This window comes from Micromonospora salmantinae (genome assembly GCF_022230905.1).
Lineage (GTDB): Bacteria > Actinomycetota > Actinomycetes > Mycobacteriales > Micromonosporaceae > Micromonospora > Micromonospora salmantinae.
The window spans coordinates 1-43,769 of record NZ_JAKKFG010000016.1 but is presented as its reverse complement, the minus strand read 5'-3'; the positions used below and the strand labels follow the sequence as shown (position 1 = coordinate 43,769).

General features: G+C 71.3%; 45 protein-coding genes and 1 pseudogene. 27 read left to right on the top strand and 19 right to left on the bottom strand.

Annotated features, from left to right (window positions below):
• From PSH03_RS14775 to pdhA, 5 genes and pseudogenes are all read right to left on the bottom strand, one after another.
• Nucleotides 1-293, bottom strand: a pseudogene (locus tag PSH03_RS14775) (LppU/SCO3897 family protein); the annotation flags it as partial.
• A gap of 342 nt (nt 294-635) precedes the next feature.
• Complete coding sequence (locus PSH03_RS14770; protein WP_165435866.1) at nt 636-773, bottom strand: hypothetical protein; 138 nt, start codon at nt 771-773, stop codon at nt 636-638.
• A gap of 218 nt (nt 774-991) precedes the next feature.
• Complete coding sequence (locus PSH03_RS14765; RefSeq protein ID WP_238689467.1) at nt 992-2,446, bottom strand: dihydrolipoamide acetyltransferase family protein; 1,455 nt, start codon at nt 2,444-2,446, stop codon at nt 992-994.
• Nucleotides 2,443-3,432, bottom strand: coding sequence for an alpha-ketoacid dehydrogenase subunit beta (locus PSH03_RS14760; RefSeq protein ID WP_238689466.1), 990 nt, complete (start codon nt 3,430-3,432; stop codon nt 2,443-2,445). Before PSH03_RS14760 ends, PSH03_RS14765 begins: the two co-directional genes overlap by 4 nt.
• Nucleotides 3,432-4,607 carry a pyruvate dehydrogenase (acetyl-transferring) E1 component subunit alpha gene (pdhA, locus tag PSH03_RS14755; RefSeq protein ID WP_210783011.1) on the bottom strand — a complete coding sequence of 392 codons (1,176 nt, stop codon included), beginning with the start codon at nt 4,605-4,607 and terminating at the stop codon, nt 3,432-3,434. The genes PSH03_RS14760 and pdhA overlap by 1 nt, the downstream gene beginning before the upstream one ends.
• A gap of 596 nt (nt 4,608-5,203) precedes the next feature.
• Between pdhA and PSH03_RS14750 the strand changes: the two genes are divergently transcribed.
• A complete protein-coding gene (locus PSH03_RS14750) occupies nt 5,204-6,025 on the top strand; it encodes a hypothetical protein (protein WP_238689465.1) in 822 nt (273 codons plus the stop codon).
• Between the two features lie 21 nt (nt 6,026-6,046).
• The gene (locus PSH03_RS14745) at nt 6,047-6,670 is read left to right on the top strand and encodes a phosphatase PAP2 family protein (protein WP_210783007.1); all 624 of its coding nucleotides are present in this window, start codon (nt 6,047-6,049) and stop codon (nt 6,668-6,670) included.
• Nucleotides 6,671-6,766: 96 nt separating this feature from the next.
• Here the strand turns inward: PSH03_RS14745 and PSH03_RS14740 are convergent, their stop codons facing one another.
• The 3 genes from PSH03_RS14740 to PSH03_RS14730 are packed head-to-tail and all read right to left on the bottom strand — an operon-like array spanning nt 6,767 to nt 11,550.
• Entirely contained in the window at nt 6,767-7,990 is a 1,224-nt protein-coding gene (locus PSH03_RS14740) for a hypothetical protein (protein WP_238689464.1), read from the bottom strand.
• Nucleotides 7,991-8,047: 57 nt separating this feature from the next.
• Nucleotides 8,048-9,733 carry a GTPase gene (locus PSH03_RS14735; protein WP_238689463.1) on the bottom strand — a complete coding sequence of 562 codons (1,686 nt, stop codon included), beginning with the start codon at nt 9,731-9,733 and terminating at the stop codon, nt 8,048-8,050.
• The gene (locus tag PSH03_RS14730; RefSeq protein ID WP_238689462.1) at nt 9,730-11,550 is read right to left on the bottom strand and encodes a GTPase domain-containing protein; all 1,821 of its coding nucleotides are present in this window, start codon (nt 11,548-11,550) and stop codon (nt 9,730-9,732) included. Before PSH03_RS14730 ends, PSH03_RS14735 begins: the two co-directional genes overlap by 4 nt.
• Before the next feature lie 220 nt (nt 11,551-11,770).
• Between PSH03_RS14730 and dnaK the strand changes: the two genes are divergently transcribed.
• The 5 genes from dnaK (at nt 11,771) to PSH03_RS14705 (ending at nt 16,512) form a co-directional block, all read left to right on the top strand.
• The gene (gene dnaK, locus PSH03_RS14725; RefSeq protein ID WP_112586096.1) at nt 11,771-13,639 is read left to right on the top strand and encodes a molecular chaperone DnaK; all 1,869 of its coding nucleotides are present in this window, start codon (nt 11,771-11,773) and stop codon (nt 13,637-13,639) included.
• Between the two features lie 48 nt (nt 13,640-13,687).
• Nucleotides 13,688-14,443 (top strand): nucleotide exchange factor GrpE, encoded by a 756-nt coding sequence (gene grpE, locus PSH03_RS14720; protein WP_210782999.1) that lies wholly within the window; start codon nt 13,688-13,690, stop codon nt 14,441-14,443.
• Between the two features lie 85 nt (nt 14,444-14,528).
• Nucleotides 14,529-15,710 (top strand): molecular chaperone DnaJ, encoded by a 1,182-nt coding sequence (gene dnaJ / locus PSH03_RS14715; RefSeq protein ID WP_210782998.1) that lies wholly within the window; start codon nt 14,529-14,531, stop codon nt 15,708-15,710.
• A gap of 30 nt (nt 15,711-15,740) precedes the next feature.
• Nucleotides 15,741-16,181: a heat shock protein transcriptional repressor HspR gene (locus tag PSH03_RS14710; RefSeq protein ID WP_030332087.1), complete on the top strand. Its 441-nt coding sequence runs from the start codon at nt 15,741-15,743 to the stop codon at nt 16,179-16,181.
• A gap of 136 nt (nt 16,182-16,317) precedes the next feature.
• On the top strand, nt 16,318-16,512 hold the full coding sequence (locus tag PSH03_RS14705) for a hypothetical protein (RefSeq protein ID WP_210782997.1): 195 nt from the start codon (nt 16,318-16,320) through the stop codon (nt 16,510-16,512).
• 189 nt (nt 16,513-16,701) lie between these two features.
• On the opposite strand, the gene PSH03_RS14700 is transcribed toward PSH03_RS14705, so the two are convergent.
• Complete coding sequence (locus PSH03_RS14700; RefSeq protein ID WP_151491008.1) at nt 16,702-17,133, bottom strand: hypothetical protein; 432 nt, start codon at nt 17,131-17,133, stop codon at nt 16,702-16,704.
• A gap of 172 nt (nt 17,134-17,305) precedes the next feature.
• Between PSH03_RS14700 and PSH03_RS14695 the strand changes: the two genes are divergently transcribed.
• Nucleotides 17,306-17,764: a GNAT family N-acetyltransferase gene (locus PSH03_RS14695; RefSeq protein ID WP_238689461.1), complete on the top strand. Its 459-nt coding sequence runs from the start codon at nt 17,306-17,308 to the stop codon at nt 17,762-17,764.
• Here the strand turns inward: PSH03_RS14695 and PSH03_RS14690 are convergent.
• The 3 genes from PSH03_RS14690 to PSH03_RS14680 form a co-directional block, all read right to left on the bottom strand.
• On the bottom strand, nt 17,753-18,967 hold the full coding sequence (locus PSH03_RS14690; protein ID WP_238689460.1) for a cation:proton antiporter: 1,215 nt from the start codon (nt 18,965-18,967) through the stop codon (nt 17,753-17,755). The two genes, PSH03_RS14695 and PSH03_RS14690, sit on opposite strands and share 12 nt — an antisense overlap.
• 5 nt (nt 18,968-18,972) lie before the next feature.
• Nucleotides 18,973-19,473 carry a cation:proton antiporter regulatory subunit gene (locus PSH03_RS14685; protein WP_030332098.1) on the bottom strand — a complete coding sequence of 167 codons (501 nt, stop codon included), beginning with the start codon at nt 19,471-19,473 and terminating at the stop codon, nt 18,973-18,975.
• Nucleotides 19,474-19,560: 87 nt separating this feature from the next.
• Nucleotides 19,561-19,782 carry a winged helix-turn-helix domain-containing protein gene (locus PSH03_RS14680; protein WP_112668519.1) on the bottom strand — a complete coding sequence of 74 codons (222 nt, stop codon included), beginning with the start codon at nt 19,780-19,782 and terminating at the stop codon, nt 19,561-19,563.
• 283 nt (nt 19,783-20,065) lie between these two features.
• On the opposite strand from PSH03_RS14680, the gene PSH03_RS14675 reads away from it, so the two are divergent.
• Nucleotides 20,066-20,329, top strand: coding sequence for a hypothetical protein (locus tag PSH03_RS14675; RefSeq protein ID WP_210782993.1), 264 nt, complete (start codon nt 20,066-20,068; stop codon nt 20,327-20,329).
• A 79-nt stretch (nt 20,330-20,408) separates the two neighbouring features.
• On the opposite strand, the gene PSH03_RS14670 is transcribed toward PSH03_RS14675, so the two are convergent.
• Nucleotides 20,409-21,545 carry an epoxide hydrolase family protein gene (locus tag PSH03_RS14670; RefSeq protein ID WP_238689459.1) on the bottom strand — a complete coding sequence of 379 codons (1,137 nt, stop codon included), beginning with the start codon at nt 21,543-21,545 and terminating at the stop codon, nt 20,409-20,411.
• Nucleotides 21,546-21,630: 85 nt separating this feature from the next.
• Between PSH03_RS14670 and PSH03_RS14665 the strand changes: the two genes are divergently transcribed.
• From PSH03_RS14665 to PSH03_RS14595, 15 genes are all read left to right on the top strand, one after another.
• Complete coding sequence (locus PSH03_RS14665; RefSeq protein ID WP_238689458.1) at nt 21,631-22,275, top strand: TetR/AcrR family transcriptional regulator; 645 nt, start codon at nt 21,631-21,633, stop codon at nt 22,273-22,275.
• 85 nt (nt 22,276-22,360) lie between these two features.
• Complete coding sequence (gene clpB / locus PSH03_RS14660) at nt 22,361-24,952, top strand: ATP-dependent chaperone ClpB (RefSeq protein ID WP_238689457.1); 2,592 nt, start codon at nt 22,361-22,363, stop codon at nt 24,950-24,952.
• Between the two features lie 177 nt (nt 24,953-25,129).
• The gene (locus tag PSH03_RS14655; protein WP_210782985.1) at nt 25,130-25,756 is read left to right on the top strand and encodes a DUF4178 domain-containing protein; all 627 of its coding nucleotides are present in this window, start codon (nt 25,130-25,132) and stop codon (nt 25,754-25,756) included.
• Nucleotide 25,757: 1 nt separating this feature from the next.
• The gene (locus PSH03_RS14650; RefSeq protein WP_238689456.1) at nt 25,758-26,270 is read left to right on the top strand and encodes a DUF2617 family protein; all 513 of its coding nucleotides are present in this window, start codon (nt 25,758-25,760) and stop codon (nt 26,268-26,270) included.
• Nucleotides 26,267-26,692, top strand: a complete 426-nt coding sequence (locus PSH03_RS14645) for a DUF4247 domain-containing protein (RefSeq protein ID WP_210782981.1) — start codon at nt 26,267-26,269, stop codon at nt 26,690-26,692. Before PSH03_RS14650 ends, PSH03_RS14645 begins: the two co-directional genes overlap by 4 nt.
• Nucleotides 26,693-26,725: 33 nt before the next feature.
• A complete protein-coding gene (locus PSH03_RS14640) occupies nt 26,726-27,148 on the top strand; it encodes a DUF350 domain-containing protein (protein WP_210782979.1) in 423 nt (140 codons plus the stop codon).
• Between the two features lie 52 nt (nt 27,149-27,200).
• Nucleotides 27,201-28,793 (top strand): polyamine aminopropyltransferase, encoded by a 1,593-nt coding sequence (locus PSH03_RS14635; RefSeq protein WP_210782977.1) that lies wholly within the window; start codon nt 27,201-27,203, stop codon nt 28,791-28,793.
• Between the two features lie 122 nt (nt 28,794-28,915).
• The gene (locus PSH03_RS14630) at nt 28,916-29,287 is read left to right on the top strand and encodes a hypothetical protein (RefSeq protein ID WP_238689455.1); all 372 of its coding nucleotides are present in this window, start codon (nt 28,916-28,918) and stop codon (nt 29,285-29,287) included.
• A gap of 15 nt (nt 29,288-29,302) precedes the next feature.
• Nucleotides 29,303-29,590: a hypothetical protein gene (locus PSH03_RS14625; protein WP_238689454.1), complete on the top strand. Its 288-nt coding sequence runs from the start codon at nt 29,303-29,305 to the stop codon at nt 29,588-29,590.
• Between the two features lie 82 nt (nt 29,591-29,672).
• Nucleotides 29,673-30,254, top strand: a complete 582-nt coding sequence (locus PSH03_RS14620) for a DUF4178 domain-containing protein (RefSeq protein WP_238689453.1) — start codon at nt 29,673-29,675, stop codon at nt 30,252-30,254.
• Nucleotides 30,255-30,356: 102 nt separating this feature from the next.
• Nucleotides 30,357-31,121: a hypothetical protein gene (locus tag PSH03_RS14615; RefSeq protein WP_238689452.1), complete on the top strand. Its 765-nt coding sequence runs from the start codon at nt 30,357-30,359 to the stop codon at nt 31,119-31,121.
• 72 nt (nt 31,122-31,193) lie between these two features.
• Complete coding sequence (locus PSH03_RS14610) at nt 31,194-31,847, top strand: hypothetical protein (protein ID WP_210782967.1); 654 nt, start codon at nt 31,194-31,196, stop codon at nt 31,845-31,847.
• A 10-nt stretch (nt 31,848-31,857) separates the two neighbouring features.
• Nucleotides 31,858-32,667, top strand: a complete 810-nt coding sequence (locus tag PSH03_RS14605) for an SDR family NAD(P)-dependent oxidoreductase (RefSeq protein ID WP_210782965.1) — start codon at nt 31,858-31,860, stop codon at nt 32,665-32,667.
• Nucleotides 32,668-32,836: 169 nt separating this feature from the next.
• Nucleotides 32,837-33,376 (top strand): orotate phosphoribosyltransferase, encoded by a 540-nt coding sequence (gene pyrE, locus PSH03_RS14600; RefSeq protein WP_112586136.1) that lies wholly within the window; start codon nt 32,837-32,839, stop codon nt 33,374-33,376.
• A 57-nt stretch (nt 33,377-33,433) separates the two neighbouring features.
• Nucleotides 33,434-33,811: an ArsR/SmtB family transcription factor gene (locus PSH03_RS14595; RefSeq protein ID WP_030332125.1), complete on the top strand. Its 378-nt coding sequence runs from the start codon at nt 33,434-33,436 to the stop codon at nt 33,809-33,811.
• 166 nt (nt 33,812-33,977) lie between these two features.
• Here PSH03_RS14595 and PSH03_RS14590 read toward each other — a convergent pair whose 3' ends face one another.
• The 4 genes from PSH03_RS14590 to PSH03_RS14575 form a co-directional block, all read right to left on the bottom strand.
• Nucleotides 33,978-34,799: a DedA family protein gene (locus tag PSH03_RS14590; protein ID WP_238689451.1), complete on the bottom strand. Its 822-nt coding sequence runs from the start codon at nt 34,797-34,799 to the stop codon at nt 33,978-33,980.
• Between the two features lie 158 nt (nt 34,800-34,957).
• Nucleotides 34,958-36,517 (bottom strand): LPXTG cell wall anchor domain-containing protein, encoded by a 1,560-nt coding sequence (locus PSH03_RS14585; protein ID WP_238689450.1) that lies wholly within the window; start codon nt 36,515-36,517, stop codon nt 34,958-34,960.
• Nucleotides 36,518-36,775: 258 nt separating this feature from the next.
• The gene (locus PSH03_RS14580; RefSeq protein WP_210782959.1) at nt 36,776-38,347 is read right to left on the bottom strand and encodes an LPXTG cell wall anchor domain-containing protein; all 1,572 of its coding nucleotides are present in this window, start codon (nt 38,345-38,347) and stop codon (nt 36,776-36,778) included.
• Nucleotides 38,348-38,494: 147 nt separating this feature from the next.
• A complete protein-coding gene (locus tag PSH03_RS14575; RefSeq protein WP_210782957.1) occupies nt 38,495-38,707 on the bottom strand; it encodes a hypothetical protein in 213 nt (70 codons plus the stop codon).
• Between the two features lie 124 nt (nt 38,708-38,831).
• Between PSH03_RS14575 and PSH03_RS14570 the strand changes: the two genes are divergently transcribed.
• Together PSH03_RS14570 and fbaA are read left to right on the top strand one after the other, a co-directional pair.
• Nucleotides 38,832-39,215: a phage holin family protein gene (locus tag PSH03_RS14570; protein ID WP_030491363.1), complete on the top strand. Its 384-nt coding sequence runs from the start codon at nt 38,832-38,834 to the stop codon at nt 39,213-39,215.
• Nucleotides 39,216-39,351: 136 nt separating this feature from the next.
• The gene (gene fbaA / locus PSH03_RS14565; RefSeq protein WP_124853722.1) at nt 39,352-40,377 is read left to right on the top strand and encodes a class II fructose-bisphosphate aldolase; all 1,026 of its coding nucleotides are present in this window, start codon (nt 39,352-39,354) and stop codon (nt 40,375-40,377) included.
• A 52-nt stretch (nt 40,378-40,429) separates the two neighbouring features.
• Here fbaA and PSH03_RS14560 read toward each other — a convergent pair whose 3' ends face one another.
• Nucleotides 40,430-41,623 (bottom strand): LOG family protein, encoded by a 1,194-nt coding sequence (locus PSH03_RS14560; protein WP_210782955.1) that lies wholly within the window; start codon nt 41,621-41,623, stop codon nt 40,430-40,432.
• Nucleotides 41,624-41,872: 249 nt separating this feature from the next.
• Between PSH03_RS14560 and PSH03_RS14555 the strand changes: the two genes are divergently transcribed.
• A complete protein-coding gene (locus tag PSH03_RS14555) occupies nt 41,873-42,301 on the top strand; it encodes a DUF3151 domain-containing protein (protein WP_091396135.1) in 429 nt (142 codons plus the stop codon).
• 52 nt (nt 42,302-42,353) lie between these two features.
• Here the strand turns inward: PSH03_RS14555 and PSH03_RS14550 are convergent.
• On the bottom strand, nt 42,354-43,769 hold a 1,416-nt coding region (locus tag PSH03_RS14550; RefSeq protein ID WP_372494758.1), incomplete at its 5' end, for a MinD/ParA family ATP-binding protein.

Here is a 43,769-nt window from a genome sequence, read left to right as displayed (position 1 = left end):
GGCTCGCTCGCGCCACCACCGGCGGCCCAGGCGGGCTGCGCCGGGTCGTTGGGCTGGGCAGCCGCGGTGGCACCCCAGGCGGGGGCCGGCGGCTGCTCGGACTGGGCCGCCCATGCCGGCGCCGACGGGTTGGGCCGCGTCGGGGGCGGGGGTGCCCAGCCCAGGTCGGGGCCGGCGGCGTTCTGGCCGTTGTCCGGCTGCGCCGGGCGGTCGCCGTACGGCGCCGGTCCGCCGGCGCCCGGTGACACCTCGTCCGGCTCCTGGCCGGGTCGGTGCGGGCCCTCGGACGTCATGGGTGCGCCTCCTCCATCACATGTCGGCTCGCCGGTGCCGATCGGTCTCCTCGGCATGGCTGCCGGCGTCACCGGCGTACCGCTGTGCCGGCTCCCCGCACGGTATCGGGTGTTGGCACGGCACGTCCAAGGAGCACTGGTCGTCACTCACCGTGGCCGGTTGATGTCGAGCAGTTTTGTCGGCTCGGCCTCTGCCGGGTCGGCGGGCGGCGACCGAAGCCCACCGTACCGGGCGCTGCGGCAGGGCGGAATCCCGGTGGTGGTGGTTGGGAAACGCCGATGGCCCACCCGGTGGGCCGGGTGGGCCATCGATCTGGAGGAGGTGAGGAATGTCGTGGAGCGTCAGCTCATGTGACGCTGGGCGATGACGAGGATTTCCTCGCGGACCGCCGGCGAGTTCGCGGAGCGCAGCGCGTGCTCGATGGCACGGGCGCGGCGGGTCGCGTCGCGGTGGTTGCGGATTCGCTCGATCATGCTCATTGGTGGGTCCCCCTAGCTATTCGGTTGTCAGCCCCTGATACGTCTATTCAACAGCAGAAGCCGGCGAAATTCCATCGATTATTAGGTGAGCTGAGACACCTGCCTAACAATCAAAGGTCAACAAGCCATCTGGCCGACGGTTCCGTTGCCCAACGGACACGGCCGGTGTGCCGGGCGTTAACCCGTGGCACACCGGCCGTGGCTGGCGTTCGAGACGATCAGGTCCAGGCGAGCAGCGCCGCCTCCGGATCCGTGAGGAAGTCGCCGACGTCCCGCAGGAACTTCGAGCCCAGCTCACCGTCGATGATCCGGTGGTCGAAGCTCAGCCCCAGCGTGGTGACCTGGCGAACCTTGACCTTGCCCTTGTGCACCCAGGGCATCTCCCGCACCGCGCCGAAGGCCAGGATCGCGGACTCGCCCGGCGGCAGGATCGGCGTGCCGGTGTCCACCCCGAACACGCCGACGTTGGTGATGGTCAGGGTGCCGCCGGACATGGCCGCCGGCGAGGTGCGGCCGGACTTCGCCGTCTGCACCAGGTCGGTCAGCGCGTCCGCCAACTCCCGCAGCGAGAGTCGGCCGGCGTCCTTGACGTTCGGCACGATCAGACCGCGCTCGGTGGCCGCCGCGATGCCGAGGTTGACGTACTCCTTGACCACGATCTCGTCGCCCGCCCAGGTCGAATTGACCATCGGGTGCCGTTGCACCGCCAGCAGCACCGCCTTCGCCACCAGCAGCAGCGGCGAGACCCGTACGTCGCGCCACTCCCGCCGGCCGCGCAGCCGGTCCAGGGCCTTCATCGCCCGGGTCACGTCGACGGTCAGGAACTCCGTCACGTGCGGGGCGGTGAACGCCGAGCGGGACATGTTCTCGGCGGTCAGCTTGCGGACGCCCTTGACCGGGATGCGCTGCTCCCGGTCCGCGCCGAAGCTGGGCGCTGTCGTCGCCGCGATCGGCTCGGCAACCACAACGCTCGCACCACTCGCCGCCTGCTGCACGTCCTCCCGGGTGATCGAGCCGAGCGGCCCCGACCCGGTCAACGTGCCGAGGTCTACCCCGAGATCCTTGGCGAGCTTGCGCACCGGCGGCTTGGCCAGCACCCCGCCGGTCGCCGTCGCGGCCCGCCCGTTCTGGGCCGGCGCGACCACCGGTGGCGGAGTCGGCGCCGCCGGTGCGGGAGCCGCCACGGCCTGCGCCGGGACCGCGCCCTTGCGGGGGCGGCGCTTCGCGGCGGTGGTACGCGGGCCGTAGCCGACCAGCACCGCCGTCCGCCCGCCCGGGGCCGCCCCACCGATCAGGCCGGGCTCGACCATGCCCTCGGCCGGTGCCACCTGCACCGCCGCCAGCGAGGCCGCAGACGGGGTGGGCAGGTCACCGCTGGGCGTGGCAGTGGTCGACGGCGCGTCCAGCGGCCCGGCGCCCGGGTCGGTGTCGATAGCGATGATCGGCGTACCGACCTCGACAGTGGTGCCCTCCGGGTGGTGGATCGCCTGGACCTGGCCGGCCCACTTCGCCGGGATCTCCACGGCCGCCTTCGCCGTCTCCACCTCGACGATCGGCTGGTTCAACTCGATGGTGTCGCCGACCTTGACCAGCCAGGCCAGGATCTCGCCCTCGGTCAGCCCCTCGCCCAGGTCGGGCAGGTTGAACGTCTTGATCCGGGACATGTCGCTCACCAGCCGAAGGTGCGGTCGACAGCGTCGAGCACCCGGTCGAGGTCGGGCAGGAACTCCTCCTCCACCCGGGCGGCCGGGTAGGGGATGTCGAAGCCGGTCACCCGCAGCACCGGCGACTCCAGGGAGTAGAAGCACTCCTCGGTGATCCGGGCGGCCAACTCGGCGCCGAGGCCGATGTTGGACGGTGCCTCGTGCACCACGACCACACGGCCGGTGCGCTTCACCGACTCGTACGCCGCCGTCAGGTCCAGCGGCGAGAGCGAGCGCAGGTCGATGACCTCCAACTCCCGGCCGTCCTCGGCGGCGGCGGTCGCCGCCTCCAGGCAGGTCCGCACCATCGGGCCGTAGGCCAACACGGTGACGTCGGTGCCGGGCCGCACGACCCGGGCCGAGTGGAGGGGGTACGCGTCGGACAGCGGCGTGGCCAGGTCGACCTGGCCCTTCTCCCAGTAGCGCCGCTTGGGCTCCAGGAAGACGATCGGGTCGTCCGAGGCGATGGCCTGCTGGATCATCACGTACGCGTCCTGCGGGTTGGCGCAGGTCACCACCTTCAGGCCGGCGGTGTGCGCGAAGTACGCCTCCGGCGACTCGGAGTGGTGCTCGACCGCGCCGATGCCGCCGCCGAACGGGATCCGGATCACCATGGGGATGCTGAGCCGGCCGCCCGAGCGGTAGTGCATCTTCGCCACCTGCGACACGATCTGGTCGTACGCGGGGTAGACGAAGCCGTCGAACTGGATCTCGCAGACCGGCCGGTAGCCGCGGATGGCCAGACCGACAGCGGTGCCGATGATGCCGGACTCGGCCAACGGGGTGTCGATCACCCGCTGGTCGCCGAAGTCCTTCTGGAGGCCGTCGGTGATCCGGAAGACGCCGCCGAGCTTGCCGACGTCCTCGCCCATGATGATGACCTTGGGGTCGTTCTCCAGGGCGCGGCGCAGACCGGTGTTGAGGGCCTTTCCGATGGTGAGCGTCTCCGTGGCCATCAGTGGGCGCTCCCCTCGAACGACTCCATGTAGCGGCTGAACTTCGCGCGCTGCTCGTCGAGCAGCGGAGACCCGTTGGGGTAGACGTGGTCGAACATCGTCACCGGCTCCGGGTCCGGCATCTCCAGGACCCGCTCGCGCAGGTGCACCGACTCGCGGCGGGCCTGCTCGTCGACCTCGGCGAAGAAGCCCGCGTCGGCGATCTGCTGCTTCTCCAGGAATGCCTTGACCCGGGCGATCGGGTCCTTGGCCTGCCACGCCTCGACCTCGCTGGCGATGCGGTAGCGGGTCGGGTCGTCGGAGGTGGTGTGTGCGCCCATCCGGTAGGTGTACGCCTCGATCAGGCTCGGGCCCTGCCCGAGGCGGGCGTTGTCCAGCGCGGTGCGGGTGACCGCGTACGTGGCGAGCACGTCGTTGCCGTCCACCCGTACGCCGGGGAAGCCGAAGCCGGCGGCCCGCTGGTAGAGCGGGACACGGGTCTGCCGCTCCAGCGGCTCGGAGATCGCGTACTGGTTGTTCTGGCAGAAGAAGACCAGCGGGGCGTTGAACACGCTGGCCCAGACGAACGCCTCGTTCACGTCGCCCTGGCTGGTGGCGCCGTCGCCGAAGTAGGCGATCGCCGCCTCGCCGTCGTCGGTGCCGGTCTTGCCGTCGATGGTGATCCCCATCGCGTAGCCGGTCGCGTGCAGGGTCTGCGCCCCGATGACGATCGTGTACATGTTGAACTTGAACTCGTTCGGGTCCCAGCCGCCCTGGTCGACGCCGCGGAACAGGCCGAGCGGCATGATCGGGTCGATGCCCCGGCAGTAGAGGACGCCGTGCTCCCGGTAGGTCGGGAAGGCCATGTCCTGGGTACGCAGCGCCCGCCCGGAGCCGACCTGGGCGGCTTCCTGGCCGAGCAGGCTGGCCCACAGGCCCAGCTCGCCCTGGCGCTGGAGAGCGGTCGCCTCGGCGTCCAGCTTCCGGACCAGCACCAGGTCGCGGTAGAGACCGCGGTATTCCTCGTCGGTGAAGTCGACGCGGTACTCGGTGCCGTCCGGCCCGGTGGCGCTGTCGATCCGCTCGCCTTCGGGGGTGAGGAGCTGCACCAGCGCGGGGTCGCCGGCCGCGCCCTTTTTGGAGCGGGGTGCGGCCCGCCTGCTGCGGGTGGTGCCCCCGGGGTCGCCCTTTGCCATCGGTCTCTCCCTGTCGTGTCTGCGTCGGCACCGGGGGGTCACCCGGCCGCGCAACTCGTGCGCCTGCCCGGCTGCTGCCGGACCGGTTCCTGGCGGCCGCGCCTAGCCCCGGTGGGGGTTGCCGCACGGCGTGATCCGGGTTCTGGCCGAACCCGGATCGGGAGCGCCGGCGCTCAACCGCGCCTGCCGCGAGGGTGCGCGGAGGTCACGGCTGCGTTGCCGTCGTGCTCCATATTCGCAGAGCAGGTGAGCGCGCCCACAGTACGCCTGCCTCCGCAATCCGACCGCCCCTGCTTTGACGCCGTTTGTCGCCATCATGCCGGCCCGCGTTTCCCATGCGTTGCGGCACGATTCGTCACCGTTCGGGCAGCACTGCGTGTCGACACGCGGTGGAGGTTGGCTGACCCACCGTGACTGCGCGAGGCTGATTCCCGCAGGATCGCGCCTATCGGGTTATTTGTCGGGTTTCTTGCCCCGGCGGCGCCCATTCATGTCCTCCGACGGCCGACGACTAGGGGTGTGCGGTGTACGAGCCAGGTGACGGTCCCGGCACACCAGCGCTTGGTAGGCACCGGTCAACCGGCGGCTACCGCCGGATGGTCGGTGTCCACCGGGCCCCCGGCGCCGGTGGCCCCTCCCGCGGTTACCTGCTCACCGTCGCGCTGCTGGCCGGCACGGCGTCGATGCCCATCCTCGCCGCGATCAGCGCGGGCTCGGCCACCCCGGGCAGCACCGCACTACCGGACAGCAGCACCCCGTTCATGCCGACCCCGTCCGTCGGGCCGGTGGTGATCCCAATGCCGATGACCAGCCAACCACCGCTTTCCCCGCTCGGCACACCCAGCGTCGGCCCGACCAGCGGCTGGCTGCCGGCCGCCCCGTCGCGTCCACGGGAAGGGCCCGCCGCTGCCGATCCCGGGCCCGCCCGGTGGACGACCGCCCCGCCGGTGGCACCGAGACCCCCGCGGAGCACCTCGCCGCCGGTGCCCCCGCCCGTCGCTCCGCCACCGCCGACCGACCCCGACCCGACCGATCCGCCGGACCCGGACCCGACCGATCCGCCGGACCCGGACCCGACCCACTCGCCGGGTCCGGACCCGACCGGCTCGGCCGACCCCGATCCGACTCCGACCCTGACGGTGGACCCGACGCCCACCCTGGAGCCGACACCCACACCGACCGACGACGCGACAGCGACCGCCGTGCCGACCATCACCCGGTCCGTGCCGGCTCCCACACCCACGCCGCCCGCGGTACCGACCCGCCGACCCAGCCCGGCGATCCCGTCGCCGTCGGCCGTCGCCTCGAGGCCCAGCGTCAGCCCGGCGCCTGGCCGGACCGACGTACCCCGCGGTGTCGCCGACGGTACGGTGACGATCAGGCGCGGCCTGTCCGGCGACGGCGGCGCTCGGCGGTAGGCGCGTACCGGAGGGGGTGGCGTGGGCGGCGGTGCGGAACCCCGCCCGGTCACCACCCGGCCCGGCCCGGGGTTGCGGATCGCCCGGCTGGTCACCGAGGTGACCGCCCCGGCGGTGCTCGTGTCACTGCTGATCATCACGGTGAGCTGGCACAGCGCCAGCCGTCCCGGTCAGGGCCTCGTCTGGGGTCTGCTCGCCACTCTGTTCGTCACCGGCATCCCGTTCGCCTACATCGTCGGCGGCGTACGCCGTGGCCGGCTCACCGACCACCACGTCGGCCGCCGGGAGCAGCGCCGGGCGCCGCTGCTGGTCGGCCTCGGTTCGGTAGCGGCGGGGCTCGCCCTGCTCGCCGTGCTCGGCGCACCCCGCCCGGTGCTGGCACTGGCGGTGGCCGGCCTCGTCGGCCTCGTCGTGGCCGTGTCGGTCAGCCACTGGTGGAAGATGTCGATCCACTCGGCGGTGGCCGCCGGCACGCTGGTCATCCTGATGCTGACCTTCGGGACCCTGCTGGTCGCCGCCGCACCGCTGCTGGCGGTGGTCGGCTGGTCCCGGGTACGGCTGAAAGACCACACGCTGGCGCAGGTGCTGACCGGAGGTGCGCTCGGCGCCCTGATCGCCGCGGCGATCTTCGGACCGCTGCGCTAGCCCGATCCAGGGCGGGCGGCGTGCCGCTCAGCCCTGGCGGGCGACGCCGGCCGGGCCGAGGGCGGGCGGCGCGTGGCCGCCCACCCTGGGACGCCGTCAGGCGCCGTCGTCGGCGAGGCGGTGGCGGTTCGCCTCGATCCACGCGTCCAGCGCGGCCGGGTCGTCCGGGTCCACCCCGTCGGCCATCAGCTGCGCCACCGCAGCGGTGGCAGCGCTGCGCCGCTCACCGGTCGAGTAGAGGCGGGCGAACTCCGGCACCATCTCCTCGATCGCCTCGTCGGTGCGCGTCGCCGCCGCCTCGGGCAGCCCGCGCTGGCGCGACGCGTACCGCGCCCAGGCCCGCAGCACCCGGGGAAGCATCGCCGCGTCGTCCATGTCCAGCACGGCCCGGCGGTGCACCCAGTCGAGCAGGAAGAGCCCGGACACCGCCGGACTCCAGCGCATCGGATCGGCGTCCGGGAAGCTCGCCGAGTGGTCCAGCAGCAGGCTCAGGCAGAAGTGCAGGGAGGCCAACTCCGGGCCGTCGACGGCGTCCAGCCCGAAGCGGGCCGCCTCCGGCGCGGCGAGGAACCGCCGGACCAGGTCGGTGCGTTCGGCCGCGGAGAGCGGCTCGACCTCCGCCGGACCGGTCGGAACGGCCGCGATGGGCAGCGTCGCCAGCCGGGCCCCGACCAACGCTCGGTCGGTGGCGAGTGACCCCTCGCCGGGCAACTCGCCCAGGTCGTCGGTGACCGCAAGATGGCGAGCCACCTCGCCCCGGAACCGGGCTGGATCTTCGGCCCGGAACCAGGTCAACTCGTCGTCGGCGCACATCTGCCGGACCTGGTCCAGGATCCGTTCGGCCGGCCCGCCCACGAAGATGTCCTTGGTGATCCCGATGTTGTGGTCCACCAGGGCCACCAGCGCGTGCTCCGAGCCGCCGGACTCGTCGTCGTAGGCGAAGGTCGCGAGGTAGGAGGTCTGGTCGCCGTACACGTCGCCGTACGCCCAGGTGCCGGTTAGGTGCACCCGGCCGAGCTGGGACGTCCAGGTGGGCGCCTGGCTGCCCGGGCGCACCCGATCGGCACCCTCGGCGGTCGGGACGAGCGTGGCGAAGACCTGCCGGATGGTGGTCGCCGCCGCGATCCTGCGGCGTGCGGTGGCGGCGAGAAAGCCGGTGACGAACTCCCGTACGGCGGCGTCGCGGTCGGTCTCCGCGATCGCGTAGACACTGCCCAGCAGGGCGCTGCCGAGCATCTCGGCGTCGAGGGCGGACTCCAGCTTGGTCACGTCGCGTGCGGCGTGCAGCACCGCGTCGTAGGGGGTCTGAGGCGTGGCCATGCTCCGACCCTACGCCGCCGGAGGCGTACGCAGAGCGGTAGCGAGCCGTGCGGAGCGTCAGCGGCGTGCGGCGTCCCGCAGCGCGTCGCGTGCCTCCTCGTACGAGCCGAGCACGATCCGTACCGGTGTCAGCACGTACTCGTCGCCCACCTGGGCGACCCGCGCCGTCAGCCGCTGGTCGGCGCGGGCCCGGGCGCGCCGGGCGGCCCAGCGCACCACCGGCCGGGTCAGCGCCGACACGAGCAGCCCGGCCAGCAGGCCGCCGAGCAGCAGCACTGTCGGCAGCGGCACCTGGCCGACCATCGGGTTGTCCAGCGCGGGCAGGCCGAGCGCCCGCAGCGCGTAGCCGAGCACCAGCCAGCCCAGCCCGACCACGGCGGCGAGGGTGACCAACCACTGCACACCGCCGACGATTCGCCACCACAGCGGGCGACGGTCGAGGCCGAGGTCGGTGCCGGCGATCGTGCGATCCAGGGCGTCCGGCAGGTCGCCGAGGCGGGACCGGGCGGCGGAGGTCACCGCGCCGGGCCAGGCGGCGGGCAGGTCGGCGGCGGCCCGGTCGGCCACCGCGCGGATGGCGAGGCCGAGCGCCGAGCGTTGGGCGGCCGTCGGGTCCGGTACCGAGGTGGCCGCGACCAGGCTCTCCGCCGGGTCGGCCTGGTCGCCGGTCGGGCCGGGCAGGTGCAGCCGACGCAGCGGGTCGGGTCGCAACCGCCGCCAGCCCCGGACCACGGGCCAGCCGGTGGCCGCGCCGGCCCGGTGCCGGTACGCCCGTTCCACGGCCTCGGTCACCGCCGGCACCCCGGCCGCCCCGGCCAACGCCCGGTTCAGCCCGTTGACGGCGGTGTCGTCCGGCCCGCCCGCAGGCCGGGCCGAACCGACCAGCTCGTCCAGGCCGGCGACGACCGTGTCGACGTCACCAGCGAGCCGGCGCAACGCGGCCTGCCGCTCGGCGACGGTGCGCTCCAGCGCACTGCGCAGCCCGACCATCCCGGCCGGATCGATGGCGGTGGTGGCCAGCAGGGGCACCCCGGTCAACCCGTCCGTGTCGAGCAGCCGACGCAGGTCGTCCAGGACCCGGGGTACCTCGACCGGGGACAGCCGGTCGGCCTGGTTGAGCACGACCAGCGTGACCTCGCGGTGCCTGTGGAACTCGCGCAGGTAGCTGTCGTGGATGACCCGGTCGGCGTACTTCTGTGGGTCGACCACCCAGACCACCTGGTCGACAAGGCCCAGGAGTCGGTCCACCTCGAGCCGGTGCGATCGCTGCACCGAGTCGAAGTCGGGCAGGTCGAGCAGGATCAGCCCGTGCAGGGCCGTCTCGTCGTCCGCGTCCAGGGCGCTCTCCCGGACGAAGCGGTGTCGGGGCAGTACGCCGATCCAGTCGAGCAGATGGTTGGCGCCCTCCAGCGGCCCCCACACGCAGGCGTGGGTGACGCCGGTGGTCGGCCGACGGACCCCGACCGGCGAGAGTTCCAGTTGGGCCAACGCGTTGAAGAGGCTGGACTTGCCGCTGCCCGTGGCACCGGCCAGGGCGACCACTGTGTGGTCCCGGGACAGCGCGAGCCGGGCGCCGGCCCGTTCGACCACTGTGTGCGCGGGCACCAGGTCGGCGTCCGGCAGCAGACCGTCCACGGCGGTCAGGAACCGGCGTACCGCGTCCAGGCGGGCGATCAGCGCGTCGGCGTCGACCCGCTGATCCCCGCGGAACACCTCGCGTACCCGGCCGGCGATGTTGCTCACCGGGAACCCTCCTCGTCGGCGGCGGACAGGCCGCTGCGGTGCCGGGCCAGCTCGACCCGGCCGGCGGCCCGGCGCAGCCCGTCGCCGGCGTCCTCGGCGGGGCGGGCGTCGGCGGTGCGGCTCAAGAAGCGGTCCGCCTCCGCGTCGAGCAGCGTCCGCACCCGGTCCAGCAGGTCGGCGCGGGCCTTGGCAGCGAGGGTACGCACCGCCTGGTCGCCGAAGATCGCCTGGAGGACGGCCTGCGCGGCGACAGTGGTGCCGGCCCCGGTGGCAAGCTCCAGCCCGGTCGGGATGAACGCGGTGGAGGCGAAGACGGCGATCATCACGGCCAGCCCGGTGGCGTTCACCGCGTACGCGGCGGTGCGGGCCACGAACCGCTTGTCACCGCCCTCGACCCGGACCAGTTCCAGCACTCCGCGCTGCCAGTCCCGGACCATGCGCTCGGCGCGTTCGGGTAGGTCGTCGCTCGGGTGGGCGAGCGCCGGGTCGAGCAGCCCGGCGCCGGCCGGATGTGCCTTCCACCCGGTGTACGCGGACTCGGCGGCCTCCGAGGCCACCCCGCGCAGCAGCGTCACCAGTTGCGACTCGATGGCGTTGCGCAGCTCGACGGCGGGCGCCGGTCGACCGGTGACGGCGGCCACCACCCGGTCCCGGAGGCGTCCGATCCGTGCCTCCAGCGTGCGGAACAGCTCGCCGGTGCCGACGAACTCCTGCCAGCGGGCGAGCACCTCACCCCGGAGCAGCCGGCCGTCCTGGAGCCCTTGCTCGACGGTGCGCTCGGCACCCCGGTACGCGGCCCGGACCCGTTCGTCCAGCCCGTCGGCGGCGGCGAGCTGCTCGTCGGCGGCGTCGGCCAGATCCTCCACGGCGGGGTGGAGTGCGGCCAGCGCCCCGTCGAGGGTCTGGCGGACCACCGCCGCCCGCGCGTCCACGTCGGCGGCCAACCGGGCGAACCAGTCGGCCAGTGGGGCGGTGACTCCCTCGGGCAGCAGCCCCTGGCCGTCGACCCAGGTCTCGGGCAACACGAACAGCGGTGCCCGGCCGAGGCCCTGCTCGGCGAGCATCTCGGTCAGGTGCGCGGCGATCTCGTCGGTGGCCTCGGCGGGCACCCGGTCCAGCACCATGGCGATCACCGCGCCGCGCGCCCGGGCACTGCGCAGCAGTTCCCAGGGCACCGCGTCGGCGTACCGGGCGGCGGTGGTGACGAAGAGCCACAGATCGGCGGCGGCCAGCAGTTGGGTGGCGAGCGCCCGGTTGGCGTCGACTACCGAGTCGATGTCGGGCGCGTCGAGGAAGGCCAGCCCGGCGGGCAGGGCCGGGGCGGTGACGAGGTGCAGGGCGCGCGGATCGTCGCTCGGCTCGGTGGTGCGGGTCAGCCCGGGCAGGAGGTCACCCTGCCGAAACCAAGCCGCGTCGGACGGGTTGCAGACCAGCACCGGGGAGCGGGTGGTCGGCCGGAGCACGCCGGCGGCGCTGACCCGGGCCTTGACCAGGCTGTTGACCAGGGTCGACTTACCCGCGCCGGTGGAGCCGCCGACGACCACGAGCAGTGGGGCGTCCAACCGGGCGAGCCGGGGCAGCAGGTAGTCGTCGAGTTGGTCGGTGAGTGCGGTGGCGCTGTGCCGGGCAGAGTTGGCGGAGGGCAGCGCGAGGGGATACCGGGTCGCGCCGATCGCCTCCCGGAGACCCGACAGTGCGCCGGGGAGGCTGTCGTCCCCGGTGGTGGCGGGCGGCTCCTCCGCGGCGTCCGGCGGGTCGGTGCGGGCTGCGACGGCGGGCGCACCGGAACGGGTGGCGGGATCGCCGTGCGTCGTCACCGCTAAAGCGTGCCCGACCGATGCAAGGGAAGACAACCGGACGGTAATAACGGCTGGGTTGCGTCGGGTTGACTCAAGTCAACTTGACGATTGGCCAACGCGTGGCACTATTGAGTCAAGTTCACTCAACTTGTGGTGGGGCCCGCTGCGAGCGGTGCTCGCCAGCAGCCCACGGGCGATGCCCGTCACCTGCACAACCTTACGAAGCGAGGAAGCGAAGATGGCACGTGCGGTCGGTATCGACCTCGGCACGACGAACTCCTGCGTCAGCGTTCTCGAGGGCGGTGAGCCCACCGTCATCGCCAACGCTGAGGGGTCGCGGACGACTCCTTCGATCGTCGCGTTCGCCCGTAACGGCGAGGTGCTCGTCGGTGAGGTCGCCAAGCGCCAGGCGGTGACCAACCCGGACCGGACGATCCGGTCGGTCAAGCGCGAGGTCGGCACGAACTGGTCCGTCGACATCGACGGCAAGAAGTACACCCCGCAGGAGATCTCGGCCCGGACGCTGATGAAGCTCAAGCGGGACGCCGAGGCGTACCTGGGTGAGCAGATCACCGACGCGGTGATCACCGTTCCGGCCTACTTCAACGACAGCCAGCGCCAGGCCACCAAGGAGGCCGGTGAGATCGCCGGCTTCAACGTGCTGCGGATCGTCAACGAGCCGACCGCGGCCGCCCTGGCGTACGGGCTGGACAAGGGCTCCAAGGAGCAGACCGTCCTGGTCTTCGACCTCGGCGGCGGCACCTTCGACGTGTCGCTGCTGGAGTTGGCCGAGGGCGTCGTCGAGGTCAAGTCGACCAGCGGTGACAACCAGCTCGGTGGCGACGACTGGGACCAGCGGATCATCGACCACCTGGTCAAGACGTTCCGCGGCGAGCACGGCATCGACCTGGCTCAGGACAAGATGGCCCTCCAGCGGCTCCGCGAGGCAGCCGAGAAGGCCAAGATCGAGCTGTCCGCCGCCACCACCACCAACATCAACCTGCCGTACATCACCGCCGGCGCGGCCGGCCCGCTGCACCTCGACGTGACGCTCAGCCGCGCCGAGTTCCAGCGGATGACGCAGGACCTGCTGGACCGTTGCAAGGGCCCGTTCGAGCAGGCCGTGAAGGACGCCGGGATCAAGATCTCCGACGTCGAGCACGTCATCCTGGTCGGCGGTTCGACCCGGATGCCCGCCGTGACGGACCTGGTCAAGCAGCTCACCGGCCGCGACCCCAACAAGGGCGTCAACCCGGACGAGGTCGTCGCCGTCGGCGCCGCCCTCCAGGCCGGTGTGCTCAAGGGTGAGGTCAAGGACGTCCTGCTGCTCGACGTGACCCCGCTGAGCCTGGGCATCGAGACCAAGGGCGGCATCTTCACCAAGCTGATCGAGCGCAACACCACCATCCCGACCAAGCGTTCCGAGGTCTTCACCACGGCGGACGACAACCAGCCGTCGGTGCTGATCCAGGTGTTCCAGGGTGAGCGTGAGATCGCGGCGTACAACAAGAAGCTCGGCACCTTCGAGCTGACCGGCCTCCCGCCGGCGCCGCGCGGCGTGCCGCAGATCGAGGTCGCCTTCGACATCGACGCCAACGGCATCGTCAACGTGCACGCCAAGGACCTGGGCACCGGCAAGGAACAGAAGATGACGATCACCGGCGGCTCCTCGCTGCCGAAGGACGACATCGAGCGGATGCGCCGGGACGCCGAGGAGCACGCGGAGGAGGACAAGCGCCGCCGCGACGACGCCGAGACCCGCAACGTGGCCGAGGCGCTCCAGTGGCAGACCGAGAAGTTCCTCGCCGAGAGCGGCGACAAGCTGCCCGGTGAGAACCGCGAGCAGCTCAACGAGGCGCTCGGCGAGCTGCGTGGCGCCCTCGGCGGTCAGGACATCGAGAAGATCAAGTCGGCGCACGAGAAGCTGGCTCAGGTCTCCCAGCAGGCCGGTTCGCTGCTCTACTCGCAGCAGGCCGAGCAGGGTCAGCAGCCGGGTGGCGAGCCCGGCCCGGGTGCGACCGGTGCGACCGGTGCGACCGGCGCGCAGGCCGGCGGCGCCGACGACGTGGTCGACGCGGAAATCGTGGACGAGGACGGCAAGAAGTGACCGTCGGCCTCCGACACGTTCTCACCGCGAAGGGGATGAGGTAGCCGCATGACGCAGAAGCCACGAGCCGCCGACCCGGGCGACACCGGGTCGGCGCCGGGTGGCTCCGCGACCACGGAGCCGACCGGCGACGGGGAGCGGGTCGTCATCCGCAACAACCGCAAGCTCGTCGACACCGCCGAGCCGGAGGGGACCGCCGCCGACGCGGAGACCGGTGTGCCGGCCGAGGGCCTGGTCGAGGACGCCGAGGTAGTGGTCGACGAGATCGAGGTCGAGGTCAACTCCACCGACGGGCCGGAGCCGTCCGGTCCGCCGGTGGTCGACGCCCCGGCGCAGCCGGTGGACGGCGGCGGCACGGGCACCTCGCTCGGCGCTGAACTGGAGGCGCTCCGGGCCGAGCTCGACGAGCGGACCAGGGACCTGCAGCGGGTGTCGGCGGAGTACGCCAACTACCGCAAGCGGGTCGACCGCGACCGCAGCCTCGTCCAGGAGCAGGCGACCGGCTCGGTGCTGGCCGCGCTGCTGCCGATCCTGGACGACCTGGACCGGGCCCGGGAACACGGCGACCTGGTCGGGCCGTTCGGCACGGTGGCGGAACAACTCACCACCGCGCTGGGCAAGTTCGGCCTGAACGCCTTCGGCGAGCAGGGCGACCCGTTCGATCCGACCCGGCACGAGGCGGTCGCGCACCAGACCTCGGCCGACGTCAGCGAGCCGACCTGCGTACAGGTCATGCGACGCGGCTACCAGCTCGGTGAGCGGCTGCTGCGCCCCGCGCTGGTCGCGGTCGCGGATCCGGAATAGTGCCAGACAGTGACCGGGCCGTCCCGCCCACCGTTCAGCGGTGGGCGGGACGGCCGGGCCACCAGGGTCGGAAGGAGGTGGACCGGTGAGTTCGAAGGACTGGATCGAGAAGGACTTCTACGCCGTGCTCGGCGTGGACAAGGCCGCCTCCGCGGATGACATCAAGAAGGCGTACCGCAAGGTGGCCCGGGAGTCGCACCCGGACCACAACCCGGGCGACCCGAAGGCCGAGGAGCGGTTCAAGGCCGCGTCCGAGGCGTACAACGTGCTGTCGGACAGCGGCCGCCGTCGCGAGTACGACGAGATGCGTTCGCTGTTCGGCTCGGGCGCGTTCCGGCGCAACGCCCGGGGTGGGGGTCAGCCGGGCGGCATGCCGTTCGACGTCTCCGACATGTTCGGCGGCGGCGGAGGCGGCGATCGTCGCTTCGGCGGCGCCGGCTTCCAGGACCTCTTCAGCTCGATCTTCAGTGGCGGTCAGGCCGGTGGGCAGGCCGCACCACACGGTCCGGCCCGGGGTCGGGACGTGGAGACCGAGGTGGCGCTGGACTTCGGCGACGCGGTGCGCGGAGTGACGCTGCCCCTGACGTTGCGCGCGCCGGGAGTCTGCGACACCTGCCACGGCAACGGGGCCAAGCCCGGCACCCAGCCGCGTACCTGCCCGGTCTGTCATGGTGCCGGCGTGACCACCCGAAACCAGGGGTCGTTCAGCTTCTCCGAGCCGTGCCGCAACTGCCAGGGCGTCGGCACAGTGGTCGAGGAGAAGTGCCCGGAGTGCCACGGCAGCGGCGGTGTCACCAAGACCCGCACCATGAACGTGCGCTTCCCGGCCGGTGTGGCCGACGGTCAACGCATCCGGCTGGCCGGGCGTGGCGAGCCGGGCGAGCGCGGCGGCCCGGCCGGCGACCTCTTCGTACACGTCAAGGTTCGGCCGGACGAGCTGTTCGGGCGTACCGGGGACGACCTGACGCTGACCGTGCCGGTCACCTTCGCGGAGGCCGTGCTCGGCACGGACCTGCGGGTGCCCACGCTCGACGGTGCGATGACCCTGCGGGTGCCGCCGGGAACGCCCAGCGGGCGGGTGCTGCGGGCCCGGGGCAAGGGTGTGGTCCGTCGCGACGGGCAGGCCGGTGACCTGCTGGTCACGCTGGACGTGGTGGTGCCGGCCCGGTTGTCGGACGAGGCGCGTACGGCGCTGGAGTCGTTCGCCGAGCAGACCCCGCCGGCGGCCCGGGAACATCTCGACGCACGGGTGCGTCGAGTCAGTTAGTCCGGTGGAATGGACGCGGAGGTGAGCGGGATGTCGGGCGAGTTCCTCGGTTCGGGCGACCCTGCCTACGAGGCCAAGGTGCTGATGATCTCGGTAGCGGCACGGATGGCGGGGATGCACCCGCAGACCCTGCGCCAGTACGACCGACTGGGGCTGGTGCAGCCCGGCCGGGCCGCTGGTGGCGGGCGTCGCTACAGCGTCCGCGACGTGGTGCTGCTGCGCGAGGTGCAGCGGCTCAGCCAGGACGACGGGATCAACCTGGCCGGCGTCAAGCGGATCATCGGGCTGGAGCGGCTGCTGGAGCAGGCGCAGCAGCGGGTGGCCCGGCTGGAGGCGGAGCTGGACGCCGCGTACCGCCGGGTGGCGGAGCTGGAGTCGTTGGCCCGCTTCCCGGGCCGGGATCTGGTGCCGACCAACCGCACGTCCACCGCCCTGGTGGTGTGGCGCCCCCGCCGGACGCCCGATCGCTGACCTGCCGCTCACCCGGATCTGTCTTCTCGGCCCGGACCGCGCTGGATTCCCGGCGCGGTCCGGGCCGCTTCAGTTAGCCTGTCGATAAGGGTCCAATCGGCTTAATATGGACCTACCGGCATGGCGAGGGGGAGCGATGGCGGAACCGGCGAAAAAGGTGGCCCAGCAGACCGAGGACCGGTTGGAGAACCTGGCCGAGACCGTCCGCAAGAAGTTCGACAAGGTGACCGAGGGGACCTACCGGGACCGGATCATCGCGGGCCGGTTCGCCGAAGACGGCGACCACGCCGGCGAACGGGGCCGAGCCGAGACGGAACGCAAGCAGGACTGACCGGTGACCGACGTGCGGGCCGGGACCCACGGGGGGTCCCGGCCCGTTCGCCGCGCCGGGGTCGCGGCCCGTTCGCTGTCAGAGGTGCGGGGCCGGACGCTGGGACGGCACCCTCGGCTCGGGGTGGGCGTCCGGCCGAAGCGCAGGTCCTTTCGAGCTGAATCGTTTGCGGCATCACGCCACAGCGTCTCAGCCGAGGCGGCGGTTCTCGCGGACCAGGCCGCCCTCGCACCAGTCCCGGTAGACGAAGAGGTCCGGTCGGGCCAACAGCACCCGGCCGTTGTGCGCCCAGATCCTCATCAGCTCGTCGCCGTCACGCTCGGCCTGTTCGACGAGCTTGCGGAAGCGGCGCTTGGGGTGGGCGCGGAAGTTCGTCCGGATGCCGTCGGCCGCGTAGATGTAGAGGCAGTGCAGCGCGAAACGCCGGGCCGGGCAGGTTGGATCCATCGCCAACTCGAAGAGCGTCAACACCAGCCGGTCGCCGGAGACCAGCAGGTCCCAGTCGGGTGGCATCGAGGCCAACGGCACCGAATCGGGCTTGTACGCCCAAGCTCGCAACTCCGCCGGAGTCGGATCGACGGGGTTGGCGAAGCCGTGGAACGTCGACTCCTGCACGCTCACCGGCCAACCTTCCGCTCTCGCCCGCGTTTGGCAACGCTGCCTGCGGACCCTGGCTGCTGGGGCGAAACGGTAACCCGCCGTCGGGTGCTGCGGTAGTACCCGCGGGGAGCAATTCCGCAACCGTTGGCACGGGCGGGTCCATTGCATCGACAGCGCAGCCGATGATGCACCAATGACTATCCACGTTAGACGGTTCCAGCGGGGCGCCGAGGCCGAGTTCGTCGCCGGGCTGGAGTGGCTTTTCGCCCCTCCCGGTAGCCGTCCCGGGGATTGGGACCGCGACCGCGCCGTCGAGCGAACCGCGCAATTGCTCGCCCACGAGGACGTCGCACTCTTCGCGGCACGATCGGACGAAGATCAGTTGATCGGCGTGGCCAGCGTCTACGTGGACATCCTCTCCGTGCGCTTCGGCCGTCGGGCGTCGATCGAGGATCTCGCCGTGCACCCCGAGTGGCGCTCCCGGGGTGTCGGCTCCAGCCTCCTCACGGCGGCCAGGGCGTGGGCGCACGAACAGGGTGCCGACTACGTCTTCCTGGAGTCCGGCCTGGCCCGAACCGAGGCGCACCGCTTCTACCTCCGCGAGGGTGCGACCCACGCCGCCGCGGCGTTCAGGTGGAGCTCAGGGCACTGAGTCGACCACCGGGACCGGCTCCCGCCGTTGGGCCGCCGCACGGCTGCGCAGCCACCGCTTGAACCACGGGAAGTCGGGCAGCCGAGCCAGGATCGGCCCGGTCACCACGGTGATCAGGACGTACGTCGCGGCCAGCGCCGCCAACTGCGGCTCGACGCTCCCGGCGGCCACCGCGAGACCGGCGATGACGATGGAGAACTCACCACGAGGTACGAGCGCCAGACCGGCTCGCCATCGACCGGGTTCCGCGATGCCGACCCGGCGGGCCGCGAGGTACCCGGTGAGCGTCTTCGTCGCCATGGTGACCACTGCCAACGCGAGCGCCGGCAGCAGCACCGGCGGGATGTCCCGTGGGTCGGTGACCAGGCCGAAGAAGACGAAGAACACCGCCGCGAACAGGTCTCGCAGCGGCGAGAGCAGTTCGGTCGCATGGTGCGCCACCGGGCCGGAGAGCGCGATGCCGACCAGGAACGCGCCGACCGCCGCCGACACCTGGAGCTTCGCCGCGAGCCCGGCGATCAGCAGGGTCAGACCGAGTACGCCGAGCAGCAGCGCCTCCGGGTCCTTCGCCGACAGGGCGGAGGAGATGAGGTGGCCGTACCGGATGGCGACCACCAGCACGAGCAGCACCGTGCCCACCGCGACGGCGAGTGCGATGCCGCCACCGAGCAGGCCGGTGCCGGCCAGTACGGCGGTGACCAGCGGCAGGTAGAGCGCCATCGCCAGGTCCTCGATCACGAGGACCGAGAGGATCACCGGGGTTTCCCGGTTACCGAGTCTTCCCAGGTCGGCGAGGACCTTGGCGATCACGCCCGAGGACGAGACCCAGGTGATGCCGCCGAGTACCAGGGCGGCGACCCAGTCCCAGCCGAGCAGCAGGGCGAAGGCCGCGCCGGGCAGCGCGTTGAACACGCCGTCGATCAGCCCTGCGGGGGCCGCCGACCGGAGGTTGCCGACCAGTTCGTTGGCCGAGTATTCCAGGCCGAGCATCACCAGCAGCAGGATGACGCCGATCTCGGCGCCCACCGCGAAGAACTCCTCGCTGGCGGCGAGCGGGAGCAGCCCACCGTGCCCGAACGCCAGCCCGGCGAGCAGGTAGAGGGGGATGGGTGACAGCCCTACCCGGCGGCTGAGCCGCCCGAGGACGCCAAGGAGCAGCAGCAGCGCGCCGACTTCGACGAGCAGAGTGGTGGAATCGTGCATCCGCCTCAGCCGTCCGGGTCACTGTCGGCGAGGATGGCGGAAACGCCGTCGAGACCTCTACGGGTCCCGACAACGACCACCACGTCGCCGGCCGCGAAGCGGAAGGAGGGGAGTGGCGAGACGATCACTTCGCCTTCACGCAGTACAGCCACGATGGAGGCGCTGGTGCGGGTACGCGCCTTGGTGTCGCCGAGCTTCCGGTTGACGTACGGGGAGCCGGCCGTGATGGCGATCTGCTCGGTGAGCAGACCGGCGGCCTGCTCCCGGAGCCCGGAGAGCTGGCCGAGCATCAGCGACGCGCCGAGGATGTCGGCCAGAGCCTCAGCCTCGTCGTCGGTCAGCGGAATGTCCGACTGGCAGGCGTCGGGGTCGTCGGGATCGTAGAGAACGAGATCACGGCGGCCGTTGCGGTGAGAAACGACGCCCAGGCGGCGTCCGGACTCCGTCACCAGATCGTGACGTACCCCGATCCCGGGTAAGGCGGTCTGCTCGACACGTACTCGCACCCTCCAAGGCTACCGCTTTGTGAACAGAGCGCAGATCTTGGAGGGACAGCATCCCTCGGGCCGGCCCCGGCGCAGCCCAATGGCCATTTACTTTGGGTCGCTGACGTAGGTGCCTTTGCCTTGATGTCCCTCGGTCAGACCCTCGGCCTGCAGAATCAGCAGCGCTGATCGGACCGGCTCGGCGGAGACGCCGTAGTGCGCGGTCATTTCACGCAACGAGGGCAGCTTGTCGCCCGGCGCGTATTCGCCAGAAGCGATCTTGTCGCGGATGTCCTGCGCGATGCGTTGGCGGTCCGAAACTCGGGGCATGGGGCAACTCCTGGTAGGCCCCAAGATCTTCCCATGCGGTTGGCCGGTCGGCCAACACTTCGCGTGCTAAGCATGGTCACTGGTTGTCCTGCAATGCTTTGCATTGTATGTTGACCGGGCGGGCACTCGGGGTGTGGAAAGCCTGGTAGGCAGCCGGCCTCCTCGGCCGGGTCGTCCGCGTCGCCGCTGGCACGGCCGTGCGCTCCCTCGAGTAAACGGCCGTGCCAGCGATCCGCACCCCCAGGAGAGGAACAGCGCTGATGGTGGATCGAGGGTGGCGGCGATGACCGGGCGGTACGTCATCCACCTGCCGATATCCGCGCCCGATCTGGCCCGCGCGAAGATGCTGGGGCGGACCGCCGGTCGGTCGCTGGCCTTCCTGGCTCGGATCGACCTCGGCGGGATCACCGTCTCGACCGAGGACAACCAGGGGGTACGGCACTGGGTCTTCTGCGACCGGCGGCTGGACGGTGACCGTCGCTGCGTGCTCCGCGCCGACCACGAAACCCCGTGCACCGCCCGGTTGCCCCGGCGAATCGGCCCTTAGGGGCCGTACCAGATCAAGCGGTCGGTGCCCGCCCCGGTCGAGCGGGGCGGGCACCGATCGGTCGCACCGGACGTCGAGGTCAGCGGAGGCTGCTGAAGAACTCGCGGATGTCGGCGACCAGCACCTCGGTGGCCTGGTGGGCGGCGTAGTGGCCGCCGACCTCGCCCCGGCCGTCGACGTCGGTCTCGTACGCCGTCCACCGGACGATGTTCGCGTGGTCCCGCTCGGCGAAGCGGCGGATGGACTGGAAGTCGCCGGGGAACATGGCCAGCGCGGTCGGAGCGGTGGTCGGCTCGGTCGGCGGCTCGCCGGCGTGGGCGTCCTCCCAGTAGAGCCGGATCGCCGAGGCGGCCGTGCCGGTGAACCAGTAGAGCGCCACGTTGGCCAGGATGAAGTCGGCGTCCAGACTCTCGTCGAAGAGCTGGGCGTTCCAGGCGAGCAGCCCCACGGGCGAGTCGGTCAGCGCGAACGCCAGGGTCTGCGGTTGCTGACTGTGCACCTGGTTGAAGGAGAACTTGTTCTCGTAGAACCACTGGAGGTGCCCGAGCGCGGCCTGGTCCGTCTCGGAGAGCCCGGCGAACTCGGCCGGGTCGCCGGAGGGGAACGAGAAGAGTTGGGTGACGTGTACGCCGAGCACCCGCTCCGGGGCGATCCGGCCCAGCTCCGGCGCGATCATCGAGCCGGCGTCGTTGCCGACCGCGCCGTAGCTGTCGTACCCCAGTCGGTTCATCAGCTCGGCCCAGGCGCGGGCGATGCGGAACCGGTTCCAGCCGGCGTTGCGGGTCGGGCCGGAGAAGCCGAAGCCCGGCAGTGACGGGACGACCACGTGGAAGGCCGGTGCGTCCGGGTCGGTCGGCTCGGTGAGCGGGGCGATCACGTCGAGGTACTCCAGCACCGAGCCGGGCCAGCCGTGGGTGAGCACCAGTGCCGTGGCGTCCGGCCGGGACGACCGGACGTGCAGGAAGTGGATCTGCTCGCCGTCGATCTCGGTGACGAACTGCGGGTGAGCGTTCAGGTGGGCCTCGACGGCACGCCAGTCGAACTCGCCCCGCCACCGGTCGACGAGGTCGCGCACCCGGTCGGTGCTCATCCCGTACGAGTCGCCGGCGCCGGGCAGGTCGGCGGGCCAGAGGGTGCGGTCCAGCCGGGCGGCCAGGTCGTCGAGGGCGGTCTGCGGGATCTCGACGCGGAACGGGCGGATCGCGGTGTCGCTCATGGCGGAACTCCTTCGGAACGGAATGTTTCGTTCTGCAATCACCATAGCAGAGCGGAACGATCCGTTCCACTGTTAGGCTGGGGGCATGTCAACGACTTCCGGCAAGACGCTGGGCGGTCGCCGCGCCCAGGCCGCCCGCAACGACGAGGTCATCCTCGAAGCCGCCCGCGCCGTCTTCCTCGACGACCCGAAGGCCCCGATCGCCGCCGTCGCGGAGCGCGCGGGCGTCGGGATCAGCGCCCTCTACCGGCGGTACGCGGGCAAGGAGGACCTGCTGCGCCAGCTCTGCCACGACGGGCTGCGCCGGTACGTCGCGGAGGCCGAGACCGCCCTCGACGAGCCGGACGACTGGGCCGCGTTCACCGGCTTCCTGGCCCGGGTGGTCGACGCCGACGTGCACTCGCTCACCGTCCACCTGGCCGGCACCTTCACCCCGACCGAGGAGATGGGCCGGGACGCGATGCGCGCCGGCGAGTTGGCCACCGCCCTGGTCGACCGGGCACACGCCAGCGGGCGGCTGCGCCCCGACGCTGTCGCACACGACCTGGGGTTGTTATTGGAAGCGTGCGCCGCGGTCCGCGTACCCGATCCGGAGCGGACCCGCCAACTGCGCCGCCGGCAGCTCGCGGTCCTGCTGGCCGGCCTGTCATCGGTGCCGGGTGCGGACCCGCTGCCCGGCCCGCCTCCGGCGGCCGGCGAGTTCGACTGGCGGTGGCGGCGCCGGGAGTGATGGGCGTCACGCGCTAAGGTTGAGCGGAATACGCTCAACTCTGGTTGTGTCCAACCCAGTGGACAACGCCGATCCGGGGGAGCCCATGAACACCGAAAGACTCACCACCAAGAGCCGCGAAACCATCACGGGCGCTGTCGCGCTGGCCAACCAGCGTGGTCACGCCACAGTGGAGCCCTGGCACCTGCTCCTGTCACTCCTGGACACCGACGGTTCGACCGCCACCGGTCTGCTGCGCGCCGTCGGGGCCGACCCGACCGAGCTGCGCCAGGCCGCCCAGCGCGCTGTCGACAATTTGCCGGCCGCCCGCGGCTCCAGCATCGCCGAGCCGACGTTGGCCCGGGAGTTCGTCAACGCCATCGGCGCCGCCGAGCAGATCGCCCGGCCGCTGGGCGACGAGTACACCTCCACCGAGCACCTGCTCGCCGGCCTGGCCCGGGTGGGCGGGGCGGTGTCCGGCGCGCTGAAGACCGCCGGCGCCACCGAGGAAGCCCTGGTCGCCGCCTTCCCGACCGTTCGCGGTGGGGACCGTCGGGTCACCACCGCCGACCCCGAGCAGACCTACCAGGCCCTCACCAAGTACGGCGTCGACCTCACCGCCAGCGCCCGGGACGGCAAGATCGACCCGGTCATCGGCCGGGACTCCGAGATCCGTCGGGTCATCCAGGTGCTCTCCCGGCGTACCAAGAACAACCCGGTGCTGATCGGCGAGCCCGGCGTCGGCAAGACCGCGATCGTCGAGGGCCTGGCCCAGCGGATCGTCACCGGCGACGTGCCCGAGTCCCTGCGCGACAAGAAGCTGATCTCGCTGGACCTCGGCGCGATGGTCGCCGGGGCGCAGTACCGCGGCCAGTTCGAGGAGCGACTGAAGTCCGTCCTGGAGGAGATCAAGAACTCCAACGGGCAGGTCATCACGTTCCTCGACGAACTGCACACGGTCGTCGGCGCCGGCAAGGGCGAGGGCTCGATGGACGCCGGCAACATGCTCAAGCCGATGCTGGCCCGTGGCGAGCTGCGGATGGTGGGCGCCACCACGCTGGACGAGTACCGCGAGCACATCGAGAAGGACCCGGCGCTGGAGCGTCGTTTCCAGCCGGTGCTCGTCGGTGAGCCGACCATCGAGGACACCATCGGCATCCTGCGCGGGCTCAAGGAGCGCTACGAGGTGCACCACGGCGTACGGATCACCGACGCCGCGCTGGTGGCCGCCGCGACGCTGTCCGACCGTTACATCACCGAGCGGTTCCTGCCGGACAAGGCGATCGACCTGGTCGACGAGTCCGCGTCCCGGCTCCGGATGGAGATCGACTCGCGTCCGGTCGAGGTGGACGAGATCGAGCGGGCGGTCCGCCGGCTGGAGATCGAGGAGATGGCCCTGGCCAAGGAGCCGGACGCCGCCTCGGCCGAGCGGTTGGAGCGGCTCCGCAAGGAGTTGGCCGACAAGCGCGAGCAGCTCACAGTGCTCTCCGAGCGCTGGCAGACGGAGAAGAGCCACATCACCAAGCTCTCGACCGCCAAGGAGGAGTTGGAACGCCTCGGCGGTGAGGCCGAGCGGGCCGAGCGGGACGGCGAGCTGGAACGCGCCGCCGAGCTGCGCTACGGCCGGATCCCCGCCCTGAAGGTCGAGCTGAAGCAGGCCGCGGAGGAACTGGCCCAGCTCCAGTCCGACGGCGCGATGCTCAAGGAGGAGGTCGGCGCGGACGACATCGCCGCTGTGGTCGCCTCCTGGACCGGCATCCCCGCCGGCCGCCTGCTGGAGGGTGAGACGGCCAAGCTGCTGCGGATGGAGGAGTCGCTGGGCGGCCGGGTGGTCGGCCAGACCGAGGCGGTCGGCGCGGTCTCCGACGCGGTACGCCGTGCCCGGGCCGGTATCGCCGACCCGGATCGCCCGACCGGCAGCTTCCTCTTCCTCGGCCCGACCGGCGTCGGCAAGACCGAGCTGGCCAAGGCCCTCGCCGAGTTCCTCTTCGACGACGAGCGGGCCATGGTCCGCATCGACATGAGCGAGTACGGCGAGAAGCACTCGGTCGCTCGCCTGGTCGGGGCCCCGCCCGGCTACGTCGGTTACACCGAGGGTGGTCAGCTCACCGAGGCGGTGCGCCGACGGCCGTACTCGGTGGTGCTGCTGGACGAGGTGGAGAAGGCCCACCCGGACGTCTTCGACGTGCTGCTCCAGGTGCTCGACGACGGCCGGCTCACCGACGGCCAGGGCCGCACTGTGGACTTCCGCAACGCGATTCTGATCCTCACGTCCAACCTCGGGTCGTCGGTGATCAGCGACCTGACGCTCGCCGATGAGCAGCGCCGGGAGGGCGTGCTGGCCGTGGTCCGGTCGCACTTCAAGCCGGAGTTCCTCAACCGGCTGGACGACATCGTGGTCTTCGCCTCGCTGCGCGGGGACGACCTGCGCTCCATCGTCGACATCCAGTTGAACCGGATGCGGCGTCGGTTGGCCGATCGCCGGCTGGGTCTGGAGATCACCGATGCCGCCCGGGACTGGCTGGCCGAGCACGGTTACGACCCGATCTACGGTGCGCGACCGCTCCGCCGCCTGGTTCAGACCGCAATCGGAGACCAACTGGCGAAGGCCCTCCTGTCCGGCCAGATCCGCGACGGCGAAACCGTGAAGGTGGACCGCGCCACCGAAACCAACACCCTGTCCGTCACCGCCGCCTGATCCGTCGCACCCGGGCCGATCCCGCCTCGCAGGCGGGGTCGGCCCGACCCGTTCTCTGCCCCCGACGGTGCCCCACCGGGACGCTCCGTAGCTGCCGTATCACCAGGCAATGATGAGTTTCTCCAGGTGCGCGGGGTTGTTACCGTTCCCGCCGACGCACTTGGGGAGGTGGTCGGCATGAACGGTCCCGTGGCGTACCTGGTGGCGACGCTGGGGTGTCTGATCGGAGTCGCCGGGGTCGTGGTGGCGGTGGTGGCGGTTCGCAAGGGCCGCAAGGCCGCCCGGCCGGCTGCACCCGCAGACCCGTTCCGGGACACCGACAGCGACGCGCTCCGCGGTGACCCGCGCAGGCTCAAGCCCGGCGACATCGTCGAGATCCGCCGGGTGTCGTACGCGGTCCGGGGCTCGGTGCATCTGAATGAGGGCGGCTGGAGCTGGGCCGAGCACCTGCTCGACACCGTCGAGGGCGACAAGCGCTGGCTCTCCGTGGAGGAGGACCCGGACCTGGAGTTGGTGCTCTGGACCGCCGAGCCGGCCGCCACGATCGCCCCGGGCGCGTCCGCCCTCGACTTTGCCGGCCGCCGCTACGCCTTGGAAGAGTCCGGTCAGGCCCGCTTCACGGCCACCGGCAGCACCGGCCTCGACCCCGGTGGCACCCTTCGATACCACGACTACCGGGCCCAGGGCGGCGAACGGCTTTCCTTCGAGGCGTACGGCCAGGCCGGCTGGGAGGTCGCCCGGGGCGAGCAACTGCACCGCGCCGACGTGATGGTGTACCCGCAGGCCGGGCCGGAGGCCAGCTGACGTGTTGGTGAGCCTCCACACCCCATACGTCGACACCTGCGCCGCCGACTTGAGCCTGGCACTCGGCGGCCCGGAGCGGCCCGCGCTGCACGTCCGCGACCTCACGCTGCCCGGGGACGTCCGGCTACGGCTGCGCCTGCTCGGCGCGTCCCACCAGGTCGTGCTGGCCGAACCCGGCAGTGCGGTCGGACTCACCGAGACGGTCGCCTGCCTGCCTGGTCGGCCGCCGCACCTGCCCGGCGCCCTGCACGACGAGGCGGGCGGCTACCGCTTCACCGCCAGCGTGCTGCGCCCCGCCAACGGTGAGTTGCACACCCGGATCGCCGGGCTCCGCGCCGACCTGGCCGACGACCCGTATGCCCTGGTCGGAGTCTTTCCCGGTGACCCGGACGCGGTCACCGCGCTGGCCGTGCGCACCGACCTGCCGCACCTGTCGGTCGGCTGGCGTACCTGGCACGCGTACCCGCAGACCAATGAGCTGGTCCTGACCGAGACGGTGGTGGCACTGCGATGACGTACCGACGCTGGTTCGTGGTGGGCGCGGCGACGGCAGTGGTCGGCGTGCTGGTCGCGGCCTTCGCGCTCGTCAACGGCACCTTCTCCCCGCGCGCCTACGTGCAGGACAGGTACTCGCGAGCGGCCAGCCGGGACATCGGCCGGGAAGCGACCGCGTACACCTCGTCCAAGTCACCGACCACTGTCGCCGAGGAACTGACCGACGCGTGGAAGCCGTCCGACCGGTACGCCGACGGCAGCGGCGTCTACCTGCGCTACGACGACGACTCGGTGGTGATCCTGCCGATCGCCGCCGGCTCGGTGATTCTGCTCGAAGACATGAAAACCGCTCACCCTCGTTACCACTCGACCGTCGGGTCGTACTGGGGCTGGGGACGCGGCAGCAGCGTGCGGGGCGGCGGCCCCGGCACCGGCAAGTAGCCCGACGCCCGACCCCTTGACCTGGAGCCCTCCGTGCAGAACCTCGTCATCGATCTACTGGCCACCCTTGCCTTCGGCGCGGTCGGCGTCGTCCTCATGGGCATCGGCTACGGGCTGGTCGACCTGACCACTCCCGGCAAGCTCCACGAACTGATCTGGACCGAGCGCAACCGCAACGCGGCGCTGCTGCTCGCGTCCAACCTGCTCGGCGTCGGCACCATCGTTGTCGCGGCGATCGTCGCCAGCGACGACGACCTCGCCCTGGGGCTGGTCGGCGCGGCGGCCTACGGGATCGTCGGCCTGGTGATCATGGCCGCGGCGTTCCTGCTGCTCGACGCGGTGACCCCGGGCCGGCTCGGCGAGCTGCTGGTCGACCCGGAGCCGCACCCCGCCGTGTGGGTGTCGGCAGTGGTGCACCTGGCCACCGGCGCGATCATCGCCGCCGCGATCCTCTGATGACCGGGGGACCGCGACCGCGCGGTGCCGGTCGGCCGTACCCGGGGCGGTCATGAGCACCGGGGCGCCGCGGGTGGTCGACGGCGGCACCGAGGCCCGGCCGCACTGGCGGCTGGCCCGCGCGGCGGTGCTGGTCGCGGTCTTCGTCTGCGCCGCCTGCGGGCTGGTCTACGAGCTGGCCCTGGTCGCGCTCGGCAGCTACCTGATCGGCGACACCGTCGGGCAGGCGTCGATCGTGCTCGGCGTGATGGTCTTCGCGATGGGGGTCGGCGCGCTGGTCGCGAAGCCGTTGCAGCCCCGGGCCGCCGCCGCGTTCGCGGTGATCGAACTGACCCTGGCCCTGCTCGGTGGTCTGTCCGTGCTCGGCCTCTACGCCGCCTTCGCCTGGCTCGACCTGTACGGCCCGGCGCTGGTCGGCACCGCCTTCGTGCTGGGCCTGCTGATCGGCGCGGAGATTCCGCTGCTGATGGTGATGCTGCAGCGCATCCGCGAGCAGGCCGCCGGCAGTGCGGTGGCCGACCTGTTCGCCGCCGACTACGTCGGCGCGCTGCTCGGCGGGCTCGCCTTCCCGTTCCTGTTGATCCCCGTCTTCGGCCAGCTCAAGGGCGCCCTGGTGGTCGGCGCGGTGAACGCGGTGGCCGGTCTCGCCCTGGTCTGCACGGTGTTCCGGAGGGAGCTGAGCCGCCGCGCCCGGCTCGTCCTCGGCGCCGGCTCTGTCGTGGTCGCGCTCTGCCTGGGGTACGCCTGGGTGACCGCCGCCGACTTCGAGGTGACCGCCCGGCAGCAGCTCTACCGGGACCCCGTGGTGTACGCCGAACGCTCCCGTTACCAGGAGATCGTGCTGACCCGGTCGGTGCGGGAGGTCGGCCACGCCGACACCGACCTGCGGTTGTTCCTCAACGGTGATCTTCAGTTCAGCTCGGTCGACGAGTACCGCTACCACGAGGCGCTGGTGCATCCGGCGATGCGCGGCCCGCGCGGCGACGTCCTGGTTCTCGGTGCCGGCGACGGCCTCGCCGTCCGGGAGATCCTGCGGTACCCGGACGTCCGCCGGGTGACAGTGGTCGACCTCGACCCGGCGGTGGTGGCGCTGGCCAGCACCGTGCCGCAGCTACGGGAGCTCAACGGCGGCTCGCTCGACGACCCCCGCGTGCGGGTGCTGAACACTGACGCGTTCGGCTGGCTGCGTACCGCCGCCGAGCGCTTCGACGTGGTGGTCGCCGACCTGCCCGACCCGGACGAGACGGCCACCGCCAAGCTCTACACGGTCGAGTTCTACGCGCTGATCAGGTCGGTGCTCGCCGAGCAGGGACGGCTGGTGGTGCAGTCCGGCTCGCCGTACTTCGCGCCCCGCTCCTACTGGTCGATCGATGCGTCGGTGCGGGAAGCCGGCTTCGCCACAGTGCCGTACCACGTCGACGTGCCGTCCTTCGGCGACTGGGGTTTCCTGCTCGCCACGGCGGGAACCGTCCCGCCGGTGCTGGAACTGCCGGCCGACGCGCCCCGGTTGCGTTTCCTCGACCCGGGCGTGCTGCGGGCGGCGGCGGCCTTTCCCCCCGACCGCGCCCGCCTGAACGTGCCCCCCAGCACCCTCCTTCGACCGAGGGTCCTCGACTACGCCCGCACGGAGTGGCGCGGCTACTGACCCCCACCACCTGGCGCCTGGACAAGGCGGCTGTGTCAGGAGAGTGTCCGCTCATGGCGCAAACCTCTTGATTAACGGGGTGGAGTGGGGGCGGACGGGGAAAGGGTGGAGGCATGTTTGGGATGCGGAAGGCTTGGGAGCGCGAATTGGGCGCCGCCGTCGACACGTTGGTGGCGGCTGACACGCTCGCCTTCGGGGGAGTTGGCTTCGCCGGGACCCTGTTGCCGGTGACCGAGGCGTACCACCGGGTCGAGGCCGCCCTCGGCGACCACCCCGAGGAGGTACGCCGCCAGCTCGACCGGGTGCTGGCCGACGGCACGCCCGCCGGCCGGGCGTACGCGGCCACGCTGCTCGAGCGGGTCGACCCGGAGGCGGCCCGAGCGGCCTGGACGTCGCTGCGGGACGATCCGAGCGAGTTCACCACCTTCGTCGGCTGCGTGATGGACAGGGAAACCCTCGGCACGTACGCCAGTCGGCGGCTCGCCGCAGCATGATCCATTCGCCGGTCGGTGCTGCCCGATTGGTTCTGCCGGTCGCCGACGCCGCGTACCGCGAACGAGGCGCTGCCCGGCCCGGCCTGGGTGATGCCCGTCCCCACCTACGCCCCGACCGGTTACGGATATCCGACAGCTCCGCTCGTGCCGGGCTTCCTGCCGCCGAACCAGCCGCTCCCACCCGGCTACCTGATCTGCCCCGACCCGGCCGCGCACCTGACGCCGGGCGCGCCGGGCACCTCACCAGGGCCGACCGGACCCCCGGCGGCACCTCCGCAGGACGCACCCGACCACAGTCGCTAGCTGAGCTGTCGGCCACAGCGCGGGCCTTCCTGGTGCCGAGGGTTGTTACCGTCTGCGCCGACGTACCTGGGGAGGTGGTCGGGTGGACGCGCTGGTGACGTGCCTGGTGGCGGCTGTTGCCGTACTCGCGGTGGTGGTGGTGGTCGTCGTGCGGGCCCGCCGACGGCCGACGGCCCGGCCCGACGGCCAGCAGGCGGAGCCGCCGCGCGGCGGCCCGCTCCGCCTGGCCCCGGGCGACCGCGTGCGGATCCGCGAGCGGGAGTACGCGGTGAGCGCCACGATCCGGCTGGTCGAGGGCGACTGGAGTTGGGTGCAGCACCTCCTCGACGACGACTCCGGCACCCGACACCGGCTCTCCGTGGAGGACGGCCCCGAACTCGAGCTGGTGTTCTGGACCGCCGAACCGGGCGCCACCGTCACCCCGGGCGCCCCGACCATCGAACTCGGCGGGCGGCGCTACACCTGGGCCGAGACCGGGCAGGCGCGTTACACAGCCACCGGCGAGACCGACCTGCCGTCGGCCGGGACGATGCGCTACCACGACTACCAGTCCGGCGGTGCCGCGCGGCTCTCCTTCGAGGCGTACGGCGAAGAGGGTTGGCGGGTCGCCCGCGGTGACCTGCTCGACCCCGCCGACCTGACGATCCGCCCGCCCCGTGCCTGAGGCCCGCTGAACCGGACCGGGCGGACGCGCCGGGCTCGTCACGGCATGCCGAACTGGCTGGTTGTCGATACGGTGTGGGCGCGATCTTAGGGAAGGAGAATCGTGGTCGATTCCCAGAGCACGCCGGCCCGTCAGCGGCCATCCATTGTGTCGATTTCCAGTTACCTGCTCTTCCTGTTCCTGGCACTCCAGGTGATCACTCTGATCATCACGCTCAGCACCTTCGGCAAGACGCGGGACGCGCTCCGTGCGGCGTACGCGGACAGCGCCACCGACGGTGACCAGGTGGCCGACGTCTTCGCCGTCATCGGCATCGGCGGCAGCATCGTCCTGCTGCTGCTCGCGGTCGTGCTGGGCGTGCTGGCCCTGTTCAACAACCAGGGCCGCAACGGCGCCCGGATCACCACCTGGATCGTCGGCGGCATCATGGTCTGCTGCGTCGGCGGTGGTCTGCTCAGCAACGCGGCCGGCGGTCTCAACACCGGTGGCGGGAATGCCGGCGACGGGCCGAGCCCGGAGGAGATCCAGCGCCGTCTGGAGGAGGCCCTGCCCTCCTGGGTCACCCCGGTCAGCCTCCTGCTCGGCGTGCTCAGCCTGATCGCGCTGATCGCGGCGCTGGTCCTGCTGGCGCTGCCGAAGGCCAACCCGTTCTTCCGCAAGCAGACCGCGGGCTGGGAGCCGCCGACCCCGGGCGCCAGCTACCCGGGTCCGCAGGCGCCCGGTCAGCCGGGCTACCCGCAGGCATCGGGTGAGCCCGGTTATCCGTCGAGTGGGGAGCCGAGCTACCCGCCGCCACCGGCCGCGAACCGGCCGGACGACACGCCGCCCACGGACCGGCCCGGGTCAACCCCGCCGCCGACCAACTGACGGCTCGATAAGCACGACGCCGACGATCCCTCCGAGTAGGTTGCAACCCGACGCCTACCGGAGGGATTCGTCGTGTCGTACCCGGAATCGGCACCGGCCCGCCGGCCCGCCGCCGTCCTGTCGGCCGCGACCGTGCTGTTGGTGATGGCGGTCGCCGCGCTCGCGTACGCCGTGGTCGACCTGGTGGTGCTGGGCGGGACTGTCGACGCGTTCCGCTCCGCCGCCCGCGACACCTCGGCAAGCCCCGAGCAGATCGACGACGTGGTGACTCTGCTCCGCGCGTCCGCGGTGCTGTCGGCGGTGGTGGCGGCGCTCTCCGCGCCACTGCTCGCCGGCCTCGCCCTCGGGCTGCTGGCTGGCCGCAACGGCGTCCGGGTGGCGACCTGGGTGGTCAGCGGGCTCGGCCTTCTCGGCGGCTGCTGCAGCGTGGCGGTGGTCGTCGGCGAACGGGCCGCGCCATTGCAACTGGGCTCCGGTGAGCAGGCTCTCGCCGAGTTGCTGGGCCTGATCGGCGACGCGTACCCGTCCTGGTGGATCCCGCTCAACGCCGGGCTTTCCGTCGCCCAAGGGCTCGGTTACCTTGTAGTAGCTACGCTGCTGGCACTGCCGGCCGCGAGCAGCTGGTTCGGCCGCCACCGCTCGACACCAACCGCACCGCCCCACTTCATGCCCGCCCCGCACCAGCCCCCGTCGGCGCCGCCCGCGCCCCCGTACCCGCCCAGGTGAGGACCACTCCGTGACGCTCGACCCCACCACTGCCGAGCGCCGAGCCCTGATCACCGGGGCCACCGCCGGCATCGGCGCGGCGTTCACGCGGCGGCTGGCCGCCGACGGCTGGCACCTGGTGCTCGTTGCCCGCGACGCGGCGCGGCTGACCGAGCTGGCCACCGAGCTGGGTTCCACGTACGGACGCGAGGTGGAGACGATCTCGGCGGATCTGTCCACCGACGACGGATGCGCCACCGTGGAGCAGCGGCTCGCCGACGGCAGCCCGGTGCACCTGTTGGTCAACAATGCGGGGATCAGCCTGAACAAACCGTTCCTGCGCTCCACGGCGGAGGACGAGGCGCGACTGTTGCGACTCAACGTGCACGCGGTCATGCGGCTGACCCTGGCGGCGCTCCGACCGATGACCGAACGGCGAAATGGGGCAGTGATAAATGTCTCTTCGGTCGCCGGTTTCGGTACGGCCATGCCCGGATCGACGTACTCGGCCAGCAAGGCGTGGGTCACCAACTTCAGTGAGTCCGTCGGGCAGTCGGCGCGGCCGTTCGGCGTACAGGTGATGGCCCTCTGCCCCGGCTACACCCGCACCGAATTCCATCAGCGAGCCGGCATCAACATGTCCAAGACGCCGGAGTGGCTGTGGCTGCGGGCCGAGGATGTGGTGGACGAAGCCCTGCGTGACCTGCGCAAAGGCAAGATGGTCAGCATCCCGGCGTGGAAGTACAAAGTGGTCGTCGCCGGCATGCGACACGCGCCGCGGCGGCTGCTCCAGGCGGTCGCGCGGGACACCCGCGGCCGGATCGGTCGCGACGAGCGCTGAGCTTCGACCGGCCCGCCGACACCGAGCGAGTGGTGGGACGGCGTTGGCACGCCGCTGTCGGGCCAGTTGCTGAGCGTAGTCGAGCATCGCCAGTCATCGGTTCCCCCCGGGGCTGATCAGGGTGGACCCCGCACACGGCGTTCAGAGTTGCGCAGTAACCTCTATCGCCATGGGGGACCACGACGACCTGCGTAAATTCATTACCGACCTGGCTGTGGTCCACGGCCGGGTCGTGCTCTCGTCGGGGCGCGAGGCAGACTGGTACGTGGATCTGCGGCGCGTCACGCTCCATCACCGGGCCGCTCCTCTGGTCGGCCGGGTGTTGCTCGACCTCACCGCCGACTGGGAGTTCGACGCCGTTGGGGGCCTCACCCTGGGCGCGGATCCTGTCGCGCTCTCGATGCTGCACGCCGCCGCTCCGACCGGCCGGGCCCTGGACGCCTTTGTGGTGCGCAAGGCGGGCAAGGCCCACGGTCTTCAGCGGCGGATCGAGGGACCGGAGGTGGCTGGCCGTCGAGTGTTGGCGGTGGAGGACACATCCACGACGGGCGGAAGTGTTTTGACCGCTGTCGAGGCGCTTCGCGAGGCCGGGGCGGAAGTCGTGGGCGTGGTGGTTATTGTTGATCGAGGCGCCGGCGACGCGGTGCGAGCCGCCGGATTGCCGTACCGGGCGGCCTATACGTTGGCTGACCTCGGCCTTGTGGCGTAAAAGTCTGCCGATTCGGATCTGCTGATATGCAGGCGGATCGATGCTGCTGGTGGAAGGATGGAATACGTGGGAACTGCGTTGGCCGAAATGACTATGCCTCAGATCTCGCCGCTAAACGGCGAGCCGATCGAACGTGCCGATGCCGAGCGTCTCGCCGGGGTCCTCAAGGCCCTTGCTGATCCTGCTCGGTTGCGGCTGCTCAGCCTGATCCAGTCGGCCCCCGAGGGCGAGGCGTGCGTCTGTGACCTGACGGCGCCGCTCGGCCTCTCTCAGCCGACGGTCAGTCATCACCTGCGTATCCTCACCGAGGCTGGCTTGTTGCAGCGGGAGAAGCGCGGTGTCTGGGCGTACTACAGCCTGGTCCCGAGTGCGATCGCGACGATCGCCGACCTGCTGACCCCGCCGCGTAAGCGGGCCACCAAGAAGGCCCGCTGACCTAGGCACTACACGCCGTCCCGAGCCGGGGCGGCGTCCGGTGGCGAGCCAGGGGTGGCGCCACCGGTGGTTGACACCTGCTCGTCCCCGGTCGCACCACCGGAGGCCGGGTTCGACATGCCGACGGCCGACCCCCTCACCAGGGGGCCGGCCGTCGTCGTACCGCTCAACGGTCCTGACCGTGCTCCGGGCGCTGACGGCCGTGCTCGTGCCGGTCGTGGTCGAACGCCTCACGGGCCGCCTCCACCGCGCCGGCGGCACTGGCCGCCGCGACCACCGCGACCGCCTCGCCGCGCTTACGAGCCCGCCGGTCGCGCAGGAACTCGAAGAAGATCGGCAGCACCGAGATCACAATGATCAGGGCCACCACCGGCAGGATGTAGTGGTCGATCTTGTCGCCGATGGCCTGGTAGATCTGCTCGGCCAGCAGGTAGCCGATCAGCAGGATGCCGTCCACCCAGAGCACCGCGCCGACGATGTTCCAGAGCAGGAACTTCTTGGCCGGCATGCCGAGCGCGCCCGCGACCGGGTTGAGGAACGTGCGGACGATCGGAATGAAGCGCGCCAGCACGACGGCCTTCGCCGGGCCGAACTTCTGGAAGTAGTACTCGGCCTTCTCCACGTACTCCTTCTTGAAGAGACGGGAGTTCGGCCGCTCGAACATCGGCCGGCCGTACCGCGCGCCGAGCCAGTGCCCCAGCTGCGCGCCGACGATCGCGCAGATCGGCCCACCGATCAGCAGACCGGTGAGGGAGAGGCGGGTGCCGTCGCCGAAGATCGCGTCCGCCACCGGTGACGAGGCGACCCCGGCGAGGAACAGCAGCGAGTCACCGGGGAAGAAGAAGCCCACCAGCAGGCCGGTCTCGGCGAAGAGGATCACCCACACGCCGATCAGCCCGAAGGTCTGCAACAGATCCTTGGGATCGAGCGGGTTCAGGGCGACGCTCTCCACGAGAGCGCGGGTCTTCTCAGCTGTGTCCACGGCCACAAAGGGTACCGAAGCCCAGGGCCCCGGCCGCGCCGGACCGGCCCGTCACCACCCGCCCGCGCCGTGGGGTCAAACGACGGTGCCCCGGCGTCGTGGGGTCCAACGACGGTGCCCCGCCGACCGTGGTGGTCGACGGGGCGCCGGTGGTGCGGGGTGGGTCAGGCGACGAAGCGGGTCCGGCGGCGCTTGGCCACCAGGTAGCCGCCGAGGCCCGCGGCGAGCAGCAGCGCGCCGAGGCCGACGATCAGGCCGGTGGACTGACCGGTGACCGGCAGCGAGCCGCCGTCGTCACCGCCGCCCTGGCCGCCGTCTCCGCCGCCGTTCACCAGGATCTGCGCGGTGTCGTTGGCCGGGTTCAGGTCCTTGATCTCGGTCTCCTCGTGCCCGGTACGCAGCGTGACCTCGCCGGCCTGGTCGCCGGCCTGGTCGATCCGCACCTGGAACTCGTAGTCGACCTTCTCGCCCTTTTTGATCGAGCCGTCCACGAAGCACCGGTAGACCCGCGCGCCGGGCTTGCCCGGCTCCCACCCGTCGTCCTCGGAGTCGAAGCAGTTCTCCGAAGCGCGGACGGCGGTGACGCCCTTCGGCAGCGTGACGGTGGTGCCGATCCAGGGCGACTCGCCGCCACCCGCGTTGACGGCCGCCGGCCCGTTGTTGACGTAGCCGACCGTGAGCGCGACGGTGGCGCCGACGTCACCGGTCACCGTCGCGCCGCGCGCTGCCACATCGGCCCGCTGGTCGCCGGTCACCTGAAGGTCGACCCAGGTCGAGTTGTCCAACGGGTTGACGTCGGTCTGCCGGGAGCGCAGGTTCATGACCGGCTCGAGCTTCAGCTCACCCTCGGTCCCGTTCGGCCCGAGCTTGGCCGGGAGTTCGGCCACGGACCGGTACTCGTCCCAGTCGGCAGGCGTGAACCAGGTGGAGAACCCGCCGAAGGCGTTCGGCGCCCAGCTGTCGGCGGGCACGGTGAACCCGAAGCTGTCGTCGAGGCGGAAGCTACTGTTCTCGCCGATGGTCGTGTCGAAGCGGCAGACGAACGCGAAGTCGTGCAGCGGGCCCTCGGTGTACTCGCAGTTCTCGTAGCGCTTCGACGGCTGAAGACCGTCCGCGCCGACGACGTAGAGAACCGCGTCCTTCGCGGGCACCTCGCCCCGGTTCGTCACCTGGAACGGAGCCTTCAGCGTGGCGCCGGGCGCGCCCTTGAGCTCCAGGGACTCGTTGGTGGTGAGGTCGACGCCCTCGCCGATTTCCACCGTCGAGCTGTAGGAGGCGGATCCGGACTTGCCGTCCGGCGTGACAGTGAAACTCAGCTCGCCCTTCTGATCGGGCTTGGCGTCGGCCTTTGCGCGAACGACGAGGGAGACGAGGTTCAGGTACGAGCCGTCGTCGTCCTGGTCCTCGACCTTGCACGTCAGGATCGCACCGGACTCGGTGCAGTTGTCCCCGCTGCTCTCGACGTCGGCGAAACCGTAGACCTTGCTCCGGTCCACCTTGATCGTGTAGTCGTCGGGCTGCCGCTCCGTGGTGAGCGAGAAGAGGGTGAGCCACTTCTCGGTGCCGCCGGGCGCGACGATCACGTTGTTGGCGTACAGGTCGAGATTCTCTACCGGTGCGGCGAGGGCTGCCGGTGCGGCAAAGGCGGGGGTGGCGGAGGCGGCGACGAGCGCGCCTGCGACGCCCAGCCCGGCGAGCCAACGCCGGGTGGAGTGGGTGAGCATCAGGGGAGTTCCTCCAGTTGGGGGATCAGGTGGAGCCTGCGGATCTTAAGGAATCGCTAAGGCTGACTGCAGCCCTCAAAACCGCCCGCTGGGCAAGACGAACCAAAAGGTTGATCGAAGTCACCGCAATGTTCGGTCGGTCCGCTTCCGTCATCTGAGGCAGGAGCCCTCGGGAGGCGCAGTGACGTACGAGGAGTTCGCGACGACGCCCCGCCGGCCCGGTAAGGGACGGCGGGGCGTCGGTCGGGTCGGGGTGGGTCAGGCTGGGAAGCGGCTGCCTTGGCGTCGGGCGAGCAGGTAGCAGCCCACACCGGTGACGAGCAGCAGGGCGCCGATGCCGACGATCAGGTTGGTGGGGGCACCGGTGATGGGCAGCGAACCGCCCCCGCCCGCGCCACCGTCGCCATCACCGTCGCCTTGGTCACCGCCGCCCTGGGCCGCGTTGACCACGATGGTGGCCTTGTCGTTGGCCGGTTCGATGTCGTCCTTGAAGCCCTCGCCGCCGGGGCACTCGCACGGTGCGTTGACCCGCACCGCACCCCGGGCGTTGGAGACGACCTTGTCGATACGCAGCCGGAACTTCATGGCGTAGGTCTGCCCGGCCACCAGGAGCATCTCCGAGGCGCACGAGTACGTGCGGGTGGTGTCCTGCCGCAACCAGCAGTTGTCGGGGACCTCGACGGCGGTGGTGCCCGGCGGTAGCTCGACGTCGGTGTGGGTGGCGGCCTCGAAGTCTCCGTTCGTTCCGTCGAGCGTCGCCGGGCCGTTGTTCCGGAAGCCGACTGTCGCCGTGACGACGGTGCCGGCCGCGCCCTTGAGCGTGGCGCCGATCGCCGCGAGGTCGGTGCCGTTCACGCCGGTGGCCCTGATAATCCATGCGGTGTAGTCGTTACCCGGGCCGACATCGGTCTGGTCGGCCTGCCGCACCCTGCTGGGTGCCTCGGTCATGGTCAGTTTCGGGCCGCTGCCGGGGTTGGCCGCTCGTGCGCCGACGGCCGTCCGCACCCGGGTCAGGTCCTCGAAGTCGGCGCTGGTCATGAACTGGGCGTAGCCGGAGTGGCTGGCCGGCGCGTATGTGTCCTTGACGAATTCGAGGTTCAGCGTGGTGGCCAGCCCGGTGCCCACCGGGATGTCCTCGTCGAAGTGGCAGGAGACCAGGTGGTCGCCGGAGTAGCGGCAGTTGCTGAACCGGTCCTTGGTTCGGATCGAGTAGGGGAGGTCGAAGACCGCGACGAACCCGGTGACGGCCTTGTCGCCGGCGTTGGCCACGACCAGCGGCACCGTGAACTTCCCACCCGGCTTGGCGGAGAGGCTGGTGTACGGTCCGCCGGCCAGGTCGACCCCCTCGCCGACCCGGACCCGGGAGGTGTAGCTGCCGCGCCGCCCGCCGGCCGCCTGGAAGCTGACAGCGACGTCGCCGGAGTCGCCGAGCTGCGCATCTTCGGTGAGGCCGAGGTGAACCCGCTTGGCCCCGTTGCGGTAGATCCCGCTGCCGAGCGGCGGCATCTCGTACAGGACGACATCGGAGCGCTCCGTGCAGACGAGAACGCCCGGCTCCGGCGCGGTGCACTCCTGGCCGTCGGCAGGAGCCACAGTGATCTTGGTGGCCAGGGAGCGGTAGTCGTACCGCACGGAGACGTCGGTGAGGACCGTCGGCTCGTCGGCGTGCAGCAACAGGCCACGGATGGTCGCCTCCGAGCCGATGGCCAGCGTGGCGTCCTGGAAGTAAGGCTCGATCGTGGGTGCGGCGACGGCGGGGGTGGCGGAGGCGGCGATCAACACGCCTGCGGCGCCGAGGCCGGTCAGCCAGCGGAGCGAGTGCTTGAGCATGGGGGTCCTCCCGTGGGGGTACAGGTGGCGCTCGTCCAACCTAGGGACGCCAGACTCCTCCGGTAACCCCTCTCGGATCGATATTCGTCTAATGACCCGAACGGCTGAACACCCCTGTCGCAACGGGCAGCCGACCCCGTGACGGAATCAGCGGTAGTCGTCCTCGTCCCCGGTGACCACCCGGGCCTGCTCCATGGCGTCCCAGTCGTCGACCTCCAGGCCGCGGTGCGGCTCACTGTCGACGTCGGCCGGGCCGGCGACGGTGGCCTGCTCGACCGCGTCGGCCGGGTTCGCCTCGGGGTCCCGTTCGTTGGGCGCGAGGTGGTCGCCGGGGGTGAAGTCCTCGTCGGGCTGACCCATCATCCCTCCCGGGGGTCTCGGGGCACGGTTCCCACCCACCGTACGGGTTGGGCCGGCGCACCGCCCGGAAGCGGAGTAGGCGGAATCAGCCCTCGGCGACGCGACCCGGTGCCAGGATGGTGCCGTGGGCTTCCTCATCAGACTGGCGATCACCGCTGTCGCGTTGTGGATAACCACGCTGATCGTGCCCGGGGTCGACGTGCACGGTCGTTCGGGTGGCAACACAGTGCTCACCCTGATCGTGGTGGCGCTGATCTTCGGCGTGATCAACGCGGTGCTCAAGCCGGTGATCCGGGTCGTCGGTTGTGTGTTCTACCTACTGACCCTGGGCCTGTTCGCGCTGGTGGTCAACGCGTTGCTGTTCCTGCTCACCGACCGGATCGCCCGCGGGCTCGACCTGCCGTTCCAGGTGGACGGATTCTGGCCGGCGTTCTGGGGAGCCATCGTGATGACCGTGGTGACCTGGTTGATCAGCGTCATCGTGCCGGACAACCTGGATCGCCGGTGAACGGCTAGCACCCGGGTCGGTTGTTCCGGCGCACCTCACCTACGGGATACTTCCGGGCGGAGGACAGCGCGGTCCGGCGCACAAATGAAGAACAGCGGCCAGCACGGCCGAGAGTGGTAAGTAAGGAGCGCATCACATGCCCATCGCTTCCCCCGAGGCTTACGCGGAGATGCTGGACCGCGCCAAGGCTGGCCGGTACGCGTACCCCGCGATCAACGTGACCTCCTCCCAGACGCTGAACGCGGCGCTCAAGGGCTTCGCCGACGCGGAGAGCGACGGCATCATCCAGGTCTCCACCGGTGGCGCCGAATACCTCTCCGGGCCCTCGATCAAGGACATGGTCACCGGCGCGGTGGCGTTCGCCGCGTACGCGCACGAGGTCGCCAAGAAGTACTCGGTGAACATCGCCCTGCACACCGACCACTGCCCGAAGGACAAGCTGGACGGGTTCGTGCGTCCGCTGATGGGCATCTCGCAGGAGCGGGTGAAGCGCGGCGAGGAGCCGCTGTACCAGTCGCACATGTGGGACGGCTCGGCCGTGCCGGTCGCGGAGAACCTGCAGATCGCCGCGCAGCTGCTCGACGAGGCCGCCAAGGCCAAGATCGTCCTTGAGATCGAGGTCGGTGTCGTCGGTGGCGAGGAGGACGGCGTCGAGAACGCCATCAACGACAAGCTCTACACCACCACCGATGACGGCCTGGCGATGGTCGAGGCGCTCGGCCTCGGCGAGAAGGGCCGCTACATGGCGGCGCTGACCTTCGGCAACGTGCACGGCGTCTACAAGCCGGGCAACGTCAAGCTCCGTCCGGAGATCCTCAAGCAGATCCAGGACGCCGTCGGCGCCAAGTACGGCAAGGACAAGCCGCTCAGCCTGGTCTTCCACGGCGGCTCGGGCTCCCTGCTGAGCGAGATCCGCGAGGCTCTGGACTACGGCGTGGTGAAGATGAACATCGACACCGACACCCAGTACGCCTTCACCCGCCCCGTCGTGGACCACATGCTCCGCAACTACGACGGCGTGCTGAAGATCGACGGCGAGGTCGGCAACAAGAAGCAGTACGACCCGCGCGCCTGGGGCAAGGCCGCCGAGGCCGGCCTGGCCGCCCGGGTCGTCGAGGCCTGCGAGCACCTGCGCTCCACCGGCACCACGATGACCAAGTAACGACGTCCGACCCGACGGCCGGCTTCCCGCACGGGGAGCCGGCCGTTCGTCGTCAGGCCGTCAGCAGGCGTACGGCCTCGCGCACGTCGTCGGTGAGGTGGATCGTCGACGACAGGTCACCGAACGGGGACGCGGCCAGCAGCGGACGCAACAGCGCCTCCACCGGCAACTCCACTGTCCAGTAGGCGCGGTCCAGGAAGATGTACGCCCCGCTGGCGCCGTCGGTGCCGTAGTAGGTCTTGGTGGCCGCCTGGAACACCTCCTGCACCGTGCCCGCCCGCCCCGGCGCGAAGACGATGCCGCCCCGGGCGAGGCGCAGGATGGTGTCCTCGCGGATCGCGTTCGAGAAGTACTTCGCGATCCGCCCGGCGAACAGGTTCGCCGGCTCGTGCCCGTACAGCCAGGTCGGAATGGCCAGACCACCCGCACGCGCCCAGTCCAGGTCGTCGCCGCGCTGCCGGGGCACCCCCGCGTACCGCTGCCGGACCGTCAGCGCGGTGGCCGTGTACCGGTGGTGGTCGGTGAAGTCGGGGGCGGTGGCCAGCAGGTCGATCGCGGCCGTCACATCGGTCGCCGGCCGGTCCGCCAGGTAGGCGCCAAGGTTCGCGGCCTCCATCACACCCGGGCCGCCGCCGGTCACCACCAGCCGGTCGGCCCGCGCCAGCTCCCAACCCAGCACCGCCGCCATCCGGTACGCCGGACTGCCGCGCCGCACCGCGTGCCCGCCCATGATGCCCACCACCGACTGCGGCCCGTGCGCGGTCAGCCAGATCCGGGTGGCGTCGGCCAGCGCGTTGTCCACGCCGTGGTCGTGCAGCCGCTGACCCAGCGCCTCCTTGACGTCCGGCAACGCGCCACCGTGCGCCCGGTAGTGGTCGTACACCCGGGTGTCGTACATCCCGGTGAACCCGCCCTCGGCGAACCCGGCGGCCAGTTCGTCCGGGGTGTAGAGGTGCGTCGGCTGGGTCGGGTACGGCAACCCGGAGAACGGCGGCACCACGTTCGCGCCGCGCCGGACCAGGTCGGCGCCCACGTCCCGGGACGCGAACCGGCAACCGACGAAGAGGGTGCCGGCGACGTCGACGCCGGTCAGGTCGGGCACCGGCGCGAGGTCGAGCCGCAGGCCCTGCACGGTCAGCCCGGTCAGCCGACCGGTGGCCAGCTGTTGGTCGAACTCGGCCCGGGTCTGGATCTCACCGGCGTGCAGGTGCGGCTCGATGACGTCCGCGGGAGGTGGGGTCGGCACCGGGCCATCCTGCCCCTCCGCAGGGGCCGGTCAAACCTCGGGCCAGGGGTGGAACCGACAGGAGCCCGATGGTCGTGGCCACCGGGCTCCTGCATAACCGGTTCCTGGGGAGGCTCCGGACTATTAGTTGTAGTGGAAAACGCCAGGCAGCGGCATAGGCCGCAGGCGTGACCAACTCCTCAGCCGTTCAGCGGGACACGTCGGCCGACCCGCTCGCGTGTCGCCCTGTCTAGCGGGTTGAATGGGGCGATGCAGAACCTTTTGCCAGAGCCACCGGCCACCCGCCTGCCCGTGAACGACGAGGCCGACGCCGCCCTGGCCGCCGCCGACGAGGCCGGCACCGATGAGGCGTACGCCAACGTGGCGGCCGGCTTCCCGACCTACAGCGCGGCCTGGGCGGAGCTCGCGGCGCGGGCGTTCGCGCAGGGCCAGGTGGTGACGGCGTACGCGTACGCCCGCACCGGTTACCACCGGGGCCTCGACCAGCTGCGCCGCAGTGGTTGGAAGGGGCACGGCCCGGTGCCGTGGTCACACGAGCCCAACCGGGGCTTCCTCCGTTGCCTCTACGTGCTGTCCCGCGCCGCCGACGAGATCGGCGAGGCCGACGAGGCGGCCCGCTGTGCCCAGTTCCTGCGCGACTGCGACCCGGAAGCGGCGGACGCGCTGGCGAGCAACTGACCCCGCCCCGGCGGCCGGCCCGACATCGGGCCGGCCGTCGGTGGGTTGGGCCCTACAGCCCTTCGGCGACCGCCGCGGCGATCTTCAGCCAGGCGTCCCGGGTGGCCGAGGAGAGCCCGCCGTACCGGATCGGCTCGCCACTGTCGATGAGCCGCTCGTACGGGGCCAGCAGCACCGCCCGGGTGCGGGCCGCGAAGTGCTCCTGGATGGCCGGCAGGTCGATCTCCTTGCGGGACGGTGGCATCGACACCACCGTCACGGCCTGACGGACCAGCCGTTGCCGGCCGCTCTGTTCCAGGTGGTCGAGCATCCGGGCGGCGGTCTCGGCGGAGTCGTTACGGGCCGACATGGTGACCACCAACTGGTCGGTGGCGTCCATCGACGCCTGCCAGTTCTGTGCCCGGACGTTGTTCCCGGTGTCCACGAAGATCAACTTGTAGAACCGGCTGACCACCTCACGGATCTCGGCGAACGCGGCAGCCGTCAACATCTCGCCACCGGTGGCCGACTCGTCCGAGGCCAGGACGTCGAACATCCCCTCGCCCTGCGAGCGGACGTACTGCGACAGGTCGCCGACCCGCCCGTGCGCACCCTGGAACTGCCCGAGGTCACGCAGCATGTCCCGCACGGTGCGGGAGTGGAAGTCCTGTTGGGCGCGCATCCCCAGGGTGCCCTGGGTTTCGTTGTTGTCCCAGGCCAGCACGTAGCCGCCACGCTTCTGACCGAACGTCATCGCGAGCAGCAGGATGGCCACCGTCTTACCGGCACCACCCTTCGGGTTCACCACGGTCACCTGCCGCAGACCGCCGAAGTTGCGGCGCACCATCTCGATGTCCCGCTTGAGCTCCTGCTCGTGCCGCCCGGGAGAGAGTCGGAGCAGGCCCATCTTGTTGACCACCGCGCGTACACCCATTGTCGCCACCGGGTCGGCGGGTCGAACCTGGCGGCGTCGGGCGAAGTCCTCGGCGGTCGGAGCGGCGGTGGTGTCCGGTGTCCAGCTCGCGTCCGGGTACGCGGCCGCGTCCGGGTACGCGGGGGCCGGCACCCGGGTCACCCCGTCGGCCTCCTGGTACGGCTGCCCGGGCGTGCCGCCGGGCGAGCCCTGCTGCCAGGGCGGCGGGTACCAACCCGGCGAGGGCGGGAACGGCCCGGGTGGTGGGGTCCCCGGCCCGGCCTGCCCAGCAGCGTGCTGCGGTGCGGCAATGCCGTGCGGTGGGTTGTTGAACTGCGTCACGTCGGGCGGCGGTGGAATCTGCGCCGGGCCGGCCTGGCCGGGGATGAACGGCTGCCCGGGGTGTGCCTGCCCGGCGTCGGCGTGCGGGGCGACCGGCGGCGGCGGAATCGGAGGCGTCGCGCCGGACTCGCCCTGGGCGGGCGTGGCCGTTCCGGCCGGGCGTTGCGGCGGGTACGCCCACGGCGACTCGGCAATCGGCCGCGCCGGCCCGTCGGCGGACCCGTCCGCACCGGG

Excerpts from the sequence above, each read along its gene's own strand:
- PSH03_RS14595 (WP_030332125.1), top strand. The coding sequence starts at position 33,434 with ATGGAATACGTGGGAACTGCGTTGGCCGAAATGACTATGCCTCAGATC.
- PSH03_RS14740 (WP_238689464.1), bottom strand. The coding sequence starts at position 7,990 with ATGGCCACGCCTCAGACCCCCTACGACGCGGTGCTGCACGCCGCACGC.
- pdhA (WP_210783011.1), bottom strand. The coding sequence starts at position 4,607 with ATGGCAAAGGGCGACCCCGGGGGCACCACCCGCAGCAGGCGGGCCGCA.
- PSH03_RS14575 (WP_210782957.1), bottom strand. The coding sequence starts at position 38,707 with ATGGGTCAGCCCGACGAGGACTTCACCCCCGGCGACCACCTCGCGCCC.
- PSH03_RS14585 (WP_238689450.1), bottom strand. The coding sequence starts at position 36,517 with ATGCTCACCCACTCCACCCGGCGTTGGCTCGCCGGGCTGGGCGTCGCA.
- PSH03_RS14680 (WP_112668519.1), bottom strand. The coding sequence starts at position 19,782 with ATGCCCCGAGTTTCGGACCGCCAACGCATCGCGCAGGACATCCGCGAC.
- dnaK (WP_112586096.1), top strand. The coding sequence starts at position 11,771 with ATGGCACGTGCGGTCGGTATCGACCTCGGCACGACGAACTCCTGCGTC.
- PSH03_RS14665 (WP_238689458.1), top strand. The coding sequence starts at position 21,631 with ATGTCAACGACTTCCGGCAAGACGCTGGGCGGTCGCCGCGCCCAGGCC.
- PSH03_RS14655 (WP_210782985.1), top strand. The coding sequence starts at position 25,130 with ATGAACGGTCCCGTGGCGTACCTGGTGGCGACGCTGGGGTGTCTGATC.
- PSH03_RS14670 (WP_238689459.1), bottom strand. The coding sequence starts at position 21,545 with ATGAGCGACACCGCGATCCGCCCGTTCCGCGTCGAGATCCCGCAGACC.
- pyrE (WP_112586136.1), top strand. The coding sequence starts at position 32,837 with ATGGGGGACCACGACGACCTGCGTAAATTCATTACCGACCTGGCTGTG.
- PSH03_RS14635 (WP_210782977.1), top strand. The coding sequence starts at position 27,201 with ATGAGCACCGGGGCGCCGCGGGTGGTCGACGGCGGCACCGAGGCCCGG.
- PSH03_RS14710 (WP_030332087.1), top strand. The coding sequence starts at position 15,741 with ATGTCGGGCGAGTTCCTCGGTTCGGGCGACCCTGCCTACGAGGCCAAG.
- PSH03_RS14770 (WP_165435866.1), bottom strand. The coding sequence starts at position 773 with ATGAGCATGATCGAGCGAATCCGCAACCACCGCGACGCGACCCGCCGC.
- clpB (WP_238689457.1), top strand. The coding sequence starts at position 22,361 with ATGAACACCGAAAGACTCACCACCAAGAGCCGCGAAACCATCACGGGC.
- grpE (WP_210782999.1), top strand. The coding sequence starts at position 13,688 with ATGACGCAGAAGCCACGAGCCGCCGACCCGGGCGACACCGGGTCGGCG.
- PSH03_RS14555 (WP_091396135.1), top strand. The coding sequence starts at position 41,873 with ATGCAGAACCTTTTGCCAGAGCCACCGGCCACCCGCCTGCCCGTGAAC.
- PSH03_RS14630 (WP_238689455.1), top strand. The coding sequence starts at position 28,916 with ATGCGGAAGGCTTGGGAGCGCGAATTGGGCGCCGCCGTCGACACGTTG.
- PSH03_RS14705 (WP_210782997.1), top strand. The coding sequence starts at position 16,318 with ATGGCGGAACCGGCGAAAAAGGTGGCCCAGCAGACCGAGGACCGGTTG.
- fbaA (WP_124853722.1), top strand. The coding sequence starts at position 39,352 with ATGCCCATCGCTTCCCCCGAGGCTTACGCGGAGATGCTGGACCGCGCC.
- PSH03_RS14675 (WP_210782993.1), top strand. The coding sequence starts at position 20,066 with ATGACCGGGCGGTACGTCATCCACCTGCCGATATCCGCGCCCGATCTG.
- PSH03_RS14645 (WP_210782981.1), top strand. The coding sequence starts at position 26,267 with ATGACGTACCGACGCTGGTTCGTGGTGGGCGCGGCGACGGCAGTGGTC.
- PSH03_RS14760 (WP_238689466.1), bottom strand. The coding sequence starts at position 3,432 with ATGGCCACGGAGACGCTCACCATCGGAAAGGCCCTCAACACCGGTCTG.
- PSH03_RS14695 (WP_238689461.1), top strand. The coding sequence starts at position 17,306 with ATGACTATCCACGTTAGACGGTTCCAGCGGGGCGCCGAGGCCGAGTTC.
- PSH03_RS14580 (WP_210782959.1), bottom strand. The coding sequence starts at position 38,347 with ATGCTCAAGCACTCGCTCCGCTGGCTGACCGGCCTCGGCGCCGCAGGC.
- PSH03_RS14750 (WP_238689465.1), top strand. The coding sequence starts at position 5,204 with ATGGTCGGTGTCCACCGGGCCCCCGGCGCCGGTGGCCCCTCCCGCGGT.
- PSH03_RS14690 (WP_238689460.1), bottom strand. The coding sequence starts at position 18,967 with ATGCACGATTCCACCACTCTGCTCGTCGAAGTCGGCGCGCTGCTGCTG.